This window comes from Pseudomonas muyukensis (assembly GCF_019139535.1).
In the GTDB taxonomy this organism is placed as follows: Bacteria; Pseudomonadota; Gammaproteobacteria; order Pseudomonadales; family Pseudomonadaceae; genus Aquipseudomonas; species Aquipseudomonas muyukensis.
The window spans coordinates 2350576-2408246 of the sequence record NZ_CP077073.1; the positions used below are offsets into that span (position 1 = coordinate 2350576).

At 65.7% G+C, this 57671-nt stretch carries 46 protein-coding genes and 1 pseudogene (2 of these 47 only partly in view); 20 read left to right on the top strand and 27 right to left on the bottom strand.

Going from position 1 to position 57671, the window contains the following annotated elements:
• On the bottom strand, window positions 1–30 hold the 5' end (the start) of the coding sequence (locus KSS95_RS24805) for a methyl-accepting chemotaxis protein (RefSeq protein WP_437179607.1). The gene continues 684 nt to the left of window position 1, outside the view; the window shows 30 of its 714 coding nt (coding positions 1–30); the start codon lies at window positions 28–30; the stop codon falls past the left edge of the window.
• Window positions 31–174: 144 nt separating this feature from the next.
• Window positions 175–627: pseudogene (locus KSS95_RS24810) on the bottom strand (HAMP domain-containing protein); the annotation flags it as partial.
• Between the two features lie 468 nt (window positions 628–1095).
• Here KSS95_RS24810 and KSS95_RS10660 point away from each other — a divergent pair.
• On the top strand, window positions 1096–1914 hold the full coding sequence (locus KSS95_RS10660; protein WP_217853616.1) for a DUF2242 domain-containing protein: 819 nt from the start codon (window positions 1096–1098) through the stop codon (window positions 1912–1914).
• 487 nt (window positions 1915–2401) lie between these two features.
• Here KSS95_RS10660 and KSS95_RS10665 read toward each other — a convergent pair whose 3' ends face one another.
• The 8 genes from KSS95_RS10665 to KSS95_RS10700 form a co-directional block, all read right to left on the bottom strand.
• Window positions 2402–3436 carry an AraC family transcriptional regulator gene (locus KSS95_RS10665; protein ID WP_217853617.1) on the bottom strand — a complete coding sequence of 345 codons (1035 nt, stop codon included), beginning with the start codon at window positions 3434–3436 and terminating at the stop codon, window positions 2402–2404.
• 4 nt (window positions 3437–3440) lie between these two features.
• Window positions 3441–4559, bottom strand: coding sequence for a nitrilase-related carbon-nitrogen hydrolase (locus KSS95_RS10670; RefSeq protein WP_217853618.1), 1119 nt, complete (start codon window positions 4557–4559; stop codon window positions 3441–3443).
• A gap of 187 nt (window positions 4560–4746) precedes the next feature.
• Window positions 4747–6288, bottom strand: coding sequence for an ABC transporter substrate-binding protein (locus KSS95_RS10675; protein WP_217853619.1), 1542 nt, complete (start codon window positions 6286–6288; stop codon window positions 4747–4749).
• Window positions 6289–6322: 34 nt separating this feature from the next.
• Window positions 6323–7297, bottom strand: a complete 975-nt coding sequence (locus KSS95_RS10680) for an ABC transporter ATP-binding protein (RefSeq protein WP_217853620.1) — start codon at window positions 7295–7297, stop codon at window positions 6323–6325.
• Window positions 7294–8280, bottom strand: coding sequence for an ABC transporter ATP-binding protein (locus KSS95_RS10685; protein WP_217853621.1), 987 nt, complete (start codon window positions 8278–8280; stop codon window positions 7294–7296). Before KSS95_RS10685 ends, KSS95_RS10680 begins: the two co-directional genes overlap by 4 nt.
• Complete coding sequence (locus tag KSS95_RS10690) at window positions 8277–9137, bottom strand: ABC transporter permease (protein WP_217853622.1); 861 nt, start codon at window positions 9135–9137, stop codon at window positions 8277–8279. The genes KSS95_RS10685 and KSS95_RS10690 overlap by 4 nt, the downstream gene beginning before the upstream one ends.
• The gene (locus tag KSS95_RS10695) at window positions 9134–10081 is read right to left on the bottom strand and encodes an ABC transporter permease (RefSeq protein ID WP_217853623.1); all 948 of its coding nucleotides are present in this window, start codon (window positions 10079–10081) and stop codon (window positions 9134–9136) included. The genes KSS95_RS10690 and KSS95_RS10695 overlap by 4 nt, the downstream gene beginning before the upstream one ends.
• A 3-nt stretch (window positions 10082–10084) precedes the next feature.
• On the bottom strand, window positions 10085–10975 hold the full coding sequence (locus KSS95_RS10700) for a proline iminopeptidase-family hydrolase (RefSeq protein WP_217853624.1): 891 nt from the start codon (window positions 10973–10975) through the stop codon (window positions 10085–10087).
• 174 nt (window positions 10976–11149) lie between these two features.
• Between KSS95_RS10700 and KSS95_RS10705 the strand changes: the two genes are divergently transcribed.
• From KSS95_RS10705 to KSS95_RS10715, 3 genes are all read left to right on the top strand, one after another.
• Window positions 11150–11911 (top strand): LuxR family transcriptional regulator, encoded by a 762-nt coding sequence (locus tag KSS95_RS10705; protein WP_217853625.1) that lies wholly within the window; start codon window positions 11150–11152, stop codon window positions 11909–11911.
• Between the two features lie 93 nt (window positions 11912–12004).
• Window positions 12005–12904: a proline iminopeptidase-family hydrolase gene (locus KSS95_RS10710; protein ID WP_217853626.1), complete on the top strand. Its 900-nt coding sequence runs from the start codon at window positions 12005–12007 to the stop codon at window positions 12902–12904.
• A gap of 407 nt (window positions 12905–13311) precedes the next feature.
• Window positions 13312–15348: an NADPH-dependent 2,4-dienoyl-CoA reductase gene (locus KSS95_RS10715; protein WP_217853627.1), complete on the top strand. Its 2037-nt coding sequence runs from the start codon at window positions 13312–13314 to the stop codon at window positions 15346–15348.
• 686 nt (window positions 15349–16034) lie between these two features.
• On the opposite strand, the gene KSS95_RS10720 is transcribed toward KSS95_RS10715, so the two are convergent.
• The 4 genes from KSS95_RS10720 to KSS95_RS10735 all read right to left on the bottom strand — a co-directional run bounded on the left by KSS95_RS10720 (window position 16035) and on the right by KSS95_RS10735 (window position 19992).
• Window positions 16035–17363 (bottom strand): MFS transporter, encoded by a 1329-nt coding sequence (locus tag KSS95_RS10720; RefSeq protein ID WP_217853628.1) that lies wholly within the window; start codon window positions 17361–17363, stop codon window positions 16035–16037.
• Between the two features lie 46 nt (window positions 17364–17409).
• Complete coding sequence (gene lhgO / locus KSS95_RS10725; RefSeq protein WP_217853629.1) at window positions 17410–18603, bottom strand: L-2-hydroxyglutarate oxidase; 1194 nt, start codon at window positions 18601–18603, stop codon at window positions 17410–17412.
• Between the two features lie 105 nt (window positions 18604–18708).
• Window positions 18709–19419 carry a FadR/GntR family transcriptional regulator gene (locus KSS95_RS10730; protein WP_217853630.1) on the bottom strand — a complete coding sequence of 237 codons (711 nt, stop codon included), beginning with the start codon at window positions 19417–19419 and terminating at the stop codon, window positions 18709–18711.
• 219 nt (window positions 19420–19638) lie between these two features.
• Window positions 19639–19992, bottom strand: coding sequence for a hypothetical protein (locus KSS95_RS10735; RefSeq protein WP_217853631.1), 354 nt, complete (start codon window positions 19990–19992; stop codon window positions 19639–19641).
• Window positions 19993–20169: 177 nt separating this feature from the next.
• Between KSS95_RS10735 and KSS95_RS10740 the strand changes: the two genes are divergently transcribed.
• The 3 genes from KSS95_RS10740 to KSS95_RS10750 all read left to right on the top strand — a co-directional run bounded on the left by KSS95_RS10740 (window position 20170) and on the right by KSS95_RS10750 (window position 26290).
• Entirely contained in the window at window positions 20170–20367 is a 198-nt protein-coding gene (locus KSS95_RS10740) for a hypothetical protein (RefSeq protein WP_217853632.1), read from the top strand.
• Between the two features lie 23 nt (window positions 20368–20390).
• Window positions 20391–21158 carry a GGDEF domain-containing protein gene (locus KSS95_RS10745; protein WP_217853633.1) on the top strand — a complete coding sequence of 256 codons (768 nt, stop codon included), beginning with the start codon at window positions 20391–20393 and terminating at the stop codon, window positions 21156–21158.
• Between the two features lie 266 nt (window positions 21159–21424).
• On the top strand, window positions 21425–26290 hold the full coding sequence (locus tag KSS95_RS10750) for an NAD-glutamate dehydrogenase (RefSeq protein WP_217853634.1): 4866 nt from the start codon (window positions 21425–21427) through the stop codon (window positions 26288–26290).
• Window positions 26291–26506: 216 nt separating this feature from the next.
• Here KSS95_RS10750 and ppsR read toward each other — a convergent pair whose 3' ends face one another.
• Window positions 26507–27325 (bottom strand): posphoenolpyruvate synthetase regulatory kinase/phosphorylase PpsR, encoded by an 819-nt coding sequence (gene ppsR, locus KSS95_RS10755; protein ID WP_028692934.1) that lies wholly within the window; start codon window positions 27323–27325, stop codon window positions 26507–26509.
• Window positions 27326–27503: 178 nt separating this feature from the next.
• On the opposite strand from ppsR, the gene ppsA reads away from it, so the two are divergent.
• From ppsA to KSS95_RS10795, 8 genes are all read left to right on the top strand, one after another.
• Window positions 27504–29879: a phosphoenolpyruvate synthase gene (gene ppsA, locus KSS95_RS10760; RefSeq protein WP_217853635.1), complete on the top strand. Its 2376-nt coding sequence runs from the start codon at window positions 27504–27506 to the stop codon at window positions 29877–29879.
• Between the two features lie 156 nt (window positions 29880–30035).
• The gene (locus KSS95_RS10765; protein ID WP_217853636.1) at window positions 30036–31028 is read left to right on the top strand and encodes an alpha/beta fold hydrolase; all 993 of its coding nucleotides are present in this window, start codon (window positions 30036–30038) and stop codon (window positions 31026–31028) included.
• Between the two features lie 128 nt (window positions 31029–31156).
• On the top strand, window positions 31157–31648 hold the full coding sequence (rraA, locus tag KSS95_RS10770; RefSeq protein WP_217853637.1) for a ribonuclease E activity regulator RraA: 492 nt from the start codon (window positions 31157–31159) through the stop codon (window positions 31646–31648).
• A gap of 25 nt (window positions 31649–31673) precedes the next feature.
• Complete coding sequence (gene cmaX / locus KSS95_RS10775; RefSeq protein WP_217853638.1) at window positions 31674–32669, top strand: divalent cation transporter CmaX; 996 nt, start codon at window positions 31674–31676, stop codon at window positions 32667–32669.
• Between the two features lie 210 nt (window positions 32670–32879).
• On the top strand, window positions 32880–33143 hold the full coding sequence (locus KSS95_RS10780; protein ID WP_217853639.1) for a CrfX protein: 264 nt from the start codon (window positions 32880–32882) through the stop codon (window positions 33141–33143).
• Between the two features lie 2 nt (window positions 33144–33145).
• The gene (locus KSS95_RS10785; protein WP_217853640.1) at window positions 33146–33970 is read left to right on the top strand and encodes a mechanosensitive ion channel family protein; all 825 of its coding nucleotides are present in this window, start codon (window positions 33146–33148) and stop codon (window positions 33968–33970) included.
• Between the two features lie 112 nt (window positions 33971–34082).
• The gene (gene sigX, locus KSS95_RS10790; RefSeq protein WP_046854750.1) at window positions 34083–34649 is read left to right on the top strand and encodes an RNA polymerase sigma factor SigX; all 567 of its coding nucleotides are present in this window, start codon (window positions 34083–34085) and stop codon (window positions 34647–34649) included.
• Between the two features lie 110 nt (window positions 34650–34759).
• Entirely contained in the window at window positions 34760–35794 is a 1035-nt protein-coding gene (locus tag KSS95_RS10795) for an OmpA family protein (protein WP_217853641.1), read from the top strand.
• 118 nt (window positions 35795–35912) lie between these two features.
• Here the strand turns inward: KSS95_RS10795 and KSS95_RS10800 are convergent, their stop codons facing one another.
• From KSS95_RS10800 to KSS95_RS10815, 4 genes are all read right to left on the bottom strand, one after another.
• Window positions 35913–37583, bottom strand: a complete 1671-nt coding sequence (locus KSS95_RS10800; protein ID WP_217853642.1) for a bifunctional protein-serine/threonine kinase/phosphatase — start codon at window positions 37581–37583, stop codon at window positions 35913–35915.
• On the bottom strand, window positions 37583–38794 hold the full coding sequence (locus tag KSS95_RS10805; protein ID WP_217853643.1) for a nitrate/nitrite transporter: 1212 nt from the start codon (window positions 38792–38794) through the stop codon (window positions 37583–37585). The genes KSS95_RS10800 and KSS95_RS10805 overlap by 1 nt, the downstream gene beginning before the upstream one ends.
• Before the next feature lie 175 nt (window positions 38795–38969).
• Entirely contained in the window at window positions 38970–39545 is a 576-nt protein-coding gene (locus KSS95_RS10810; RefSeq protein WP_217853644.1) for an ANTAR domain-containing response regulator, read from the bottom strand.
• A gap of 10 nt (window positions 39546–39555) precedes the next feature.
• The gene (locus KSS95_RS10815; protein ID WP_225935573.1) at window positions 39556–40770 is read right to left on the bottom strand and encodes a CmpA/NrtA family ABC transporter substrate-binding protein; all 1215 of its coding nucleotides are present in this window, start codon (window positions 40768–40770) and stop codon (window positions 39556–39558) included.
• Between the two features lie 126 nt (window positions 40771–40896).
• Here KSS95_RS10815 and KSS95_RS10820 point away from each other — a divergent pair, with 126 nt between their 5' ends.
• Window positions 40897–41922, top strand: coding sequence for a quinone-dependent dihydroorotate dehydrogenase (locus KSS95_RS10820; protein ID WP_217853646.1), 1026 nt, complete (start codon window positions 40897–40899; stop codon window positions 41920–41922).
• 98 nt (window positions 41923–42020) lie between these two features.
• Here the strand turns inward: KSS95_RS10820 and rmf are convergent, their stop codons facing one another.
• A complete protein-coding gene (gene rmf / locus KSS95_RS10825) occupies window positions 42021–42236 on the bottom strand; it encodes a ribosome modulation factor (RefSeq protein WP_003248687.1) in 216 nt (71 codons plus the stop codon).
• Between the two features lie 549 nt (window positions 42237–42785).
• Between rmf and rlmKL the strand changes: the two genes are divergently transcribed.
• Together rlmKL and KSS95_RS10835 are read left to right on the top strand one after the other, a co-directional pair.
• Window positions 42786–44984 (top strand): bifunctional 23S rRNA (guanine(2069)-N(7))-methyltransferase RlmK/23S rRNA (guanine(2445)-N(2))-methyltransferase RlmL, encoded by a 2199-nt coding sequence (gene rlmKL / locus KSS95_RS10830; protein WP_217853647.1) that lies wholly within the window; start codon window positions 42786–42788, stop codon window positions 44982–44984.
• Window positions 44985–45079: 95 nt separating this feature from the next.
• Window positions 45080–47476 carry a sensor domain-containing diguanylate cyclase gene (locus KSS95_RS10835; protein ID WP_217853648.1) on the top strand — a complete coding sequence of 799 codons (2397 nt, stop codon included), beginning with the start codon at window positions 45080–45082 and terminating at the stop codon, window positions 47474–47476.
• Between the two features lie 96 nt (window positions 47477–47572).
• Here the strand turns inward: KSS95_RS10835 and dacB are convergent, their stop codons facing one another.
• Entirely contained in the window at window positions 47573–49036 is a 1464-nt protein-coding gene (gene dacB, locus KSS95_RS10840) for a D-alanyl-D-alanine carboxypeptidase/D-alanyl-D-alanine endopeptidase (RefSeq protein WP_217853649.1), read from the bottom strand.
• Between the two features lie 185 nt (window positions 49037–49221).
• On the opposite strand from dacB, the gene KSS95_RS10845 reads away from it, so the two are divergent.
• Entirely contained in the window at window positions 49222–49566 is a 345-nt protein-coding gene (locus KSS95_RS10845) for a YggL family protein (protein WP_217853650.1), read from the top strand.
• Between the two features lie 21 nt (window positions 49567–49587).
• Here the strand turns inward: KSS95_RS10845 and KSS95_RS10850 are convergent, their stop codons facing one another.
• The 6 genes from KSS95_RS10850 to KSS95_RS10875 all read right to left on the bottom strand — a co-directional run bounded on the left by KSS95_RS10850 (window position 49588) and on the right by KSS95_RS10875 (window position 56622).
• A complete protein-coding gene (locus tag KSS95_RS10850; protein ID WP_437179608.1) occupies window positions 49588–53199 on the bottom strand; it encodes an ATP-binding protein in 3612 nt (1203 codons plus the stop codon).
• Between the two features lie 31 nt (window positions 53200–53230).
• Window positions 53231–53851, bottom strand: a complete 621-nt coding sequence (locus KSS95_RS10855; protein WP_217853652.1) for a response regulator transcription factor — start codon at window positions 53849–53851, stop codon at window positions 53231–53233.
• 346 nt (window positions 53852–54197) lie between these two features.
• On the bottom strand, window positions 54198–55529 hold the full coding sequence (locus KSS95_RS10860) for a deoxyguanosinetriphosphate triphosphohydrolase (protein ID WP_217853653.1): 1332 nt from the start codon (window positions 55527–55529) through the stop codon (window positions 54198–54200).
• A gap of 77 nt (window positions 55530–55606) precedes the next feature.
• Window positions 55607–55930, bottom strand: a complete 324-nt coding sequence (locus KSS95_RS10865; RefSeq protein ID WP_217853654.1) for a hypothetical protein — start codon at window positions 55928–55930, stop codon at window positions 55607–55609.
• Window positions 55927–56301: a phage holin family protein gene (locus KSS95_RS10870; RefSeq protein ID WP_217853655.1), complete on the bottom strand. Its 375-nt coding sequence runs from the start codon at window positions 56299–56301 to the stop codon at window positions 55927–55929. Before KSS95_RS10870 ends, KSS95_RS10865 begins: the two co-directional genes overlap by 4 nt.
• Before the next feature lie 9 nt (window positions 56302–56310).
• Window positions 56311–56622 carry an ElaB/YgaM/YqjD family protein gene (locus KSS95_RS10875; RefSeq protein ID WP_217853656.1) on the bottom strand — a complete coding sequence of 104 codons (312 nt, stop codon included), beginning with the start codon at window positions 56620–56622 and terminating at the stop codon, window positions 56311–56313.
• Between the two features lie 303 nt (window positions 56623–56925).
• Here KSS95_RS10875 and KSS95_RS10880 point away from each other — a divergent pair, with 303 nt between their 5' ends.
• Window positions 56926–57671, top strand: partial view of an ammonium transporter gene (locus KSS95_RS10880; protein ID WP_217853657.1) — the 5' portion only. It continues 463 nt past the right edge of the window; the window shows 746 of its 1209 coding nt (coding positions 1–746); the start codon lies at window positions 56926–56928; its stop codon lies off the right edge, out of view.

A 57671-nucleotide genomic window follows, 5' to 3' on the forward strand; every position in this document is an offset into this window, starting at 1 on the left:
TTCCTGCACCGCGCAGGCCATCTGGCTCATGGCGGTCGCCACCTGATGGGTTTCGCCGCGCTGGCTGATGGCGCCATGGCTGGTGCGCTCGATCACGCTGGCCAGTGCCGTGGAAGCGCCGGCCAGCCGGGCGCTGACCTGGCCAATGCCTTGCAGGATGCCACGCAGGTTGCCGCTACTGCGCTCCAGCGCGCGCAGCAGCAGGCCGAATTCGTCCTGGCGGGCAGGCAGGCTGGTGGCGCGCAAGTCGCCTTCGCCGATTCGGCGCGCCATGTCGAGGGCTTGCAGCAAGGGGGTGCAGATCTGCCGGATCAGTAACCAGGCCACCAGGCATGCCAGCAGCAGCGTCAGGCAGAACAGGCCGAGCATCAGGGCACGGCGCTGGCTGAACTCATGGGCGCTGACCGCGTTTTGCTCGGTGATCAGGGTGTTGATCTGCTCTATCGCCAGCAGCACTTGCTGCAGTTGCTGCCTGCCGGCCGCCCCGGCCAGTTGTTCGGTGCCGCCCTGCAGGCGCCGGTCAAGGTTTTGCAGGTATTCGCCCATCAGGGTACGGGTGGCGCCCAGGGCGGCCTGGGCCTGTGGGTTGGGCATTTTCGCCAGGTTTTCGTCGATCAGCCTGTCCATCTGCCGGTAGGCCTGGCGCAGGGTGGCCAGGTCGGCAGGGGCGTGGTCAAGGGCGTAGGCCAGCTGGGCGGCGCGAATATCGTTGAGGTGATCGAGGATGTAGTTCACCGATACCAGGCGTTCGGCGCGGTGGGTCAGGCTGCCCAGGCTGAGGGTGGCGGTAAGGGCGAGCAAGGCGACCAGGACCACCAGCGGGGTGAGACTCAGGAGTAGTTTCAGGCGTACCGAGAGATTTTTCACCGCGAGTTCCTTGAACGTTCATACGGGGGGGCGCACGAGTCTAACGGTGGAATATCAGTTGTTCAGTTAGGCTGTTTTTGGGAAGTCAGTAGGAAGGATCTCCCGTGGATGTAGTCCCATTCTTGGGCTAAACAGCGGGTGCTTTACATGAACCTTTTACCGTCGAGGTTTCGGTGCCTCATGGATGTGTTGCACAATAGGCACCCTTCGATTTACCCGGAATCCACGATGTCCAGATCTACCGTCTACGGTGCGCTCGGGCTGGCCCTAGTGCTGGCGGGCGTGGCCGGTTGCTCGTCGAAAAAGACCGCTGTGTACGAGCACGAGAACTTCGACGATTCAGGAACCTTTTCGCGCACCTTTGCGGCCGGCGAGGCCGGCACTTGCGAGGCCGCGCGTCGTGCCTTGCTCAGCCAGGGCTATATCATCACCAGCAGCGATGCCAACCAGGTCGCCGGCAACAAGAGCTTCCAGCAGAACGCGGAAAACCACCTGCAGATCAGCTTCAACATCACCTGCGTGCCGGACATGGGCGACAAGCAACGTTCGACCATGTTCGCCAATGCCCTGCAGGACCGGTACGCGTTGAAGAAGTCCAACACCTCTGCCAGTCTGGGCGTGGGTGTGCTGGGTTCGGTGTCGATGCCGATTGGCTCCACCGATGACTCGATGGTCAAGGTCGCCAGCGAGACGGTCACCGCCACGCAGTTCTATGACCGTTATTTTGCCTTGGTGGAAAGCTACCTGCCCAAGCCTAAGCCCAAGCAGCCGGAAAAAACCGAGGCTGTCGCGCCGAAGGTGGACAAGCCGGCAGCCGACCTGGGCCTGCCGGAGCCTGCCCCCAGTGCCCTGGAGCCCGAGCAGCCGGCGCCTGCGGCCCAGGGCACGCCAGCACCTGTACCCAGCGAGCCGGCCCCGGTGCCGGTCAGCGAGGCGCCTGCCGCGCCGCTGGTGGATGACAGCAAGGGTTCGCAACCCATCGCCCCACCCATCGAGGCTGCCCCGATCCAGGTGCAGCAGGAAGCGCCCGTGCCCGTCGCACAGTAGCGCCTTTGCCTGGTTCGCCAGCAAGGCTGGCTCCTACAGGTATTGCAGGCCGTAACCGTTGTAGGAGCCGGCTTTGCCGGCGAACACCGGCATGGCCGGTGCCATCCTCCGCGGCGCCTGGTTCGCCAGCAAGCTGGCTCCTACGGGTGCCAGCCGGGTCGCGAACGTTGTAGGAGCCGGCTTACCGGCGAACACCGGCGTAGCCGGTGCCATCCTCCGCGGCGCCTGGTTCGCCAGCAAGCTGGCTCCTACGGGTGCCAGCCGGGTCGCGAACGTTGTAGGAGCCGGCTTGCCGGCGAACACCGGCGCAGCCGGTGCCATCCTCCGCGGCGCCTGGTTCGCCAGCAAGCTGGCTCCTACGGCTGCCAGCCGGGTCGCGAACGTTGTAGGAGCCGGCTTGCCGGCGAACACCGGCGCAGCCGGTGCCATCCTCCGCGGCGCCTGGTTCGCCAGCAAGCTGGCTATGGGCCGGGCAGGGGCCGGGCAACTAGGGTAGCCGCTGGCGGCGGAACGCCCCCGGGGTCAGCCCGGTCCAGCGCTTGAATGCGCGCTGGAAGGCCTCGGCCGAGGCAAAGCCCAACAGGTAGGCAATTTCGCCAAAGGCCAGCGCCGTGTCGCGAATGTAGGCCTCGGCCAGGTCGCGACGCGTGTCGTTGAGCAGGTCGCGAAACCCGGTGCCTTCCTCGGCCAGCTTGCGGCGCAAGGTCCAGGGCGGCATTTGCAGGTGCCGGGCCACTTCCTCCAGGTCCGGCTCGCGCCCGCCGTTGAGCAAGGGCCCCAGCAGGTGGGTGATACGCTCGCCCAGGCTGCGGATGCGGGTGTGTTGGGTCAGCTGCGCTTCGCACAGTTGCAGCAGGTGTTGCCAGGTGCTCGGGCAATGCTGCGGGTTGGCCAGGGCCAGGGTGGCCCGGCCCAGGCGCAACTGGTTGGCGGCGGCGCCGAACTGCACCGGGCCGGCGCACAGGCCCTGGTACTGCGCGGCATAGGGGGGAGGCTCGAATTCGATTTCCAGGCGCTCGGCCTGCACGGCCTGGCCCGCCAGGCTGGCGAGCTGTGTCAGCCAGCCGCTGAGCAGCGAGTCGACCACGAAGCGGTTGTAGTGGTTGTAGGGGCTGATGGAATAGAACCGCAGCCAGGCGCCCTGGCGGTCTTCGATGAACTGCGATTGTCCGCGGTAATTGCCGGCGTACAGGGGCTCGAAGCGCAGCAAGGCGCGAGCGGCATCGCCCAGGGTCGGCGCCTGGGCCGCGGTGACCCCGGCCAACCCGGCCTGGGCCAGGCGGCTCAGGCGACCGATATGCAGGCCCAGTGCCGGCTCGCCGCACAGGGTGATGGCCGCATGGCCCAGGTGCATGTAGCGTGGGATCGACAAGCGCGCGCCGGCCTCGGCCAGGCGTGGCGCATCCAGGCCGTAGCGCAGCAGCAGGGGGTGTGGGTCATGGCCCAGCGCCTGCAAGGCTTCGGCCAGCGGCTGGATGAAGCCTACCGACAGGTCACCCAGGCGCACGCGGGGGCGGGGCATGGCCCTACAACCACAGGTTGAGCAGGCGGGCGCCCTGGCTGGGGTTGCCGACCCACAGCGTGCCGGCCTGGCTGGCAAAGCCCTGGCCATCGCTGCCCAGCTCCCAGAACTGGCCGCGCATGAACACGCTCATGCTGGTGATGCCAGCGGCACCGGCCAGGGTCAGTTGCTGCCAGGCGCTCTGTTCGCTGACCTGGCCACGTTGCAGCGCCAGGCCGTTGCTTTGCGCCTGATGGCGATTGCCGCGCCAGGGGGTTTGCCAGCTGTGCTTGCCGCTGAGGAACGCCGGGTTGGCGATCAGCTCCACCGATTGCCTGGCCAACTGCTGGTAATTGCCTGGATACCAGCCATCGCTGCCAACCAGCACGCCCAGGCGCCCGGCCGGGGTCTGCAGCACCTGCAAGGGGTGCGCGCTCCCGTCGTGGATGTAGCGGCGGTTCTCGCTGTCGGGGTATTGCTGATGCTGGGGCTGGCCCAGCAACGAGCCGTCGCCAGCGAACACCAGGCTGCTGTTGAACAGCGGGCCGTTGCCGGCGCGCAACACGCCGTCCTGCACATAGGGGGCTGGCAGGACGATGGAGCCGGCCACCAGGGTGACACCGAATTCGCGGGCCAGGTTGCCGAACAACTGCTGGTAGTCGGCGGCCATCTGTGCCGCCTTCATGCGCAAGTGCGCATCCGAGCGGCGGTCGTCGCCACTGGCGCTGAGCATTGCCAGGCCATAGCGCAGCGGGTTGCTCAGCTCCAGCCATTGCCAGGCCTCGCGGCGCTGGGTCACCTGGTACAGCTCGCGTTTTTCGCCGCGGGCCCACAGCCAGGTGCCAATGTGCTCTGGCAACACCACCACGGTGCGTGAATTGATCAGCCCCTGGTCGCGAGCCTGTTGCAGGTAGGCCGAGAGCTTGCGGTGCAGGCGGGTGAGGTTCTGGTAGTCGACCGGGTAGAGCAGCGGTTCGACCCCCAGCAGGTTGCCGTGCTCGCCCGGCACGCCCTGGTTGAGCGCCAGCTCGATGCGCAGGTCGGACAGGTAATGGCCTTCTGGCCGTTGCAGGGTCCAGAAGCCGTAGCCGCACAGGGCGGCGATGAGGACCAGCGCGAAGGCACCGGTTAGCAGTTTTCGCATGGCGTGGGTTTTCGCAGGCATGAAATGGCCATGGGCAGCATCAAGGGGGCGCGCGATTTGACTCAGTGAGCACACGCGGCTGCCCGGATCATATCAAAGCTGCCGCTTGCCGAGGCGGCGGATTTCACCCCCACTTCAGTGCTTGCGCTCAAGGCCGCCACGCGGGGCGGCCTCGGCCTTGGCGGTGTCAGTTCTGCGCGGTTTTCTGCGCCGCGTCGAGCTTCACCGTTTCCTCGAGGGTGAAACGCCCCAGGGGGTTCTGCAGGAAGTGCTGGATGTTGCTGCGCGAAATATTGATGTACGGGCTGTAGTAGAGGTCGATCCAGTGCACGTCCTGCTTGGCCAGTTGCTGCAGGTCCTGGTACATCTGCTTGCGCTTGCCGGCGTCGGTTTCCACCCGGGCCGCGGCCACCAGGTCCTTGACCTTGTCGTTGTGGTAGCGGGTCATGTAGTTCATGTTGGTGTCGTGGCCGAGCACGAAGGTGGTCTTCTGGTCCGGGTCGAGCACGTCGTTGGTCCAGTACATCACCGACAGGTCGTAGTCGCCGTCGACCAGCATCTGCCAGCTTTGGGTCGGGTCGACCTTCTGCAGGTTGGCGGTGATGCCGACATCGGCCAGCTGCTTTTGCACCAGCACGGCGATCTGCTCGTCGGCCTCGTTGCCGGCGTTGACCACATAGTTGATCTTCAGCCCCTCGGCGCCGGCTTGTTTCAGCAGCGCGCGGGCCTTGGCCGGGTCGAACCCGCGCTGCGGGTTGTCGGCGTTGTGGTACAGCGCGCCCTTGGGAATGTACGAATAGGCGACTTCGCCATGGCCGAAGGTGACGGTGTCGACCAGCGCCTTCTTGTCGATCGCCAGGTCGATGGCCTGGCGCACCTCGGCCTTGCCCAGCAGGCCTTTCTCATGGTTGATGAGCAGGTGGTCCTCACGGGTCGACGGGTCGATGTGGATGGTCAGGTTCGGGTCTTTCTGCAAGGCGTCGACCCGGGAGAAGGGCACGAAGATCGCCGAGTCCAGCTCGCCGGCCTGGACCTTGAGCATGCGGGTGTTGTCGTCGGGGATCGAGATCCATTCCACGCCATCCAGGCTGACCTTGTCGGCCTGCCAGAAGTAGGGGTTCTTCTCCAGGATCACCCGGTCGCCGCGCAACCATTCCTTGACCTTGAAGGCACCGGATGTCACCGGCTCCTGGGCGTAGGCGTCCTCGCCGATGGCGTCCATGGCTTTTTTCGACAGGATCGAGACGTTGGCGGTGGCCAGTTGCGCGAGGAACGGCACCGACTTGTTCTTCAGGGTCACCACCAGGGTGCGGTCGTCCGGCGCCTCGGCCTTGTCGATGATCTTGTAGGAGTCGGCCCACAGCGAGCCCGGGTTGTCGCGGATGCGCAGCAAGGAGAAGGCGGCGTCGCCGGCGGTCAGCGGCGAGCCGTCGGAGAACTTGGCTTCGCGCACCTTGAAGGTGTAGGTCAGGCCGTCGTCGGAGATCTTCCAGCTTTCGGCCAGGCCCGGCAGCAGCTGGGTGCCGCTGTTGTCCACGCGGATCAGCACGTCGTAGACGTTGGCGAAGACCCAGCTGTCGCGGTTCTGCGCGCTCTTGATCGGGTCGAAGGTGGTGCTCTCCTCGCGACAGCCGATGGTCAGCACGCCGGCGGCCTGGGCCATGCCACTGGCCAGGGTGCTGGCGGCCAGCACGGCGGCGGTGAGTAACTTCAATGCTGCGGGCTTCATGCTCAATCTCCGTTTGATGGTCATGATGGGGGTGTCAGTGCGGCAACTGCGGGTGGATGCAGGCATGACGCCGGGCACCCTGGGTGTGGTTGGGAGGCGCGCTGTCGCGACACTGGGGCAGCGCATGCGGGCAGCGTGGGTGGAACGCGCAGCCGGCAGGCAGTTGCAACGGGCTCGGTGGCTCGCCGGCCAACGGCTGCGCGGGCAGGCCGCGGGCCGGGTCGATGTCGGCAATGGCCTGGACCAGCGCTGCGGTGTAAGGGTGGCGCGGGTTGTCGAATACCTCGTGCACCGGGCCTTCCTCGACGATCTGGCCCAGGTACATCACCGCCACCCGGTCGCACAGCTGGCGCACCACGCCCAGGTCGTGGGTGATGAACAGCAGCGCCAGGCCCATGCGCTCGCGCAGTTCCAGCAGCAGGTTGATGATCTGCCCCTGGATCGACACGTCCAGGGCGGCGACGCATTCGTCGGCGACGATCAGCCTGGGTTCGATGGCCAGGGCCCGGGCGATGCCGACCCGCTGGCACTGGCCACCGCTCAGCGCGCCGGGCTTGCGCTCGGCCAGCTCGGCGCGCAGGCCGACCAGCTCGAGCAGTTCGACGACCCGCGCGGGGATCTGTGCGGCTGGCACCTTGCGCTGCACCTGCAGCACCTCGGCGAGGATCTGGCCAACGCGCTGGCGCGGATTGAGCGCCGTGTAGGGGTCCTGGAAGATCATCGCGGCTTCGCGGCGCAGGCGCGCGACCGCCTGTTTGTCACCCTGGCCGATATCGAGGCCGTCGAACAGCACCTGCCCGCCAGTGGCCGGGGTCAGTTGCAGGACGGCCCTGGCCAGGGTGCTCTTGCCGCAGCCCGATTCGCCCACCAGGCCGAGCGTCTGGCCGGCGGCCAGGGTCAGCGAGGCGCCGTTGACCGCGTTCAGTTGGCGCGGACGCAGGTTGAACAGGCCGCGGCCGGCGACGGCAAACTGCACCTGCAGGTGCTTGACCTGCAACAGCGGGGTCATGCCGAACCTCCGTCGAGCAATGGCAGATGGCAGGCCAGGCGCTGGCCTGCGCCGATGTCGCGCAGGGCCGGTGGTTGTTCGCGACAGACCGGCCCGGCCTGGTTGCAGCGCGGCTCGAAGCGACAGCCCGGGGGCGGGGCGTCGAGCAAGGGCGGTTGCCCGGCAATGCTGTTCATTCGTCGCCCCTGCCCCTGGGCGGCCGGGTGACAGGCCAGCAGCCCGGCACTGTAGGGATGGCGCGGCTGCGCCAGCAGTGCAGGCTTGCTAGCGTGTTCGCAGAGGCGCCCGGCATACATCACGGCGATGCTGTCGCAGGTTTGCGCGACCACGCCCAGGTCGTGGCTGATGAGGATCATCGACAGCCCCCGGCGGTCGCGCAGCTCCAGCAGCAGGCGCAGTATCTGCGCCTGCACGGTGACGTCCAGGGCCGTGGTCGGCTCGTCGGCGATCAGCACCTGCGGGTTGCAGCCCAGCGCCACTGCGATCATCGCCCGCTGGCGCATGCCGCCGGAGAACTCGTGGGGGTAGTTGTCGACCCGGGTCTGTGGATCGGGGATGCCCACCTGGCGCAGGATTTCGATGGCCTCGGCCCGCGCCTCGCGGCGCGAGGCGCCCTGGTGCAGGCGCACGCCTTCGGCGATCTGCGCGCCGATGCGCATCAGCGGGTCCAGGTGGCTGCTGGGGTTCTGGAAGATCATCCCCAGGCCGTGCCCGCGCAGACGGCGCATGCCGGCTTCATCCAGGCGCAGCAGGTCCTGCCCCGCCAGGCGCACGGCCTGGCCTTCGGCGCGCAGGTTGGCTGACGGCAGCAGGCGCATCAGTGCCCGGCAGGCCAGGGTCTTGCCCGAGCCGCTTTCGCCGACCAGGCCGAGGATTTCGCCAGGGCCCAGGTCGAACGACAGCCGATCGACCAGGGTGATATCGCCTTGGGTGGCCCGGGCGATCACGCTCAGGCCGCGCACCTGCAGCAGCGCGCTGCTCATGAGCGGTCTCCCAGGCGGTCGGCGACGCCATCGGCGAGCAGGCTAAAGCCCATGGCCAGGGTCACCACGGCCAGGCCCGGGAAGGTGCAGATCCACCAGGCACTGGTGATGAAGCTCTGCCCCTCGGCGACCATGGTGCCCCACTCCGCGGTTGGCGGTTGCACGCCCAGGCCCAGGTAGCTGACGGCGGCGCCGTTGAGCAGGACCAGCACGGCGTCCGACATGCAGAACACCACCGAGCCGAACAGGGCATTGGGCAGCAGGTGGCCGAACAGGATGCGCCGATGGCCAAACCCCAGGCTGCGGGCCGCCAGGGCGAAGTCGCTGTGCTTGAGCACCAGGATCTGCGAGCGGATCAGGCGCGCATAGGACACCCAGCCGACCAGGGCCATGGCGATATAGAAACTGCTCAGGCCGGGGCCGAGGATGGCCATGATCGCCAGCATCAGCACCAGGAACGGGAACGCCAGGACGATATCCACCAAACGCATGCAGGCGTTGTCCAGCCAGCCGCCGATGTAGCCGGCCAGTGCGCCGAGGCTGGTGCCGAGCAGGAATGGGAAGATCACCCCGATCAGGGCCATCTGCAGGTCGATGCGTGCGCCCCAGATCACCCGCGAGAGGATGTCGCGGCCAAAATTATCGGTGCCGAAGGGGTGCGCCAGGCTCGGGGCGGCCAGGCGCAACTCGGCGTTCTGCTGCAGCGGGTCGAACGGCGCGACCCAGGGCGCGCACAAGGCCAGCAGGCACCAGCCGAAAACGATGGCGAGGCCGCCATACAGGGTCAGGCGGCCTTGGCCCAGGGAGATGCGCAGCCGCCAGGGCCGGGCCTGCGCCAGGAGTGGGCTGAGGCTCATCGGATGTTCACTCGCGGATCGAGGGTGGCGCTCGCCACATCGGCGATGAAGTTCACCGCCACCGTGGCGCAGGCCAGCACCATGGCCACGCCTTGGACCACCATGTAGTCGCGGGTGAAGATCCCGCGGACCAGCAACTGGCCGATGCCGGGCAGGGAGAACAGGCTTTCGATCACCACGCTGCCGCTGATCAGCCAGCCGATGTTGACCGCCAGCAGGTTGATGGTCGGCACCATGGCGTTGGGCAGCACGTGGCGGCGCAGCAATGCTCCTTCGCCCAGGCCGCGGGCGCGGGCGGCGGTGACGTGGTCGGCCTGCAGCTCGAGGAGGATGCTGGCGCGCAGGTTGCGTACCAGCACCGCCGACAGCGCCAGGGCGATGGTCAGGCACGGCAGCACCAGGTGGTGCAGTTTGTCTGGCCAGGTGCGGCCATAGCCGGACACCGGGAACAGGCCCCAGTGCACGCTGAACAGCAAGATCAGCATCAGGCCCAGCCAGAACGCCGGCAGGCCCAGGCCCGCGGTGGTGAACAGGCGGATCAGGTGGTCGGCCCAGCCGCCCTTGTGGCGGGCGGCGAGCACCGCCAGCGGCACGGCAATGAGCAGCGCCAGCAGCACGCTGCCCAGCACCAGCATCAAGGTCGGTTCGATGCGGCTGGCGATCAAGGGCAGGGCGTCGATCTTGTACAGCAGCGACTTGCCCAGGTCGCCGTTGAGCAGGTTTTTCAGGAAGTACAGGTATTGCAGCCACAGCGGCTCGTCCAGGCCGAACTGGGCGCGGATCTTGAGGATCGCGTCCGGCGTGCTGCGGGCGCCCAGCAGCACCCGGGCCGGATCGCCCGGGATCGAGCGGACCAGCACGAAGGTGATCAGGCTGATGCCGAACAGCACCGGCAGCAGTTGCAACGGGCGGATCAGGACGAAGCGATAGCGCGCCAGGTTCATCGCTCAACCCCGGTTGCGTTGCAGGAAGTCCAGCAACACCGGGAAGTAGGCCTGGGGTTCCTCGTAGAAGGGCATGTGGCTGCTGTTGGGGAACACGTGCAGTTCGGCCCGGTCGTGCAGCGCCTGTTTCATGCGCATGGCGCAAGCCGGGGTCAGCTCATCGTGCTGGCCGGTGGTGATCAGCACTGGCATGTTGAACGCGGCCATCTGCTCGAGGCGGTTCCAGTCCTTGAGGTTGCCGATGTAGAGGAACTCGTTGGGGCCTTGCATGGCGGTGTAGGGCGCCATGTTCCAGTCGTCCAGCGAGCGCTTGACCGGCGCTGGCCATTCGTCCAGCCGGCACACGTGGCGGTAGTTGAGCAGGGTGATGGCCGCCTGGTACTGCGGGTGGTCGAGGGTGCCCAGGGCCTCGTGGCGCTGCATCATCGCCACGGTTTCGCTGCCCAGCGCGCCGCGCAGGCGTTGCAGTTCGGTGATCAGGTGCGGGATGTCGCCGACAGTGTTTTCCAGGATCAGGCTTTTCAGCGCCTGCGGATGATGGATGGCGTACTCGATGGCCAGCCAGCCGCCCCAGGAATGCCCCAGCATGTGCACGCGCCCCAGGTCCAGGGCCTGGCGCACCTGCTCGACCTCGGCCACGTAGCGGGTGATGTCCCACAGGCTGTCGTCGTCGGGGCGGTCGGAGGCGCCGGTGCCCAGTTGGTCGAAGGCGACCACGCGGATGCCCTGGTCCTTGAGCCAGGCATGGGCGTCGCGCAGGTAATCGCAGGGCAATCCAGGCCCGCCGTTGAGGCACAGCAGGACCTCGTCCCCCGCGCCAAAGCTGTACACCACGAGATTGTGGCCATCGACCGATACGTTGAACTGCTGGTCAGGTTGCATCTCACGCCACATCGCTACTCTCCTGTTGGCAATGGTTTACAGCTATACCTAGCGCAGGAGAATGCTCTGCCTACAAGCTAGTGGTTCCTATAGGTTTTGTCTGGCAGTCCCGCGCCGAGCCGTGGCATTCTACGTGGCGGATTTCAAGATGGAAATCCAACAGGGTGTTCACAGGGAGTGCAAGGAATGCAGGCCAAGCTGGCTGACCTCAATACCCGTCTGGCCTCGGACAGCAGCCTGGACGAGCAGATGGACAGCGTCGCCGCCGCCGCGGCGCAACTGGGCTTCGATGCCCTGGTGTACGACTACAGCCCGGTGCCGCTGGATCACGTCGGCGAGCTGATCACCCCCAGCGTTGTGCGTTTGCGCCAGACCCCGAGGGACTGGCAGGACCTGTGGTGCACCGAGGGCTTCTACCAGATCGACCCGGTGCAGCAGTTGGCCGTGTCGTCGGTCGCGCCGTTCACCTGGTCGTACCTGCCCAAGGGCGAGACTGTCCTGCAGCGCATGATCGACCAACGCCATGCCCCGGTGGTCGGCTACCTGCTCGATGCGCACCTGGCCTGTGGCGTGACCGTGCCGATCCACCTGCCCCGCGGCGGCCTGGCGACCCTCACCGGGTTGCGCCCCCAGGCCAGCCCGGCGGACCTGGAGGCGGCCCGGCACAGCCTCGCCGACTTCAGCCTGATCGCCCATGCCCTGCAGGAGGCCGCCCACCCCTTGCTCGACAAGGAAGCCGCCAGCCGCGTCATCCGCCTGACCCGGCGCGAGGTCGAATGCCTGCGCTGGGCCGCCGAGGGCCTGACTGCCGGGGAAATCGCCGAGAAGCTCTGCCGCTCGCTGGCCACGGTGTCGCTGCACCTGACCTCGGCGATGCACAAGCTGGGGGCGAAGAACCGGGTGCAGGCGGTGGCCAGGGCGGTGCACTACCGCTTGCTCGACCGCTGATCGGTGAAAAGCAAAACCTAGAGAAGTCACTAGTTATGCCCCGCCGCGCATAGGGCTAAGGTGTGCCCCATGATTCGCACGGAGCCCGATGAAATGGAACTCATCAAATCGCGTGAAGGTTTCGCCCCGTTCGGCGAGTACCAGACCTGGTATCGCGTCACCGGTGACCTGGCCTGTGGCCGCACCCCGCTGGTCATCCTGCACGGCGGCCCGGGCTGCACCTACGACTATGTCGATGCCTACAAGGACGTCGCGGCTGGCGGCTACCCGGTCATCCACTACGACCAGCTGGGCAATGGCCGCTCGACCCACCTGCCGCACAAGCCGGCCGCGTTCTGGACCGTGAAGCTGTTCCTGGAAGAGCTCGACAACCTGCTCGAGCACCTGGGCATTGGCGATCGCTATGCGCTGCTGGGCCAGTCCTGGGGCGGCATGCTCGCCAGCGAACACGCGGTGCGGCGTCCGGCGGGGCTGCGTTGCCTGGTGATCGCCAACTCGCCGGCCGACATGCGCACCTGGGTGCAGGAGGCCAACCGCCTGCGCGAGGCGCTGCCCAAGGACGTCCAGGACACCTTGCTGCGCCACGAGGCGGTCGAGGACTACACCGCCGCCGACTACATCGCCGCCACCCGGGTGTTCTACGACCGCCATGTGTGCCGGCTGCAGCCCTGGCCTGACGAGGTGGCGCGAACCTTCGCCCAGGTGGAGGCAGACCCGACCGTGTACCACGCCATGACCGGGCCCAACGAGTTTCATATCATCGGCACCACCAAGGACTGGACCATCGTCGACCGCCTGGGCCAGATCAACGTGCCCAGCCTGTTGATTTCCGGGCGCTACGACGAAGCCACGCCGCTGGTGGTCAAGCCGTACCTGGACCTGATCCCGGGGATCCGCTGGGCCTTGTTCGAGAATTCCAGCCACATGCCCCATGTGGAAGAGCGCGTGGCGTGCATGGGCACGGTGGTCAAGTTCCTCGACGAGAATCTCTGAGGTTCGCGGCGTCCAATGGTTTCCCTCTTGCAGGCCTGCTCGGTTGCTATCCGGCAGGCCTGAATTTTTTGTGGCTTGGGGTGATTGGGTTGCCAAATGTTTGCCGTGAGGTTTGCAGTGCCTGTGAGATCGAGCGCCGCGCGGGGCGCTCGATCTCCGCGTTCAGAGGTGTCCGTCGTTAGCTATGCAGCGCCTATGAAACCGAGCGCCGCGCGGGCGGCGCTCGATAGGCGCGCCAGCGCGAATCTTCAGGCAAGCCCATGCACGCGATGATCATCAACTTGTAACTTTCGATCATTGAGCGCGTTCAAACGCCTGTTTAATGTCAACCACAGACAAACGACGGGCCCCGCCGCACAGGAAGAGGCGCCCGCATCCCGTGATCACGCCACCTGTGGAGCCCCTCCATGGCAAACGCCCCATACCCGCACCTGCTGGCCCCCCTCGACCTGGGCTTCACCACCTTGCGCAACCGTACCCTGATGGGCTCGATGCACACCGGCCTGGAGGAGCGTCCCGGCGGCTTCGAACGCATGGCGGCGTACTTCGCCGAGCGCGCCCGGGGCGGTGTCGGCCTGATGGTCACCGGCGGCATCGCGCCGAACGACGAGGGCGGGGTGTACTCGGGCGCTGCGAAGTTGAGCTGCGAAGAGGAAGCCGACAAGCACCGCATCGTCACCGAGGCGGTGCATGCAGCCGGCGGCAAGATCTGCCTGCAGATCCTCCATGCCGGGCGCTACGCCTACAGCCCCCGGCAGGTGGCGCCGAGCGCCATCCAGGCGCCGATCAACCCGTTCAAGCCCAAGGAGCTGGACGAGGAGGGCATCGAGAAGCAGATCCGCGACTTCGTCACCTGCGCCAGCCTGGCCCAGCGCGCCGGCTACGACGGCGTCGAGATCATGGGGTCGGAAGGCTACTTCATCAACCAGTTCCTGGCCGCCCACACCAACCACCGCACTGACCGCTGGGGGGGCAGCTACGACAACCGCATGCGCCTGGCGGTGGAGATCGTGCGCCGGGTACGCGAGGCGGTAGGTCGCGAGTTCATCATCATCTTCCGCCTGTCGATGCTCGACCTGGTCGAGGGCGGCAGCACTTGGGACGAGATCGTGCTGTTGGCCAAGGCCATCGAGCAGGCTGGCGCAACCCTGATCAACACCGGTATCGGCTGGCACGAGGCACGCATCCCAACCATCGCCACCAAGGTGCCGCGGGCGGCGTTCAGCAAGGTCACCGCCAAGCTGCGCGGGGTGGTGCAGATCCCGCTGATCACCACCAACCGCATCAACACCCCGGAGGTGGCCGAAGCGGTGCTGGCCGAGGGCGACGCCGACATGGTCTCCATGGCCCGGCCATTCCTCGCCGACCCGGACTTCGTCAACAAGGCCGCCGCCGGGCGTGGCGACCAGATCAACACCTGCATCGGCTGCAACCAGGCCTGCCTGGACCACACCTTCGGTGGCAAGCTGACCAGTTGCCTGGTCAATCCGCGCGCGTGCCATGAGACCGAGCTCAATTACCTGCCGGTGCGACACGTCAAGCGCATTGCCGTGGTTGGGGCTGGCCCCGCGGGCCTGGCCGCCGCCACCGTGGCCGCCGAGCGTGGCCACCAGGTGACGCTGTTCGATGGCGCCAGTGAAATCGGCGGGCAGTTCAACGTCGCCAAGCGAGTGCCGGGCAAGGAGGAGTTCTTCGAGACCCTGCGCTACTTCCGCAACAAGCTGCACAGCACTGGCGTCGACCTGCGGCTGGAAACCCGTGTCGATGTGGCGGCCTTGGTGGCGGGGGGCTTTGACGAAATCATCCTGGCCACCGGTATCGCCCCGCGCACGCCGGCCATTCCAGGCATCGACAACCCCAAGGTGCTCAGCTACCTGGACGTGCTGCTCGAACGCAAGCCGGTGGGTGAGCGGGTGGCGGTAATCGGTGCGGGGGGGATTGGTTTTGACGTGTCCGAGTACCTGGTGCACAAGGGGGTGGCCACCAGCCAGGACCGCGAGGCGTTCTGGAAGGAGTGGGGGATCGACACCCAGCTCGAGGCTCGCGGCGGGGTGGCCGGGATCAAGGCCGAGCCCCACGCCCCGGCGCGCCAGGTCTACCTGCTGCAGCGCAAGAAGAGCAAGGTGGGTGATGGCCTGGGCAAGACCACTGGCTGGATCCACCGCACGGGGTTGAAGAACAAGCAGGTGCAGATGCTCAACAGCGTCGAGTACCTGGGTGTGGACGATGCCGGCCTGCATGTGCGGATCGGCGAGGGTGAGCCGCAGTTGCTGGCGGTGGACAACATCGTCGTCTGCGCAGGCCAGGAGCCGCTGCGCGAGCTGCAGGAGGGCCTGCTGGCGGCCGGGCAGTCGGTGCACCTGATCGGCGGCGCCGACGTGGCCGCCGAGCTGGATGCCAAGCGGGCGATCAACCAAGGGTCGCGGTTGGCTGCCGAGTTGTAAGCGCCTGCCATCGCGGGGCAAGCCTGCGATGGCATTCACCCCCCAATAACATCTTCAGCCGCGCGGGCGGGGCGAAGTCATTGGGGGGCTATCAGCTGTACAAAGTCAAAGTCAAAGTCAATCGGCGTGGGTATTCACTGATGTAAGCGCATTCATAGGCTATATCGACGCTTAGTCACCTTTTCGCCTTTACGGCCAGCCCTTTCAAGGTCTTGGGTGCGAGGGCCACGAGGTGTCTGCCTAGATCCATGCGGCGACTGGCGGCCTTGATGCGGTCCTTTCCCTGGTGTCTGTCTGGGGAGGGGGTTGGCCTTCAGAGGTGTCCGCCGTTAGCTATGCAGCGCCTATGAAATCGAGCGCCGCCCGCGCGGCGCTCGATCTGATAGGCGCTACAAGGGTTGTGGCGGGCCCCTGGCGGCCTTCATGCCGCCGACCCTCGCGCCTAAAGACCTTGAAAGGGCTGGCCGTAAAGGCGAAAAGGTGACTATGCGTCGTCATAGCCAATGAATGCGCCTATAGCTTTCAAAACCCACGCTCTGAAATTCAAACTCAAATTCGGTCGACTTTCTACAGGTGTAAACTGCGGCGGGTTACTTTGGCCGCAACACGCCGTCCGCGACCAAAGTATTCAAAGCCGTTGGCGCTCCATTCTCCGATCAAGATCAAGATTCAAATCGCGGCGGCATTTAGTTCTTCGCCTTCGAATGCCGCCAGCCCTGGTCAAAGAACGCAAACACCACGACCAACACCCCCGCCACCGCCAGGATCAACGCCACGCCATCGGTGGAGTGGGTCGCCGAACCTGCCACCAATGCCAACCCACCCAACGGCGCCAGCCCGCCCGCCACCGCGGTGCCCACCTCGCGCCCGGTGCCGAACCCGGACGACCGCGTCTGCGTTGGAAACTGCCGGCTGAGGAACGACCCCTGCGGGGCGAACATCATCGGCGCAAGAATCCCCGTGCCCACGGCAATGGCCACATAGATCAACAACGGCTCGCCAGTCGACAGCAATTGCAGGAACGGATACGCAAACAACGCCGACAGCACGCCACCGAGCATCAGCACTGTCTTGCTGCTCCACTTGTCGCACAACCAGCCAAAGAACGGCACGGCAAAGATCGCCACCAGGCTGGCCAAGGTCACCGACAGCGAGGTGACATGCGCCTCGACACCCTTGAACTGGGTCAGGTAGGCCAACGAGAACGTCTTGAAGATATAACTCAGGGCGTTGTAGCCCACGGCCACGAAGAACACCACCGCCAGGCCCTTGAGGTCGTTCCTGAACAACAGCTTGAGCGGCGACACCTGCGGCTTGTCATCGGCCTGGTCCAGCTCCTTGAAGTCCGGCGTCTCCGGGATGCTCTTGCGCACCCACAGGCCCACCGCCACCAGGGCGATACTGGCGATGAACGGGATGCGCCAGCCGCCGGCCAGCAGGAACTCGTTGCCGTTCATGGTCAGCAGGTACACCGTCAGCGACGACAACAGCAGGCCCAGGTTCAGCCCCAGCGCCGGCCAGGCACCCTGGCTGCCGCGCTTGCCTTCGCTGGCGTGCTCATACGAGGTCACCGCCGCGCCCGACAGTTCGGCGCCAGCGCCCAGGCCCTGGATGATGCGGATGATCACCAGCAGGATCGGCGCCCAGATGCCGATCGTGGCGTAGCCAGGGATCAAGCCGATCAGCATGGTGCACAGGCCCATCATGCAGAAGGTGATCACCAGCACGTGCTTGCGCCCGAAGCGATCGCCCAGGTAGCCGAACAGCACGCCACCGAACGGACGGGCGATGAAGCCGATGGCGAAGGTGGAGAACGCCAGCAACGAGGCCACCGCCGGGTTGCTCGGGTCGAAGAAGACCTTCGAGAAGACGATCGCCGCCATGGTGGCGTACAAGTAGAAGTCATACCACTCCAGCATCGAGCCGAAGATGGTCGCCGCTGCCACCTTGCGCAGGCGCTTGCGTTGCTGTTCGGGGGTTTCGCTCGCGGCCAGGGCCGCCTCGTGTACCGACATGGGGGTTTTCCTTGTTGTCTTTGTAATTGTGGGTGCAGCGGGTGGTTCAGCGGGCCTTGAGGATCTTCTCGGCGATCATCTGGCCGATGGGGATGGCCGAGGTGGCGGCTGGTGACGGCGCATTGCACACATGCACCATGCGCGGCGTCTCGGCGAACAGGAAGTCATGCACCAGGGTGCCGTCGCGCATCACCGCCTGGGCGCGGATGCCGGCCTCATAAGGCAGCAGGTCCGCGACCTCGAGCGAGGGGCAGTACTTGCGGCACTGCTCCAGGTAGCCGCGCTTGAACAGCGAGTTCTTCATCTCGCGGGTGCCGGAACCCAGGTTGTTCCAGAGGGTTTTCCAGAAGCCTGGGAAGCCTGCGTACTCGGCCACGTCGCGCCAGTTCACCGCGAACTTGCGGTAGTTCTCCCGGCCGAACCCGAGCACCGCGTTGGGGCCGACGGTGACGCTGCCGTCGATCATGCGGGTCAGGTGCACGCCGAGGAACGGCAGCTCAGGGTCGGGGATCGGGTAGATCAAGTGGTTGACGATCTGGTTCTTGCTCGCCGGCAGGCGGTAGTACTCGCCGCGGAAGGGGATGATCTGGTGGTCGATCTGCACCCCGGCCAGGCGCGCCAGGCGGTCGGACTGCAACCCGGCGCAGGCCACCAGCTGGCGAGCGCGCCAGGTGTGGCTGTCGGTGCCGATGGCGACATGGTCGGCATGCTCCTGGATGGCGCGCACGGCGGTGCACAGCCGCACCTCGCCGCCGGCCTGGCGGATCACCTTGGCCATGGCATCGCACACCTGGGTGTAGTCGACGATGCCGGTGGCATCGAGGAACAACGCGCCCTTGCCGACGATGTTCGGCTCCCGTTCGCGCAGGGCGCCGGCATCCAGGCGCTCGACTTTCAGGCCATTGAGTTGCGAGCGCTGGTACAGCGCCTGCATGCGCTGCACCTCCAGGTCGTTGGAGGCCACCAGCAGCTTGCCGCAGACCTCGAAGGCGATGCCATGCTCGCTGCAGAAGTCCTTGGTGGCCTGGGCGCCGCGCTTGCACAGCTCGGCCTTGAGGCTGCCCGGGGCGTAGTAGATGCCGGCATGGATCACGCCGCTGTTGTGGCCGGTCTGGTGGCGGCCGAGGCTGGCCTCCTTCTCGAGAATCAGCAACGAGGCGCCGGGACGCTGCGCGAGCAGGGCCATGGCAGTGGCGAGGCCGACGATGCCGCCGCCGATGATGCAGTAGTCGTAGGTCATGCAGTTGTACCTTGGAATTCTTGTCGGTGAATCTGCTTATCAGGTTGTCAGACTAACTAGTGCGCGTGAAAGCCTCGCCAGGCTGCGATGGGGTTTTCTCCGGGGTCAGTCGAGGGCGGGGAGGTCGAGTTTCAGGCGTTGCGCCGAGGCGCGCAGGTGGGCTTCGGCACAGGTCGCCGCTGCCTGGCGGTCGCCGGCGGCGATAGCCTGGTACAGCGCTCGGTGCTCGCGCAGGGCATCGGCCGAACCGCCCACCGCCGCAGTGGCGGAGTTTTCCCAGGCGGTGCGGCGCGCGGCGGCCAACTGGCCGCCGAGGAAATCATGGAAGGCGACGAAGTAGTCGTTCTTGCTGGCTTCGGCAATGGCACGGTGGAAGGCCACATCGGCGGCCGAGGCGCTGGCAAAGTCGCTGCGCGGGTCTTCCATGGTGCCCAGGGCCGCGTCCATGCGCTCGAGGTCGTCGGCGTCGCGGCGGCGGGCGGCGATGGCGGCGGCCTGGGTCTCGATCCACAGGCGCATCTCGAACATCTGCACCAGATCCGGTGTGCGCCCTTGGCTGCCAGGGAAGCGGAATACCGTGCCGCTGGGGGTCTGCGAGATATACGAGCCGAGCCCGCGGCGGGCGATCAGCACCCCGTCGGCCTTGAGCTGGGCCACCGCCTCGCGTACCACCGAGCGACTGACGTTGAGCTGTTCGGCCAGTTGCTGTTCGGTGGGCAGGCGCGATTCGGCGGCCAGGCGGCCGGAATCGATTTCGGCGCGGATGGCGCCGACGACGCGTTCGACGAGGGTGTCGGGGCGCTGGAGCTCGAGCATGGACAAAGGTTCTTGTAAGTCAGGTTGTCAGACAATGCCTGTGTCGAGCGTGGCCTGTCAATGTCCCGAAGCCTTGCGCGCTCCCTGTAGGAGTGGCCTTGTGTCGCGAAAGGGGAGCGAAGCGCCCTGGGATATCAGCACCAAGGCAAAGATTGCTGGGGCCGCTTCGCGGCCCTTTCGCGACACAAGGCCGCTCCTACAGGGGGGCGATGTCTTGGCTCAGAGCGTGGACACGAACGTGCCGGTACCGGCAAGGATGTTCTGCAGGGTTTCCTTCACTTCATCCAGGTCGGTCCCGGCACTGGTCAGGATGATTTCCAGCGACTCATCCCCCTTCAGCGCATCGCGATCCCCCGGCGCCACCTCGATCAACAGGCGCTCGGCGCTCAGGGTCACCTTCAGCCCGTCCAGGGTCGACGGCTCGTCGTCCAGGGTCAGGTCGACGGTGTCCTCGTCTGGGTAGCGGGTCAGCAGGAACATCTGCCCCTTGTCGCTGTGGCAGCACAGGGTCGCCATGTTGTCTTCCTCGTCGTCGCAAGGGGTGGCGAAGAGCAGGGCGGTTTTCAGTTGCATGGGGGTCGACCAGTGTCCGGGATGATGCGACGCATGCTACCGCGCTGTCTGGCACGCGGCCAGCGGTGCGTCGATAGAGCGCCCTGATCGGCGCTTCGCTACTTTCGATTGGACGCCCCGCTGCGCGGGCCCTAGGGTGACGGCGTAGCGGCATGGGGCCGCGCATCGGGAGCGAAGGTGGCACACAGGAAGACGACAGCATCCAGCCAGTCGGACGAGGCCCCGTCGCATGGCGACGAGTTCACCGAGAGCCTGCGGGAACTGATGGGCTGGTACGGCAAGACCTATGTCGAGGTGATCGAGATCGCCGCCGCCGAACTGGCCCGGGGCCGCGCGCCGCTGCCCCAGGCGCCACCCAGCAAGCGCATTCACTGACCGCCACGGCGCAAGGGGAAATCTTGGAAGTCCGTCAGCAACAGCTGGTTCGTCATCTGCGCCAGCGCTTCGTCGCCTTGGTGGCGCTCTCCTGCTGTGCCTGGTTGGGCATGGCCGGGATGCTGGTGTTCGTCTGGCTGCACCGGGCGCAGCTGGGCATCGCTTCGTACGCCTGGTTTGTCGCCGGCGTGGTGCTGAGCCTGGCGTTGCTGCTGTGCCTGGTGATCATCGCGGTGCGCCTGAAAACCACCATGCAGGTGCGTTCCAGGCTGCTGTCGCGGTTGGAGCATGCCTCGGGCCACGACGAACTGACCGGGCTGCTCAATCGCCGCGGCTTTGACTGCGCCCTGGCCCAGCAGCTGGCGGGGCGGCGCGCGTTCACCCTGCTGTACCTCGACCTGGACGGCTTCAAGCAGGTCAACGACAGCCACGGCCATGACCTTGGCGACCAGGTGCTGCGGGCCGTGGCCCAGGGTTGGGAGCGCACGCTGCGGGCCGGGGATGTGCTGGCGCGGCTGGGCGGCGATGAGTTCGTGCTGATCACCCAAGCCAGTGGCGCGCAGGTCGATGCCTTGTGCGAGCGGCTGATCGCGGTGGCCGGGCTGGCCCTGGCCGAGGAACTGCCGGGGCTGCGCATTGGCGTCAGCATTGGCATCGCCGCCTGCCCGGGGCAGGGCTGTGAAGCCCGGCGCCTGCTGGCCAGCGCCGACAGCGCGATGCTCGCGGCCAAGGCCCAGGGCAAGTCGCGTTATCAGCGGGCGTTGTGCGAATCATCCCGTTCGGCCAACTGAGGGGACACGTTCTGACCGAATATGTCGCAGGGCTGCAAGCCGTGGTGACCGCTCAGTCGTTAAGCTGCCCAGTCGATGGACACCCGTAAAGCCACCGCCACCCGGCTGTCGGCTTTGCAGATGCCCATCCCTGGAACAGATGGACGTGTCGCCACGTCCAACGCCTGGTTTACCGTCCGGCTGCTACGGGTTGGCTATCGTTGATCCGTACACGGCGGACATACGCGACGCTTCACCTATAACAAAGCCCAAGCGGAGTACCACAGATGGCGTTCTTCACCGCAGCCAGCAAAGCCGACTTCCAGCATCAACTGCAAGCGGCCCTGGCGCAGCACATCAGCGAGCAGTCCCTGCCACAAGTGGCACTGTTCGCCGAGCAGTTCTTCGGCATCATCTCTCTGGACGAACTCACTCAGCGCAGGCTGTCGGACCTGGCCGGCTGCACGCTGTCCGCCTGGCGCATCATCGAGCGCTTCGACCCCCAGCACCCGCAAGTACGGGTCTACAACCCCGATTACGAACGCCACGGCTGGCAGTCGACCCACACCGTGGTCGAGGTGCTGCACCACGACCTGCCGTTTTTGGTCGACTCGGTGCGCACCGAGCTCAACCGCCGCGGCTACAGCATCCACACCCTGCAGACCACCGTGCTCAGCGTGCGCCGCGGGGCCAAGGGCGAGCTGGTCGAACTGCTGCCCAAGGGCACCCAGGGCGAGGGCATTGGCCATGAATCGCTGATGTACCTGGAGATCGACCGCTGTGCCAACGCCGCCGAGCTCAGCACCCTGGCCAAGGAATTGGAACAGGTGCTGGCCGAAGTGCGCGGCGTGGTCGCCGACTTCGAGCCGATGAAGGCCAAGATCCGCGAGCTGCTGGAGCTGGTCGAGGACAACGCCTTCGGCCCGGCGCAAAACGACAAGGCCGAGGTGAAGAGCTTCCTGGCGTGGCTGCTGGACAACCATTTCACCTTCCTCGGCTACGAGGAATTCACCGTCGAGGCCGACGCCGGCGGTGGCCACCTGGTCTACGACGAAGACTCGTTCCTGGGCCTGGCCCGCCTGCTGCGCGCAGGCCTTGGCGCCGACGACCTGCGCATCGAGGACTACGCCGTCGCCTACCTGCGCGAGCCGCGCCTGCTGTCGTTCGCCAAGGCGTCGCAGCCGAGCCGCGTGCACCGCCCGGCCTACCCGGACTACGTGTCGATCCGCCAGATCGACCAGGACGGCAAGGTGGTCAAGGAATGCCGCTTCATGGGCCTGTACACCTCGTCGGTGTATGGCGAAAGCGTGCACACCATCCCCTACATCCGCGGCAAGGTCGCCGAGGTCGAGCGCCGCTCGCACTTCGACGCCAAGGCCCACCTGGGCAAGGAACTGGCCCAGGTGCTCGAGGTGCTGCCGCGCGACGACCTGTTCCAGACCCCGGTCGACGAGCTGTTCAACACCGCCATGTCGATCGTGCAGATCCAGGAGCGCAACAAGATCCGCGTGTTCCTGCGCAAGGACCCGTACGGCCGCTTCTGCTACTGCCTGGCCTACGTGCCGCGCGAGATCTACTCCACCGAAGTGCGGCAGAAGATCCAGCAGGTGCTGATGGAACGGCTGAAGGCCACCGATTGCGAGTTCTGGACCTTCTTCTCCGAATCGGTGTTGGCCCGGGTGCAGCTGATTCTGCGGGTCGACCCGAAAAATCGCATCGACATCGACCCCCAGCAGCTGGAAAACGAAGTGATCCAGGCCTGTCGCTCGTGGCAGGACGACTTCTCGGCGCTGGTGGTGGAGAACTTCGGCGAAGCCCAGGGCACCAACATCCTCGCCGACTTCCCCAAGGGCTTCCCGGCCGGTTACCGCGAGCGTTTCGCCGCCCATTCGGCGGTGGTCGACATGCAGCATGTGCTGGGCCTGTCCGAAGCCAAGCCGCTGGCCATGAGCTTCTACCAGCCGCTGACCCAGATCGGTGAGCGCCAGTTGCACTGCAAGCTGTACCACGCCGACACGCCGCTGGCGCTGTCGGATGTGCTGCCGATCCTGGAAAACCTTGGCCTGCGCGTGCTCGGCGAGTTCCCGTATCGGCTGCGCCACGCCAGTGGCCGCGAGTTCTGGATCCACGACTTCGCCTTCACCTACAGCGAAGGCCTCAACCTGGATATCCAGCAGCTCAACGACACCTTCCAGGACGCCTTCGTCCATATCGTCAAGGGTGACGCCGAGAACGATGCCTTCAACCGCCTGGTGCTGACCGCCGGTCTGCCATGGCGTGACGTGGCGCTGCTGCGCGCCTACGCCCGCTACCTCAAGCAGATTCGCCTGGGCTTCGACCTGGGCTACATCGCCAGCACCCTGAACAACCACACCGACATCGCCCGCGAGCTGACCCGGTTGTTCAAGACCCGCTTCTACCTGGCGCGCAAGCTCACCCAGGACGACCTCGACGACAAGCAACAGCGCCTGGAACAGGCGATTCTCACCGCCCTGGACGAGGTCCAGGTGCTCAACGAGGACCGCATCCTGCGTCGCTACCTGGACCTGATCAAGGCCACCCTGCGCACCAACTTCTACCAGCCGGATGCGAACGGCCAGAACAAGTCGTACTTCAGCTTCAAGTTCAACCCCAAGCTGATCCCCGAGCTGCCGAAGCCGGTACCGAAGTTCGAGATCTTCGTCTATTCGCCACGGGTCGAGGGCGTGCACCTGCGCTTCGGCAATGTTGCCCGTGGCGGCCTGCGCTGGTCGGACCGCGAAGAAGACTTCCGCACCGAGGTGCTGGGCCTGGTCAAGGCCCAGCAGGTGAAGAACTCGGTGATCGTGCCGGTCGGCGCCAAGGGCGGCTTCCTGCCGCGACGCCTGCCGTTGGGCGGCAGCCGCGACGAGATCGCCGCCGAAGGCGTGGCGTGCTACCGCATCTTCATCAGCGGCCTGCTCGACATCACCGACAACCTCAAGGACGGCGGCGTGGTGCCCCCGGCCAACGTGGTGCGTCACGATGACGACGACCCCTACCTGGTGGTGGCGGCAGACAAGGGCACCGCGACCTTCTCCGACATCGCCAACGGCATCGCCATCGACTACGGCTTCTGGCTGGGCGACGCCTTCGCCTCCGGCGGCTCGGCCGGCTACGACCACAAGAAGATGGGCATCACCGCCCGTGGTGCCTGGGTCGGCGTGCAGCGCCACTTCCGCGAGCGCGGCATCAACGTGCAGGAAGACCCGATCACCGTGGTCGGGGTCGGCGACATGGCCGGCGACGTGTTCGGCAACGGCCTGCTGATGTCCGACAAGCTGCAGCTGGTGGCCGCATTCAACCACCTGCACATCTTCGTCGACCCGAACCCGGACCCAGCCACCAGCTTCGTCGAGCGCAAGCGCCTGTTCGACCTGCCGCGTTCGGCCTGGAGCGACTACGACACCAGCATCATGTCCGAAGGCGGGGGGATCTTCCCGCGCAGTGCCAAGAGCATCGCCATCAGCCCGCAGATGAAAGAGCGCTTCGCCATCGAAGCCGACCGGCTGACCCCGACCGAGCTGCTGCACGCGTTGTTGCAGGCACCGGTGGACCTGCTGTGGAACGGCGGCATCGGCACCTACGTCAAGGCCAGCAGCGAAAGCCACGCCGATGTTGGCGACAAGGCCAACGACGCCTTGCGCGTCAACGGCAACGAACTGCGCTGCAAGGTGGTGGGCGAGGGCGGCAACCTCGGCATGACCCAGCTCGGCCGGGTCGAGTTCGGCCTGCATGGCGGCGCCACCAACACCGACTTCATCGACAACGCCGGTGGCGTGGACTGCTCCGACCACGAGGTCAACATCAAGATCCTGCTCAACGAAGTGGTGCAGGGTGGCGACATGACCGAGAAGCAGCGCAACCAGCTGCTGGGCAGCATGACCGACGAAGTCGCAGGCCTGGTGCTGGGCAACAACTACAAGCAGACCCAGGCGTTGTCGCTGGCGGCGCGTCGCGCCCGCGAGCGGATCGCCGAATACAAGCGCCTGATGGCTGACCTCGAAGCCCGTGGCAAGCTGGACCGCGCCATCGAGTTCCTGCCCACCGAGGAGCAGTTGGCCGAGCGCCTGGCCGCCGGCCAGGGCCTGACCCGCGCCGAACTGTCGGTGCTGATCTCCTACAGCAAGATCGACCTCAAGGAGCAACTGCTCAAGTCGCTGGTGCCGGACGACGACTACCTGACCCGCGACATGGAGACTGCCTTCCCGCCGTCGCTGGTCAGCAAGTTCGCCGACTCCATGCGCCGCCACCGCCTCAAGCGCGAGATCGTCAGCACCCAGATCGCCAACGACCTGGTCAACAACATGGGCATCACCTTTGTCCAGCGCCTGAAGGAGTCGACCGGCATGAGCCCGGCCAACGTGGCGGGTGCCTACGTGATCGTGCGCGACATCTTCCACCTGCCGCACTGGTTCCGCCAGATCGAGGCCCTGGACTACCAGGTTCCGGCCGAGATCCAGCTGACCCTGATGGACGAGCTGATGCGCCTGGGCCGCCGTGCGACCCGCTGGTTCCTGCGCAGCCGGCGCAACGAGCAGGACGCTGGCCGTGACGTCGCCCACTTCGGGCCGAAGATCGCCCAGTTGGGCCTGAAGCTCGACGAGCTGCTCGAAGGCCCGACCCGCGAGCGTTGGATGGTCCGCTACCAGGGCTTCGTCGAGGCCGGTGTGCCGGAACTGCTGGCGCGTATGGTGGCCGGCACCACTCACCTGTACACCCTGCTGCCGATCATCGAAGCGTCCGACGTGACCGGGCATGATCCTGCACAGGTGGCCAAGGCGTTCTTCGCCGTGGGCAGCTCGCTGGACCTGACCTGGTACCTGCAGGAAATCAGCAACCTGCCGGTGGAGAACAACTGGCAGGCCCTGGCTCGCGAGGCGTTCCGCGACGATATCGACCTGCAGCAGCGGGCGATCACCATCTCGGTATTGCAGATGGCCGATGCGCCGGACGACATGGACGCCCGCGTGGCCCTGTGGTGCGAGCAGCACCGGGTGATGGTCGAGCGCTGGCGCGCCATGCTCGACGACCTGCGCAACGCCACCGGCACCGACTATGCGATGTACGCGGTGGCCAACCGCGAGCTGGTCGACCTGGCGATGAGCGGGCAGGCGACGGTGGTGCCGTCCTGATCTTCGCGCTGAAATGAAAAAGCCCCGGCCGTAATGCCGGGGCTTTTTCATATCCACTGCGCGGTCCCTGTAGGAGCGGCCTTGTGTCGCGAAAGGGCTGCACAGCAGCCCCGGCAATATCCGATTGATGCACAAATCATGGGGGCGCTTCGCACCCCTTTCGCGACACAAGGCCGCTCCTACAGGGACCGCGCAGGCCTTGAGGGTTATGCAGGTCTACTTGAACCGCCGCTCCACGCCTTTTTCCACGAGGATCTTCGCCGAAATCTCTTCCACCGAAAAATGCGTGGAATTGATGTTGGGAATGTTCTCGCGGCGGAACAGGTTCTCCACCTCGCGCACTTCGAACTCGCATTGGGCGAAGCTCGAATAGCGGCTGTTGGGCTTGCGCTCGTGGCGAATGGCGGTCAAGCGGTCAGGGTCGATGGTCAGGCCGAACAGCTTGCTGTGGTGCTTCTTCAGCACCGCCGGCAGTTGCAGGCGCTCCATGTCGTCCTCGGTCAGCGGGTAGTTGGCCGCGCGGATGCCGAACTGCATGGCCATGTACAGGCAGGTCGGGGTCTTGCCGCAGCGCGACACGCCCACCAGGATCAGGTCGGCCTTGTCGTAGTAGTGGGTGCGCGCGCCATCGTCGTTGTCCAGGGCGAAGTTGACCGCCTCGATGCGCTCCATGTAGTTGGAGTTGCCGCCGATGGAGTGGGATTTGCCCACGGAATACGACGAATGGGCGGTCAATTCCTGCTCGAGCGGGGATAAAAACGTGGAAAAGATGTCGATCATGAAGCCATTGGACGTGGCCATGACCTCACGGATGTCCTGGTTGACGATGGTGTCGAAGATGATCGGGCGCACCCCGTCGCGCTCGGCCGCGGCATTGATCTGCTGGACCATGGCCCGAGCCTTGTCCAACGTGTCGATGTAGGGGCGCGTGAATTTATTGAACGGAATGCTCTCGAATTGTGCGAGCAGGCTCTGGCCCAGCGTTTCTGCAGTGATGCCGGTACCGTCGGAGATGAAGAACGCGGTTCGTTTCATTTGCACCTGGGGGCCTTAAGCTGCCGAAGATTTCTGGATATGATAGGTTCGGTTTGCCGAACGCGGTTGCTCGGCATTCTCACTTATTTTCCAGGTCCAGGCCACAAGCGTCCGGCCCAGTCATTCCGGCAGGCGGGCGCCCTTGAGCTTTTCCAATACAGTTAGTGGAGAGATCACCTTGGTAGAGTACGTAGTTTCCCTCGATAAGCTCGGCGTCCATGATGTAGAGCATGTGGGGGGCAAGAACGCATCCCTGGGCGAGATGATCAGCAATCTTGCCGGTGCCGGCGTCTCGGTGCCGGGCGGCTTTGCCACTACGGCTCAGGCGTACCGTGACTTCCTCGAACAGAGTGGCCTGAACGAGCGCATCCATGCCGCGCTCGACGCACTGGACGTCGACGACGTCAACGCCCTGGCCAAGACCGGCGCACAGATCCGCCAGTGGGTGATGGAGGCCGAGTTCCCGGCTCGCCTCGATTCGCAAATCCGTACGGCCTTCGCCGAGATGTCCAAGGGCAACGACAACATGGCCGTTGCCGTGCGTTCGTCGGCCACCGCCGAAGACCTGCCGGACGCGTCCTTCGCCGGCCAGCAGGAGACCTTCCTCAACATCCGCGGCGTCGATAACGTCATCCGCGCGGCCAAGGAAGTCTTCGCCTCCCTCTTCAACGACCGCGCCATCGCCTACCGCGTGCACCAGGGCTTCGACCACAAGCTGGTCGCCCTGTCCGCTGGCGTGCAGCGCATGGTCCGCTCCGAAACCGGCACCGCCGGGGTGATGTTCACCCTCGACACCGAGTCGGGCTTTCGCGACGTGGTGTTCATCACCGGCGCCTACGGCCTGGGCGAAACCGTGGTGCAGGGCGCGGTCAACCCGGACGAATTCTACGTCCACAAGCAGACCCTGCAGGCTGGGCGCCCGGCGATCCTGCGCCGCAACCTGGGCAGCAAGGCGATCAAGATGGTCTACGGCGACGAAGCCAAGGCCGGTCGCTCGGTCAAGACCGTCGAGGTCGACCGCGCCGAGCGCGCGCGCTTCTGCCTGAGCGACGACGAAGTCAACGAGCTGGCCAAGCAGGCGATGATCATCGAGCAGCACTACCAGCGGCCGATGGACATCGAATGGGCCAAGGACGGTGACGATGGCAAGCTGTACATCGTCCAGGCCCGTCCCGAGACCGTGAAGAGCCGCGCCAGCGCCAATGTCATGGAGCGCTACCTGCTCAAGGAAAAAGGCACCGTGCTGGTCGAAGGCCGCGCCATTGGCCAGCGCATCGGCGCCGGCAAGGTGCGCGTGATCAACGATGTGTCCGAGATGGACAAGGTCCAGCCCGGCGACGTGCTGGTCTCGGACATGACCGACCCGGACTGGGAGCCGGTGATGAAGCGCGCCAGCGCCATCGTCACCAACCGCGGCGGACGTACCTGCCACGCGGCGATCATCGCCCGTGAGCTGGGCATCCCGGCGGTGGTCGGTTGCGGCAATGCCACCCAGGTGCTCAAGGACGGCCAGGGCGTCACCGTGTCCTGCGCCGAAGGCGACACCGGCTTCATCTTCGAGGGCGAGCTGGGCTTCGACATCAAGCAGAACTCGGTCGATGCCATGCCGGAGCTGCCGTTCAAGATCATGATGAACGTCGGCAACCCGGACCGCGCCTTCGACTTCGCCCAGCTGCCCAACGCCGGTGTCGGCCTTGCGCGCCTGGAATTCATCATCAACCGCATGATCGGCGTGCACCCCAAGGCGCTGCTGAACTACGCCGGGCTGCCGCCGGAGCTCAAGGACAGCGTCGACAAGCGCATTGCCGGCTACGATGACCCGGTCGGCTTCTACGTCGAGAAACTGGTCGAGGGCATCAGCACCCTGGCCGCGGCCTTCTACCCGAAAAAGGTCATCGTGCGCCTGTCGGACTTCAAGTCCAACGAGTACGCCAACCTGATCGGCGGCAAGCTCTACGAGCCGGAAGAAGAAAACCCGATGCTGGGCTTCCGCGGTGCTTCGCGCTACATCAGCGAGTCGTTCCGCGACTGCTTCGAGCTCGAGTGCCGTGCCCTCAAGCGCGTGCGCAACGAGATGGGCCTGACCAACGTCGAGATCATGGTGCCGTTCGTGCGCACCCTGGGCGAGGCCAGCCAGGTCGTCGACCTGCTTGCCGAGAACGGCCTGGCCCGCGGCGACAACGGCCTACGCGTGATCATGATGTGCGAGCTGCCGTCCAACGCGCTGCTGGCCGACGAGTTCCTCGAGTACTTCGACGGTTTCTCCATCGGCTCCAACGACCTGACCCAGCTGACCCTGGGCCTGGACCGCGACTCCGGCATCATCGCCCACCTGTTCGACGAGCGTAACCCGGCGGTCAAGAAGCTGCTGGCCAACGCCATCGCCGCGTGCAACAAGGCCGGCAAGTACATCGGCATCTGCGGCCAGGGCCCGTCGGACCACCCGGACCTGGCCAAGTGGCTGATGGAGCAGGGGATCGAGAGCGTGTCGCTGAACCCGGACTCGGTGCTCGAGACCTGGTTCTTCCTGGCCGAAGGCCAGGGCGCGGCCTGATGTACTGATCAGGGGCGCGTGCCGCGCCCCTGTATCGAATCGTGGGAGCGGGCTTGCCCCGCGATGGCGTCAGCGCTGACACTAGTGTCACCTGGCCTGATGCCATCGCGGGGCAAGCCCGCTCCCACGTTTTTATCTCCTAGAAGTTCGTGACCCATGCAAAGCAGCAGCACCCAATTTCCCGTCGCGTTGCTCAGTGCCGAGCGTCGCGGCGACCTCAGCGAAGACGTCTACCGGATCAAGGCCGGCAACAGCCCAGACCCGAGCGTCGAGTTGGCCGTCACTCGCCTGGGGCTGGCCGACCAGGGCCGCGCCCAGGGCGTGCCGGTCGTTCTTGTGCATGGCAGTTTTTCCAACCGGCGCTTCTGGTATTCGCCCAAGGGCATCGGCCTGGGCGCCTACCTGGCCCGCGCCGGGTTCGATGTCTGGATCCCCGAGATGCGCGGCCACGGCCTGTCGCCGCGCAACCGTGAGTGGCGGCAGAACCGCGTGGCCGATTATGCGCGCTACGACCTGCCGGTGATCGCCGCGTTCGTCCAGGAGCAGGCCGGCCAGGCGCCGCACTGGGTTGGCCATTCCCTCGGTGGTACCACCCTGGCGGCGGCCCTGGGCAGCGCTTACCTGGCGCCCGGGCAGGTGGCCAGCGCGGCCTTCTTCGGTACCCAGGTCAGCCGGGTGTACTGGCCGTTGAAGGTGCCGCCGGTGGAGTGGGGCGCGCGTCTGCTGCTCAAGCGTTTCGCGCAGATTTCCGGTTCGCGGCTCAAGCGCGGCCCCGAGGACGAGCCGATTGGCCTGGCCCTGGAAAGCCTGCGCTGGAATGGCTTGTTCGGTCGCTTCGGCGACAAGGACCGCGACTGGTGGGCGGGGCTTGCCGACGTGGCGCTGCCGGTGTTGGCGGTGGCTGGCGCCGGGGACTTCCAGGACCCGGTGTGGGCCTGCCGCAAACTGTTCGACCAATTGGGCGGCGACAGCAAGCAGTTCCTGCGCCTGGGGCGCGAGGAGGGCTTCGAGGCTTTCGGTCATGTCGACATGCTGGTCAGCAAGGCCGCCCAGGCTCAGGTCTGGCCATTGGTCGAGCGCTGGTTGCGCGATCCGCTGTTGCCGGTGCATGCCTCGACCGTGGTGATGGAGCCGGTGCCCGTCAATTGAAGGTGGGCGCCATCGCGGGGGCGGGCGATAAAAATGCCATGACCCACCGGTCTCGGATGACTGCCAGCCCTCCTGCGGTGTAGCCTTGCTGGCACGCCCGCTTTCGTTGTGACTGACAGGAGTTTCCCATGCAGCATTACGTAACGCCCGACCTGTGCGACGCCTACCCGGACCTGGTGCAGGTGCTCGAACCCATGTTCAGCAACTTCGGTGGCCGCGATTCGTTTGGCGGCCAGATCGTCACCATCAAGTGCTTCGAGGACAACTCGCGGGTGAAGGAGCAGGTCGAGCTCGACGGCAAGGGCAAGGTCCTGGTGGTCGATGGCGGCGGTTCGCTGCGCCGTGCGCTGCTGGGTGACATGCTTGCCGAGAAGGCCGCCAAGAACGGCTGGGAAGGCCTGCTGATCTACGGCTGCGTGCGTGATGTCGATGTGCTGATCCAGACCGATGTCGGCGTGCAGGCTTTGGCCAGCCACCCGATGAAGACCGACAAACGCGGCATCGGCGACCTCGACGTGGCGGTGACCTTCGCCGGCGTCACCTTCCGCCCGGGTGAATACCTGTATGCCGACAACAACGGTGTGATCGTCTCGCCAAGCCCGCTGAAAATGCCTGAATGACGCGTTGCCCGCTGATGGAGCTTTGATGTTCGAGGAAGACAACGCGCAATGGGGGCTGGTGCATGCCCTGGTGCTCGACGGCAAGGGCGGCGCGCGCTCGATTGCCCGTACCGAACTGGACGGCTTGCAGTTGCAGGCCGAGGAAAGCCTCTGGCTGCACTGGGACCGCAGTCACCCGCAAACCCGTGGCTGGCTGCTGCATGACAGTGGCCTGAGCGAGTTCGCCTGTGACCTGCTGCTGGAGGAGAACACCCGTCCGCGCCTGTTGCAGATGGCCAACGAACAGATGCTGCTGTTCCTGCGCGGGGTCAACCTCAACCCCGGCGCCGAACCCGAGGACATGGTCTCGGTGCGTATCTTCGCCGAGGCGCGGCGGGTCATCTCGCTGCGCCTGCGGCCCTTGCGCGCCAGTGACGAGGTGCTCCAGCAGCTAGACGAGGGCAGGGGGCCTAAATCGGCCGCCGAGCTGCTGTTGCTGATGGCCGAGTTGCTCACCGAAAAGGTCCAGGCCCTGGTCAGCGACCTGTCGGAAGCGGTCGATGTAGAGGAAGAGAAGGTAGAATCCGACGAACGGTATGCCCCAGAGCAAGGCAGCCTGCAGCAGATCCGCCGCCGCGCCGCTGGCTTGCGCCGTTTCCTCGCCCCGCAGCGGGATATTTATGCCCAGTTGTCGCGCAACAAGTGCAGCTGGTTCGCCGACCCCGACAGCGACTACTGGAACGAGCTGAACAACAGCCTGATCCGTTACCTCGAAGAGCTCGAACTGGCCCGCGAGCGCGCCGCGCTGGTGCTGGAAAGCGAGGACCGACGCCGCAGCGAGCGGATGAACCGGACCATGTACCGCTTTGGCATCATCACCTGCATCTTCCTGCCCATGAGCTTCATCACTGGGTTGCTGGGCATCAATGTCGGCGGTATTCCGGGCGCCGACAGCCCCTATGGCTTCCTGTTCGCCAGCCTGATCGTGCTGGGACTGGCGGTAGGGCAGTGGTTGCTGTTCCGGCGGTTGCGGTGGGTTTGACATCGAAGGGGCTGCTGCGCCCCCCATCGCGACACAAGGCCGCTCCTACAGGGATCGCGCTTGCCTGTGGGAGCGGCCTTGTGTCGCGATGGGGGGCGCAGCGGCCCCTGAGTAGTGGCCAGCTGAGGCAATTTGAAACATTCGTCCCAGTGGCAGGTGTGACCCGTCGTCACCAGCCCTCGTCTTTGACTGACATTGCGCGAGGTGCCCATGCACGATCCGTTTGAAGAATCCTTGCGCGACCTGCTCAAGGCGTCGCCGTCCGGCGAGGACCGGGACGACGCCGCCTGCCTGGGTCGCGTGCTCAAGACCGCCAACCGCCAGGTTGGCGCGGGTGATCTGTTCAGCTTGCTTGGCCGTTGGAGCCAGGCGCTGCTGATCGCCGTGAACAATGGCTCGGCGCATGTCGCGCCGGTGCGTCGCAACTCTACCCGCAAGCCTGCCGCCGGCAGCAAAGCAGATAAGGCCGATTGAATATGGAACTCGATCTCTGGACCCAGAGCCTGGTCACCGCCATGACTGCCCTTTGGACCAAGGTGGCGAACTTCATCCCCAACCTGTTCGGCGCGCTGGTCGTGGTGCTGCTCGGTTTCGTCGTGGCCAAGCTGCTCGACACCCTGCTGTCCAAGGTGCTGGCCAAGTTCGGCCTGGACCGCCTGATGAGCGGCACCGGCTTGACCAAGATGCTCGCCCGGGTCGGTATCCAGGTGCCGATCTCGACCCTGATCGGCAAGATCGTCTACTGGTTCGTGCTGTTGATCTTCCTGGTCTCGGCCGCGGAATCCCTGGGCCTTGAGCGGGTCTCGGCGACCCTCGACATGCTCGCCCTGTACCTGCCCAAGGTGTTCGGCGCGGCGCTGGTGCTGCTGGCCGGCGTGCTGCTGGCGCAATTGGCCAACGGCCTGGTGCGCGGCGCCGCCGAAGGCATCGGCCTGGAATACGCCGCTGGCGTTGGGCGGATCGTCCAGGGCCTGGTGATCATCATCAGCATCTCGGTGGCGATCAGCCAGCTGGAGGTCAAGACCGACCTGCTTAACCACGTGATCGTCATCGGTTTGATTACCGTTGGTCTGGCCGTGGCCCTGGCGATGGGCCTGGGCAGCCGGGAAATCGCCGGGCAGATTCTGGCCGGGATCTACGTGCGCGAGCTGTACCAGGTCGGCCAGCAAGTGCGTATTGGCGAGGTCGAAGGGCATATCGAGGAGATCGGCACGGTGAAGACCACCGTGCTGACCGATGAGGGCGAACTGGTGTCGCTGGCCAATCGCGAGCTGCTCGAGCAGCGCGTGAATAGCCGCTAACCGCACAAAAGCTGTTAATGTATGCCGCCGCGAAATCGGCCCACGGGGCCGAGCGGCGACATTGACCTGACTGTCGGCCAGATCCGTTTTGAATAAAGTTCATTCGCCGCCCATGCGCTATGACCCCCGAGAGCTCACCGACGAGGAGTTGGTGGCGCGTTCGCATGAGGAGCTGTTTCACGTTACCCGCGCCTATGAGGAGCTCATGCGGCGCTACCAGCGCACGCTGTTCAACGTCTGCGCAAGGTACCTGGGGAACGACCGGGATGCCGATGATGTCTGTCAGGAGGTCATGCTCAAGGTGCTCTACGGGTTGAAGAACTTCGAGGGCAAGTCCAAGTTCAAGACCTGGCTCTACAGCATCACCTACAACGAATGCATCACCCAGTACCGCAAGGAGCGCCGTAAGCGCCGGTTGATGGATGCCCTGAGCCTGGACCCTGTCGAAGAGGCGTCCGAGGACAAGGCACCGAAGCCGGAGGAGAAAGGCGGGCTGGACAAATGGCTCGTGCATGTGAACCCGATCGACCGGGAAATTCTGGTGCTGCGTTTTGTCGCGGAGCTGGAGTTCCAGGAGATCGCCGACATCATGCACATGGGCCTGAGCGCCACGAAAATGCGCTACAAGCGTGCGCTCGACAAGCTTAGAGAGAAATTTGCAGGGGTGGCTGAAACTTAGTCGCCTGTAAATACCTCTAACCAACCGGCAAGTTCTGCTAGACTTGCCGTCGAGTTGTCCCCCGGATGTTGGTGGGACCGCTTAACTATCACCAGATGGGGATTTAACGGATGAAATTGAAAAACACCTTGGGCCTGGCCATTGGTTCGCTCGTAGCCGCCACCTCGATTGGCGCTATGGCACAAGGCACTGGCGCTGTAGAAGTCGAAGGCTTCTACAAGAAAGAATTCTTCGACAGCCAGCGTGACTTCAAGAACGACGGCAACCTGTTCGGCGGCTCGATCGGTTACTTCCTGACCGACGACGTTGAACTGCGTCTGGGTTACGACGAAGTCCACAACGCCCGTGGCGACGACGGCAAGAACATCAAGGGCTCGAACACCGCCCTGGACGCCGTTTACCACTTCAACAACCCGTACGACGCCATCCGTCCGTACGTGTCGGCTGGTTTCTCCCACCAGTCGCTGGGCCAGACCGGCCGTGGTGGTCGTAACCAGTCCACCTTCGCCAACGTTGGCGCTGGCGCCAAGTGGTACATCACCGACATGTTCTACGCCCGTGCCGGCGTCGAAGCTCAGTACAACATCGACCAGGGCGACACCGAGTGGGCCCCGAGCGTTGGTATCGGCCTGAACTTCGGCGGTAGCCCGAAGCAAGCCGAAGTCGCCCCGGCTCCTGTTGCCGAAGTCTGCTCCGACAGCGACAACGATGGCGTCTGCGACAACGTCGACAAGTGCCCTGACACCCCAGCCAACGTTACCGTTGACGCTGATGGCTGCCCGGCTGTTGCCGAAGTCGTTCGCGTTGAGCTGGACGTCAAGTTCGACTTCGACAAGTCGGTCGTCAAGCCAAACAGCTACGGCGACATCAAGAACCTGGCTGACTTCATGAAGCAGTACCCACAGACCACCACCACCGTGGAAGGTCACACTGACTCCGTTGGCCCAGACGCTTACAACCAGAAGCTGTCCGAGCGTCGTGCCAACGCTGTCAAGCAGGTCCTGACCCAGCAGTACGGCATCGAATCGAGCCGTGTTGACTCGGTTGGCTACGGTGAGACCCGTCCGGTCGCCGACAACGCCACCGACGCTGGCCGCGCCGTTAACCGTCGCGTAGAAGCTCAGGTAGAAGCCCAGGCCAAGTAATTGGTTTGATGCTTCACGAAAAACCCGGCCTCGGCCGGGTTTTTCTTTGCCTGCGATTTCTCCACAGAGACCTCACCCCTTTGTAGGAGCGGCCTCTCCTACAGGGCGGGTAGGGGGCTCAGTGCTTGAGCACTATCAGCAGCAACACCAGGTTCAACAGCAGCGACAGCAACCCAATCGTGCGCCATACCTTCAACGGCTCGCGCTCCAGCAACGGCCGTGGTCGCTCGGCCAGTTCCTGGCGATCTCCCCGCTCCAGCAACAGCAACCACTGCTCGGCGGTCTCGAAACGCAGTGCGGGGTTGGCGGTTACCGCCTGCTCGAGGTTGCGCTGCAACCATTCCGGCAGGTCGGGACGATAGCGCCCGGCATTGACCGGGTTGCCGAAGCGCGGGCGCTGGAAGGCCTCCACTTCGCCATAGGGGTAATGGCCGGTCAGCAGGTGATAGAGCGTCACGCCGACGGCATACAGGTCCTGGCGCGGGCTCGGCGGCGCGCCGTCGAAGGCTTCCGGTGCCAGGTAGGAAGGTGTGCCAGGCAGGGCGTGGGGATGGTCTTCGGACAGCCCCGGGCAATAGGCCAGGCCGAAGTCCAGCAGGCGCAATTGGCCATCGTCGCCCAGGTGCAGGTTTTCCGGCTTGATGTCGCGGTGCAGCAAGTTGCGCCGGTGCAGTACGCCAACCGCCTGCAGCAACTGGCGAGCGATTTCCAGCCACTGCGCCAGGGGCAGCGGGCCATGGGCTTCGAGCTGGGCGGCGAGGGTCGTACCGGCATATTCGCGCATCAGGTAGTACAGGTACTGGCGCTGGCTGGCCGGATGGGCTTCGGGGAAATGGCGGCCGGCAACGCGGCGCAGGAACCACTCTTCCAATAGCAGGCCCTGGACGGCCCCGGTTTCGTGTTCACGGCCTGGCGCCAAGGTTTTCAGCAACCAGGGCTGGCCTTGCTGATCGCGCACCCGATAGAGCAACGACTGTCGGCTCTGGGCCAGTAGCCCTTGTACGTGCCAGCCATCGATCCGCTGGCCTTCGCGCAGTGCGCCAGGCAGGGGCCACTGCCCCAGTTGGGCCAGGGTATCGCCGAGGTTGCCTGCGCCCAGTTGCTCGACCTGCACCAGCAGGGCGCTGGCGTTGTCCTGGCTGCCGCTGTGGTGGGCGGTGGCCACCAGGGTGTCGGCGGCGTCCTGCAGGTCGGCTTGCTCACGCAGGATCGCCTGGATGCGCTGGTCGCCGACACTGGCCCAGACACCATCGCTGAGCAGCAGGTAGCATTCGCCCTCGTGCAGCTCGCCATCCAGGTAGTCGACCAGCAGGTGTTGGTCCAGGCCCAGCGCTCGCTTGAGCACGTGCTGCATGCCGGGCTGGTCCCACACGTGGTCTTCGCTCAGGCATTGCAGGTGCCCGGCATGCCAGCGGTAGACCCGACAGTCGCCGACGTGGGCGAGGGTGAAGCGTCGCCCACGCAGCACCAGGGCGCTGAGGGTGGTCAACAGTGGCTGGCCGTTGCCCTGGGCACGCAGCCAGCGGTTCTGCGCGCTGAGCAGGCGGTCCAGGGCTTGGGCCACGCCCCAGGTGGCGGGGGTGGCGTAGTAGTCCAGGGCCAGGGCCTGCAGGCTGGCCCGCGCCGCCAGGCCGCCGTCGGCGCACTGGCTGACGCCGTCGGCGAGCGCGCACAGGTAGCCCTTGCTGGCCGCCAGCTCCGGGGCGGGGGTGACCAGGCGCAGGGCGTCCTGGTTCTGCGTGCGCGGGCCGGTGGCGCTGGCCTGGGCGAAGCGCAGGCGCAGGCTCATCAGACCCGCGCCGCGGTGACTGCCGCCGAGCCCCAGGTGGTGCGCCAGCGTTGCTTCACGCCATGCAGGCCGAACCAGGCCAGCAGGCCGAGGCTGGCGAACAGCCACAGGCCGAGCTGGTAGTCGCCGCTGTGTTGCTTGATCGCCCCCAGGCCGGCGGCGAGGAGGAAGCCGCCGATACCACCGGCCATGCCGATCAGCCCGGTCATCACGCCGATTTCCTCGCGAAAACGCTGCGGTACCAGCTGGAATACCGCGCCGTTGCCGGCGCCCAGGCCAAGCATGGCGCTGACGAACAGGGCCAGTGCCGCGACCGCGCTGGGCAGGTTGAAGCCGACGGCGGCGATGCACACGGCAGCCACGCCGTACATCGCCAACAGGGTGCGGATGCCGCCGAAGCGATCGGCCAGGGCTCCGCCCAACGGGCGCATCAGGCTGCCGGCGAACACGCAGGCGGCGGTGTAGTAGCCGGCGGTGACCGGGCTCAGGTTGTACTGGTCGCTGAAGTAGCCCGGCAGGGCGCTGGCCAGGCCGATGAAACCGCCGAAGGTGACGCTGTAGAAGAACATGAACCACCAGCTGTCACGGTCGCCCAGGGCCTTCAGGTAGTCGGCCATGGCCTTGGGTCTGGGCCGTTGCGGGGCGTTGCGCGCCAGCAGGGCGAACAGCGCCAGGGTCAGCAGCAGCGGCAGCAGGGCGAAACCGAACACGTTGTTCCAGCCAAAGCCTGCGGCCAGGGCCGGGGCCAACAGGGCGGCGAACACCGTGCCGGAGTTGCCGGCGCCGGCGATGCCCATGGCCTTGCCCTGGTGCTGCGGCGGGTACCATTGCGAGGCCAAAGGCAAGGATACGGCGAACGAGGCCCCGGCGAAGCCGAGGAACACCCCCAGCAGCAGTGCCTGTTCGTAGCTGTGCACACCCAGGTACCAGGCGCAGGCCAGGGCAAGGATCACCACCACCTGGCCGATCAGCCCGGCGGTCTTGGGCGACAGGCGATCGACCAGCAGGCCCATGGCAAAGCGCAACAGCGCGCCGGCCAGAATCGGTGTGGCCACCATCAGGCCCCGTTGTTGTGCGCTCAGTTGCAGGTCGGCGGCAATCTGCACCGCCAGGGGGCCGAGCAGGTACCAGACCATGAAGCTCAGGTCGAAGTACAGAAAAGCGGCGAACAGGGTGGGCACATGCCCGGATTTCCAGAAGCTCGTATTCATCGAACACCTCGTTAGGCGCGCAAACGCAAAGACGCCGCTGCCCGGTCCACGGCCGTGGAAGGGCGAGCGACGTCTTTGTCGGGGAGTGGGGCAGCCGCCGTTGGCTACCGAAGTATTCAGAGCAAGAGGCGGGCCAATGTTGCCTGGGCATTCCGCCGGCACGATGGCGTTACCGCTACCCCAGCATCTCGGACATGGCAATGATCTGCTCGGCCACCTGGATGAGCTTTTGCTGGCGACTCATGGCCTGGCGGCGCATCAGGGTGTAGGCCTGCTCTTCGTTGCAGTCCTTGAGCTTCATCAGCAGCCCTTTGGCTTGCTCGATACGCTTGCGCTCCGCCAGTTGCTGGTCGCGGGCCAGCAATTGCGCGCGCAAGGCCTGGTCGGCCTCGAAGCGCGCCATGGCCACCTCGAGGATCGGCCGCAACCGCGTAGCGTGAATACCCTCGACGATGTAGGCGCTGACCCCGGCCAGGATCGCCTGGCGCATCACCCCCGGGTCATGTTCGTCGGTGAACAGCACGATTGGCCGCGGGCGGTCGCGGCTGACCAGCACCACTTGCTCCATCACATCGCGGCCAGGTGACTCGGTATCGATCAGCACCACGTCCGGGCGCACCGTTTCGACGCAGGCCGGCAGGTCGATGCTCAGGTTGCCGGCCTCGATCACCTCGAAGCCGGCCTCGCCCAGGGCGGCCTTGAGGCGGCCGACTTTTTTCTCGGTGTCGTCGATCAGCAGGATGCGCAACATGTCCGCGTCCTCAGCGTCCGGCCCGCAGGGCCGGCGTCGTATCCAGTGCGTGCAGGGCGAAACTGCGCGCATAGCCATGGGGGTCGCTGCCGTCCCAGCGGCTGCCATCGATCAGCAGGCTGCTGCGCAGGGGTGAGTCGGCGCAGGGCACGCCCAGGGCCTGGGCGGCTTCGCGGTACAGCGCCAGTTGCTGGACCTGGCGTGCCACGCCGAGGTAGTCCGGGTCGTCGCGCAGGATGCCCCAGCGGCGGAACTGGGTCATGAACCACATGCCGTCGGACAGGTAGGGCAGGTTGGCCCGGCCCTGGTCGAACAGGCGCAAGCCATGGGGGTCGTGCCAGCGATTACCCAGGCCATCCTGGTAGTCGCCGAGCAGGCGCGGCTCGATGCTGCCCAGCGGGCTGTCCAGATAGGCGCTGCCACTGAGCAGTTGCGCGGTGCCACGCCGATTGTCCAGGCTCTGCTCGATGAAGCGGGCGGCGGCCAGGACCGCGCGGATCAGCGCACGCGCGGTGTTGGGGTAGTGCGTGACAAAGTCCTGGGTGCAGGCCAGGACCTTCTCGGGGTGGCCGGGCCAGATCTCCTGGCTGGTGGTCAGGGTGAATCCCTGGCCCTGGGCGACGGCGTCAGCCGACCACGGTTCGCCCACGCAGAAACCGTCGATGCGCCCGGCCTGCAGGTGGGCGCGCATCTGCGCCGGGGGCACCACCACGCTGTCGACGTCGCGCAGCGGATGCACGCCCAGGCTGGCCAGCCAGTAGTACAGCCACATGGCGTGGGTGCCGGTGGGGAAGGTCTGGGCGAACGTCAGGCGTGCGCCACCCTGGTGCACCCGCCGCGCCAGTGCCTCGGCGCTGGTCACGCCCTGGCGTTGCAGGGTGGGGGAGAGGTTGATGGCCTGGGCGTTCTGGTTCAGCCCCATGAGTACTGCCAGGGCGCAGGCCGGCCCGCCGCCCACGCCAAGGTGCACGGCGTAGACCAGCCCATACAGGCAATGGGCGGCGTCCAGCTCGCCGCTGTGCAGGCGGTCGCGCAGGCCGGCCCAGGAGGCCTGGCGGCGCAGGTTGAGGGTCAGCCCCTGTTGCTGGGCGAAGCCCTGGGTGGCGGCGACCACCACCGAGGCGCAGTCGGTCAGGGCCATGAAGCCGATGTCCAGGCAGGGCTTTTCCGGTGCATCGCTGCCGTTGACCCAGGCCAGCGGCAGTGTCGGGAGAGGTGTGTTCAAGGCATTCCTCGGGCGTTGGCAGGTGGCGACACGAGGTTGGCTTTGCAACCCATGTGCCATGGCCCTGTCGCCGTGGCGACGCGCTGGCTATAATCGCCCCTTCACACACCGCGAGTCCGCCCGCCCATGTATACCCTGGCCCGCCAGCTGCTGTTCAAGCTCTCCCCGGAAACCTCCCACGACCTGTCGCTGGACCTGATCGGCGCCGGTGGCCGGCTGGGCCTCAATGGCTTGCTGTGCAAGCAGCCGGCGGCGGCACCGGTGACCGTCATGGGCCTGAACTTCGCCAACCCGGTAGGCCTGGCCGCGGGCCTGGACAAGAACGGCGCGGCCATCGACGGCTTTGCCCAGCTGGGCTTCGGTTTCGTCGAGATCGGCACCGTGACCCCGCGTCCGCAGCCGGGCAACCCCAAGCCACGGCTGTTCCGCCTGCCGGAAGCGACCGCGATCATCAACCGCATGGGCTTCAACAACCTGGGGGTCGACCACCTGCTGGCACGGGTCCGCGCGGCGAAATACACCGGTGTGCTGGGCATCAACATCGGCAAGAACTTCGACACCCCGGTCGAGCGCGCCCAGGACGATTACCTGATCTGCCTGGAGAAGGTCTACAACGACGCCAGCTACATCACGGTCAACGTCAGCTCGCCCAATACCCCGGGCCTGCGCTCGCTGCAGTTCGGCGACTCGCTCAAGCAACTGCTCGATGCCCTGGCCGAGCGACGCGAGCAACTGGCCACGGCCAACGGCAAACGCGTGCCATTGGCGATCAAGATCGCCCCGGACATGAGTGACGAAGAGACCGCCCTGGTCGCCGCGGCGCTGCGCGAGTCGGGCATGGACGCGGTGATTGCCACCAACACCACCTTGGGCCGCGAAGGGGTCGAAGGGCTGCCGTTCGGTGGCGAGGCCGGTGGTTTGTCGGGCGCTCCGGTGCTGGCCAAGAGCACCCATACGGTCAAGGTGCTGGCGGGGGAGCTGGGCGGCCAGTTGCCGATCATCGCTGCCGGCGGCATTACCGAAGGGCGCCATGCCGCTGAGAAGATCGCTGCCGGGGCCAGCCTGGTGCAGATTTATTCGGGCTTCATCTATAAAGGGCCCGCGCTGATTCGCGAGGCGGTGGACGCGATTGCGGCGATGCCGCGTTCGTAACTGGCAAGTATAAAAAAGGGGTCCCTCAAGGGACCCCCTGGGCCGCAGCCCGCCGCCCGGATGGGGCGCGCATGGTGACTCGAATTCAGTGTCCTCGTTCAGCCAACGGCGTGATTTTCGTTGAGTCTATGGATGCCAGCGGTGCCGGTCATGCCGTCCCAGTTATCGCCGCGGCCCTCGCGCCAGCCGTTGATCCAGGCTTGGCGAACGGACGGCAGATTGAACGGGCAGAGTTCGCGAGATTTGCCGGTGACGCCATACTGGTAGCCACGTGAATATGCTCTTTCCAACGGATCACGCTTAAGTCTTCTCATAGGGTGTTGCCCTCACTTGTTGACTGTAATGTCCCGTCGGCCTCTCCGAGGCCGGGCAGAATCGTTCTGCCGGTATGCGCCCGCTGCCGGCGTGGCGGGCTGAAAGTGCCGCCCCGTTGCGGGACGACCTGAGATCAGTTCTATCGAATGCGAGTCGCAGTGTGAATGATCGATTTGTCATAAGGACGTAACCTTTCAGAGGGTGAAAGGATAAGTAAATAAATGCGACTCAACCTTGTTTGCCGCTGAGCCCGCTATGATCAGGGTTTAGTCAGCGTTGACGTCATATGGCCAGTGTTGCTGGTTGATGACTGAAATATTTGGTAATGCGACGAAGGGTCACATGGGTCCCCGCCGTCGAGGAAATTTTCATACTGCTCAGCGATCAAAGCCACTTTCGCCCTCGGCGAAGGCGCGATCTGCCGAGCGGCCCGGCCCGGCGAGAGGTCTCGCCAGGCCACCCGGGCGCCTGCTGGAAGGGCGTGCGGGAAAACATCGGTCGCCGATGCGTCGGCGGCCATCTACCTAGCCCAAGGCTCTGGATTGCACATGTCGGACCGTTTCGAACTTTACCTTACCTGCCCCAAAGGCCTTGAAGGCCTGCTCGCCGAAGAGGCTCGCCAACTGGGCCTGAACGAGGTGCGTGAGCACACCTCGGCCATTCGCGGCGATGCCGACATGGAAACCGCCTACCGCCTGTGCCTCTGGTCGCGCCTGGCCAACCGCGTGCTGTTGGTGCTCAAGCGCTTCCCGATGAAGAACGCCGACGACCTGTACGACGGCGTGCACGCGGTCGACTGGGCCGATCACCTGGCCGCCGATGGCACCCTGGCCGTGGAATTCAGTGGCCATGGCTCGGGCATCGACAATACCCACTTCGGCGCGCTCAAGGTCAAGGACGCCATCGTCGACAAGCTGCGCAACCGCGAGGGCCTGCGCCCGTCGGTAGAGAAGCTCGACCCGGATGTGCGCGTGCACCTGCGCCTGGACCGAGGCGAGGCGATCCTGTCCCTGGACCTGTCCGGCCACAGCCTGCACCAGCGTGGCTACCGCCTGCAGCAGGGCGCCGCGCCGTTGAAGGAAAACCTGGCGGCGGCGGTACTGATCCGCGCCGGTTGGCCGCGTATCGCCGCCGAGGGCGGCGCCCTGGCCGACCCGATGTGCGGTGTGGGCACGTTCCTGGTCGAGGCGGCGATGATCGCCGCCGACATGGCCCCCAACCTCAAGCGCGAACGCTGGGGCTTCAGCGCCTGGCTCGGCCACGTGCCGGCGTTGTGGCGCAAGGTGCATGATCAGGCCCAGGCCCGTGCCGAGGCCGGCCTTGCCAAGCCGGCGCTGTGGATCCGTGGCTACGAGGCCGACCCACGGCTGATCCAGCCGGGCCGCAACAACGTCGAGCGCGCCGGCCTGGGTGACTGGGTGAAGATCTACCAGGGCGAGGTGGCCAGCTTCGAGCCGCGGCCGGACCAGAACCAGAAGGGCCTGGTGATCAGCAACCCGCCTTACGGCGAACGCCTGGGTGACGAAGCCAGCCTGCTGTACCTCTACCAGAACCTCGGCGAGCGCCTGCGCCAGGCCTGCATGGGCTGGGAGGCGGCGGTATTCACCGGCGCGCCGGAGCTGGGCAAGCGCATGGGTATTCGCAGCCACAAGCAGTACGCCTTCTGGAACGGCGCGCTGCCGTGCAAGCTGCTGTTGTTCAAGGTTCAGCCCGACCAGTTCGTCACCGGCGAGCGCCGCCAGGGCCAGGCCGAAGTGGCCGATGGCGAACCGCGTCGCCCGCTGCCGGTGGCCAGCGAGCCGGCCCGCCTGTCCGAGGGCGCGCAGATGTTCGCCAACCGTCTGCAGAAGAACTTCAAGCAGTTGGGCAAGTGGGCTCGCCGCGAGAAGGTCGATTGCTACCGGGTCTACGATGCCGACATGCCTGAATATGCGCTGGCGGTCGACCTGTACCACGACTGGGTGCATGTGCAGGAATACGCAGCGCCTCGCTCGGTCGACCCGGACAAGGCCCAGGCGCGCCTGCTCGATGCCCTGACGGCGATTCCCCAGGCCCTGGGTGTCGACCCGCAGCGCGTGGTGCTCAAGCGCCGCGAGCGCCAGAGCGGTACCCGCCAGTACGAGCGCCAGGCTACCGAAGGGCGCTTCATGGAGGTCGCCGAGGGCGGTGTCAAGCTGTTGGTCAACCTCACCGACTACCTGGACACTGGTCTGTTCCTCGACCACCGGCCGATGCGCCTGCGCATCCAGCGCGAGGCCGCCGGCAAGCGCTTCCTCAACCTGTTCTGCTACACCGCCACGGCCAGCGTGCACGCGGCCAAGGGCGGCGCGCGCAGCACCACCAGCGTCGACCTGTCCAAGACCTACCTGGACTGGGCACGGCGCAACCTGTCGCTGAACGGCTTCTCCGAGCGCAACCGCCTGGAACAGGGGGATGTGATGGCCTGGCTGCAGGCGGCGACGGAGAGCTACGACCTGATCTTCATCGATCCACCGACCTTCTCCAACTCCAAGCGCATGGAAGGGGTGTTCGACGTGCAGCGTGATCATGTCGAGCTGCTCGACCTGGCCATGGCCCGCCTGGCGCCGGGCGGCGTGCTGTATTTTTCCAACAACTTCCGCAAGTTCCAGCTCGACGAGCACCTGGCCGCACGCTATGCCGTGGAGGAAATCAGCGCCCAGACCCTGGATCCGGATTTCGCTCGCAACAGCCGCATCCACCGTGCCTGGCAGCTGCGTTTGAAGTAAGCCGACGAGGTACATGGCGCGGCTGCTGGCCAGTGGCTATAAAGCACTACAAGGCAGGACAATTCGCAGGACGCTGACATTGGTGAGAGTCCTCTATGTCGAACCCAGGCGTACCTGCGAAGCTGCTGGGCCTGCTCGGCGACCCGCTGTCGGCCTGGGGCGTGGCCCTGGCGGCGCTGGTCGCCGGGTGCCTGCTCACGGCTGCGCTGGCCACCGCCACCCACGCCTTCCACAAGCAGCAACTGCGCCAGCGCTTCGAGCTGCTGGCGGGTGAGCGCTACAGCCGGATCGCCGAGCGTTTCGAGGAGCAGGAGCAGCGCCTCGATGGCTTGCGCCGGTTCTTCAGCTATTCGAGCCAGATCACCCCCCGCGAATTCGACGGCTATGCCCGGCCGCTGTTGCACCGCACCCAGGCCTATTCGTGGGCGCCCCGGGTCGAGGCGGCGCAGCGCGAAGCCTTCGAGCAGCATGCCAGTGCCTGGCTGGGGCAGCCTTACCTGATCCGCGACCGCGACGCCCAGGGTGCGTGGCGCCCCGCGCCTGCGCGTGACTATTACTACCCGGTGCTGTTCACCCAGGCAGCCAGCCGGCAGGGCCAACCCTACGGCCTGGACCTGCGTGGCCAGCCGCTGCGCGAGGCAACCCTGGCCAGGGCCTTGAGCCCCGGCAGCATGGCGGTGTCGGCACCGCTGGACATGCTCAATGTCGAGCCGGCCTACAGCCGTGGCCTGCTGATGGTCGCCCCGGTGTTCGCCGACACGGCGTTCGCCGATACGCCGCCCAGCGGCTATGTCATGGCATTGCTGAGCCTGCGCCAGCTGATCGCCGAAAGCCTGCCCACCGTGGCCGACGGCAACCTGGTGGTGCGTATCCACGACCTGTCCAGCGAAGGGGCCCGCGAAGTGCTGTTCGATTCGGGCAATGCGCCGGCGCGCATGGCCTTGGCCAGCAGCCACCTGCTGCATCTGGCCGACCATCACTATCAGCTGGATATCCGTCCCAGCCTGGATTTCCTGGCGGCCAACCGCTCTTCGGCGGTGAGCGTGGTGAGTGTGCTGGGCGGGCTGCTCAGCCTGCTCTTGGCGACCTTGCTGTACAGCCTGTTCAGCCAGCGCCAGCGCGCCCTTGGCCTGGTCGCGCGGCGCACGGCGGAACTGCGTGTCAGCGAGCAGTCCTTGCGTGAAACCCACAACCAGTTGCGCAGCGTGCTCGATGCCGCGACCCAGGTGGCAATCATCGCCACCAGCCTGCGCGGGGTGATCGACACGTTCAACGCCGGCGCCGAGCGCATGCTTGGCTACTCGGCCAGCGAGGCCTTGGGACAACTGACCCTGGAAGACCTGGTGCAGCCCGACGAGCTGCACCGGCGCGCCCATGCCCTGAGCCGGCGCTATGGTCGCGAGGTGGGGGCGGGCCAGGCGATGTTCGCCGAAACGGTGCAGGAGGGGGCGGGCGAGCCGGCCGACTGGACCCTGGTGCGCAAGGATGGCAGCCACCTGCTGGCCAACATGCTGGTGACGGCGGTGCTCGACGAGCAGGGGCTGTGGGTGGGGTACCTGGCGATCTGCATCGACGTCACCGAGCGCCGCCGGGTGCATGAAGCACTGGCCGCCCGTGACCGGCTGCTGGAGAAACTCAGCGACGAGGTGCCGGGGGGAATCTACCAGTACCGCCTGGATGTCGATGGCCATTCCTGCTTTCCCTACGCCAGCCGGGGCTTGCACGATATCTACGAGGTCGACCTGGCGATGCTGCGCCAGGACGCCTCGGCGGTATTCGAGCGCATTCACCCTGACGACCTGGAGCGGGTTCGGCGCTCGGTGCGCTATTCCGCCGAACAGTTGACGCCGTGGCGAGAGGAGTACCGGGTGTGTCTGCCGCGCGCCGGGCTGCGTTGGGTGCGGGGCGAGGCGACGCCGGAGATCGGCGAGCAGGGCTGTACACTCTGGCATGGCTATCTCACCGATATCTCCGACCTCAAGCGGGTGGAGGAGGAGCTGCGCACGTTGTCGATCACCGACGCCCTGACCGGTATTTTCAACCGTCGCTATTTCCAGGAGCGGTTGCGCAGCGAATTGGACCGGGCGCAGCGCGAAGGGCTGGACCTGGCGGTGATCATGCTCGATATCGATCATTTCAAGCGGATCAACGATCAGTTCGGCCACGCGGTGGGGGACCATGTGCTGCGCAGCCTGTGCCAGCGCATCGGGCGTCGGCTGCGGCGTACGGATGTGTTCTGCCGGTTGGGGGGCGAGGAGTTCATGGTGCTGTGCCCAGGCAGTCATGCGGGGCAGGCGCAGGTGCTGGCGCAGGAGTTGTGGCAGGGGGTGCGCAGTGTGCCGGTGGAGGGCGTGGGGCGGGTGACGGCGAGCTTTGGCGTGGCAGGGTGGCGGCCTGGGGAGGGCGCGGATGCGCTGTTGTTGCGGGCGGATGCGGGGGTGTATGCGGCCAAGCAGGCGGGGCGGGATCGGGTTGAGGGGGAGTTGCCTTGAGGGGATGCAGGTGTCCGGCGACAGTCTTGCGGCGCCTATGGAATCGAGCGCCGCCCGCGCGTCGCTCGATCTCATGGGCGCTGCAAAACCCACCGCTTAAGGCATCACCCCAACCGTGCCATTACCCACCTTCGGCTGCCGGTAGAGGTCCAGCAACACCTGGTCCAGCACCTGCGAAGCGCCCCATGGCTTGGGGTCGTTGAGAATGGCCGCCACCGCCCAGGTGTGGCCGTTGCTGTCACGGCTGAACCCGGCAATCGCCCGCACGGTGTTCAGGGTGCCGGTCTTGATGTGCCCCTCGCCGGTCATGGCCGTGCGCTTGAGCCGCTTGCGCATGGTGCCGTCCATGCCCACCAGCGGCATCGAGCTGATGAACTCGGCCGCATAGGGGCTTTTCCACGCAGCCTGCAGCAATGCCGCCATCTCCCGGGTGCTGACCCGCTCGGCACGGGACAGCCCCGAGCCGTTCTCCATCACCAGGTGTGGCGAGGTGATGCCCTTCTTGGCCATCCATTGGCGGACCACGCGCTGGGCGGCGCGGGCATCGTCGCCGTCGGCGTCGGTGCGGAACTGCGCGCCGAGGCTGAGGAACAGCTGCTGGGCCATGGTGTTGTTGCTGTACTTGTTGATGTCGCGGATCACTTCCACCAGGTCAGGCGAGAAGGCCCGGGCCAGCAGGCGCGCGCTCTTGGGCACGTTCTCGAAGCGGTCGCGGCCCTGGATGCTGCCGCCGAGCTCATTCCAGATGGCCCGTACCGCGCCTGCCGCATAAGTCGGGTGGTCGAGCAGTGCCAGGTAGGTCTGCGAGTTGCAGCCATCGGCCAGTTGCCCGCTGACTGTCACGCTGACGCCGTCGGGCTGCACCACCGGGTTATAGCGCACCTCGCCGCTGCATTGCTTGCCCGACAGGGCCTTGACCTGGTTGTCGATGCGGATGCTGGCGATGGGCGGCTCGACCGAGACCGTCACCTTGCCGCCGTCGTTGCGGGCCACGAAGCGCAGGGCCTTGAGGTTGACCAGCAGCGAGTCCGGCTTGACCAGGAACGGCTTGTTGTCGTCGCCGCCGTCGTCGTTGAACTGCGGCAGGTTGGGCTGCACGAAGTGGCTGCGGTCCAGCACCAGGTCACCGGTCACGGTGCGCACGCCGTTGGCGCGCAGGTCGCGCATCAGCAGCCAGAGCTTTTCCATGTTCAGCTTGGGGTCGCCGCCGCCCTTGAGGTAGAGGTTGCCGTTGAGCACGCCATTGCTCAGGGTGCCGTCGGTGTAGAACTCGGTCTTCCACTGAAAGGTCGGCCCCAGCAGCTCGAGGGCGGCATAGGTGGTGACCAGTTTCATGGTCGAGGCCGGGTTCACCGACACATCGGCGTTGAACACGGTCGCGGCCCCTGGGCCGTCGAGCGGCAGCATCACCAGGGACAGGGCCGAGTCCTGCAGTTTGTTGGTCTTGAGGGCCTGCTGCACTTTAGGTGGCAGGCTGGTGTTGACGACGGCGGCCTGGGCCGACAGGGACAAGGGCAGGAACAGGCCGGCGAACAGGAGTGGGCGGAGCGTCTTGATCATAAGTGCACGAACCCTGCGGGCGAGGGAAAAGACAACGGGGCTGTAAGAAATGATGGCCCCAGGACGAAATATAGTGCGCATTATGCCCCAAGCGTGGCGCGCATGGGCTGCGTTTGACGGAAAAGCGCCGTTACCCTGCGGAAACTGGTAAAGTGCCGCGCGTAATTAATTGAGAGGATTGTTTCATGGCTACCAACCGTTCCCGTCGCCTGCGCAAGAAACTGTGCGTTGACGAATTCCAGGAGCTGGGTTTCGAACTGAACCTGGGCTTCAAGGAAGACCTGTCCGATGAAGCCATCGATGCCTTCCTCGACGCCTTCCTGGCTGAAGCCATGGATGCCAACGGCCTGGACTATGTCGGCGGCGACGACTTCGGCCTGGTCTGCAAGGCTACCCGTGGCTCGGTCAGCGAAGAGCAGCGCGCTGCTGTCGAGGCCTGGCTCAAAGGCCGTAGCGAACTGACCAACATCGAAGTCAGCCCGCTGCTGGACGCCTGGTATCCGGAAAAACCGGTCAACCCGGCTTCCTGATCGGCGCAGGCGGCGCGCGCCTCAGTGCGCCGCCTCAGCCGCCAGGCCCAAGTGCCTGGCCAGGGCCCTCTCCGCGCGCCGCATGTGCCGCGCCAACGCCTGTCGGCGTATCTTCTGCTCGTCCACGGGCAACTCTGCCTCCTCCAGTGCCTCGCACGCCTGCATCAACGACCTTGCTTCCAGCATCCGCGCTGCGCTGAGGATCTTGTGTGCCTGCGCCGATAGCGCCGTGGGTTCCTGCTCTGGGTCGATGGCCATGAGCATGCCCAGGTCCTGACGCAGGCTCTGGTGCAGGGCATTGAGCAGCCGCTCGCGGTCGGCGACGCTGTCGCCCACGATCACGGACAGGCCCGCGAGGGTGAAAGGAGGCGCCGGTGCTGGGCAATGGCCGCATTGGCGTGGCAGGCGGGTAGCCTGGGCAAGGTGTTGGCCGAGGACCTGCAGGCCGATGGGTTTGAGCAGGCAGTCGTCCATGCCGGCATCGAGGCACTGCTGGCGCACCTCGGGCTGCGCATTGGCGGTATAGCCGAGCAGGCAGCAGGGCGCCCGGCCTTGTTGGCGCTCTTCGGCGCGCACGGCCCTGGCCAGTTCGTAGCCATTCATCAGCGGCATGTTGCAGTCGACGATCAACACGTCGAAACAGCCCTCGCGCCATTTGCGCAGTCCGTCGCGACCATCGCTGGCGGACTCCTGGCCCAGGCCCAGGTAGCTCAACTGCTGGGCCATCAGCAACAGGTTGGCCGGGTGATCGTCGACGACCAGGATTCGCAGGTGCGAATCGGGTCGGGCGATAGCGCTGGCGAGCAATGGCACGCTTTCGCTCGGGTCGATGCAGTGCAGCGGCATTACCAGGCGAACCCGGGTGCCCACGCCTTGCAGGCTCTGCAGGTCGAGCTCGCCGCCCATCATGGCGCACAGGTTGCGGCTGATGACCAGGCCCAGCCCCGTGCCGGCCCGCGCACCATCGCTGTAGGGGTTGGCCTGCACGAAGGGCGAGAACAGGCGTTGCAGGTCCTGGGCATGGATGCCGATGCCGCTGTCGCGTACTTCCAGGTCGAGCATGGGGGTATCGGTCCCGGCGTCCTGGCGCAGGTCGACGGTAATGCGTACCTGGCCTTGCTCGGTGAACTTGATGGCATTGCTGACCAGGTTCGACAGCACCTGCTTGAACCGCACCGGGTCGAGCATTGCATGGCAGCGCGCGCGCTCATTGATCACCACGTCCAGCGCCAGGCCCTTGTGCCGGGCCAGGCCTTCGAACACCCGCCCGACCGACTCGACCAGTGCCGCCAGGTCCACCGGCTCGGGTGCCAGGGACAGGTGTCCGGACTCGATCCGGGCGATATCCAGGATGTCGCCGATCAGCCCCAGCAGGTCGTTGGCCGAATGATGGGCGACCTCCAGCGCCGGGCGGTCGAGCTTGCCTTGGTCGGCACGCCTGAGGGCCAGTTCGAGCATGCCGATCAGGGCGTTCATCGGCGTGCGAATTTCATGGCTGATGGTCGCCAGGAAGGTGCTCTTGGCGCGGTTGGCATCATCGGCCTGCTGCTTGGCCATGCGCAGGTCCTGAACCAATGCGCGGCGTTCGCTGATGTCGATCCAGCCGCCGATGATGCCCTGCATCTCGCCCAGCGAGTCACGATAGGGCAGGATCCAGTGGTAGATCGTCAGTTGCGCGCCGTTCAGGCGCAAGGGGCGATCGAGAATCAATGGCCCCCCCTGGGCCATGACCTGACGATAATCGTCCTGGACCTGCCGGGCATACTCGTCATCGCTGAACGGGCTGTCTTCGAGGCGCTTGCCGATGACCTGGTCGAGGTCCACGCCCAGGGCCTGCAGGTAGCTGTCGTTGCAACTCTTCAGGCGTCCTTCACGGTCGCGCACGTACATGGGGTGGGGGGTGCCGTTGAGCAGCGCCCCCATGAACTCCAGCTGGTCGTTGAGGGCTCGCTCGGCGCGTTGGCGCTGCTTGATCTGGCGGCGCAGACGGGCATTCCAGACCAGGGCGATCACCAGCAGAACGCCGATCACCCCCAGCACTTGCAGGATGACGCGGCGAAAGCTGCGCCAGTAGGCATCGTCACGCACACCATGGTCGCGCCAGCGACTGTTGATCACTCCCAGTTCCTCAGGCGAGATGCTCAGCAGCGCCTTGTCGAGTATCGACGCCAGCTCGCGGGCCTGGGAGGTGGTCGCCATCGAGAAGGTGGCAGGCTCGGTGCCCACGGTGCTGCGTATGACCAGGCCGGTGCTGCTGGCGAGCATGTGGTTGGCGTCGATCAGGGTGGCGATCGCGGCGTCCACCGCACCGCTGTTGAGCAGGGCCATGGAGTAGTAGGTGCTTTCGGTGGCCACTTGATGAACCTGCGGGTGACGGGCGCTGAGCAGCGTGGTCATGGCACTGGCGCGGGGCACGGCGACACGCTTGCCTTTCAGTTGCTTGAGGCTGGCCGGCTGGTCGGCGCCGATGTGGCTGACCAGCACATAGGCGCTTTCCAGGTAGGGCCTGCTGACCTGGAGCGGATCGCCCTGGCGGTTATCGGTGGACAGGCTGGCGATGATGTCGGCGCGCCCGGCGTCGAGCTGTTCGAGCATGTCGCTGTCACCGCTGGCGCGGCGGATCTCGAAGCGCAGGCCGGTACGCAGGCGAATGAGTTCGAGCAGGTCGGCGACGATGCCGCGCAGGCGGTCATTGCTGTCGAAGAATGTCAGCGGCGCGGCGGTCTCGTTGACGACCACGCGCATGATCGGATGGTTGCGCAGCCAGTTTTCTTCCCGTGGCGACAATTGCAGCTTGCGGTCGGTCAACAGGCTGCCGCTGCTGGCGCTCCAGCGCTTGAAGATATCGTTGCGGGTGGGCAGGGTCTGGGCATCGAGGGCGGCATCGACCAGTGTGCGCAGCATGAGGTCGTCTTCACGCAGGGCAAAGCTGAAGCCCACGGCCTCATGTTTGCCGAAATTGGCCATGCGCAGGTGCGGCAGATGGCCCTGGCTGATCAGGTAGTGCGTGGACACGGTGTCGCCGATGAACACGTCGGCCTGTTCGAAAGCCACCGCGTTCAAGGCCTGGGTCGAAGACTCGAACGTCAGCAGTTCGGCCTTGGGGTAGTTGGCGTGGATTTCTTCGGGTGGCAGGTAATGGTAGAGCATGCTCAAGCGCATGCCTTCCAGGCCAGTGTCCAGCGCCCGGGTTTCGTCTTCGCGGGTCACCAGCACAGGTTGGTCGATGGCATAGGGGCGGGACAGCGCCAGCCCTTCGGTGGTCGCCTCATAGCCGTTGGCGCTGCCGAGCAGGTCGATCTGGCCGCTTTTCAGGGCGGCCACCGCCGCTGGCCGGCTGGGGAAGCGTTGCACCCGCACCGCCAGCCCCAGGGCGTTGCCGATCAGGCCGGCGTAGTCGGCGGTGAAACCCTGGTACTCGCGGCCACCGGTAGCGATGTCGAACGGCGGGTAGTCGGGGGCCGAGGTGCCCAGTACCAGTTCGCGGCGGGTCGCTAGCCAGCGGTACTGATCAGCGGTCAGGCTCGGTCGGATCACCGCCGGCGATGAGCGGCTGAGCAAGGTGTAGGTGCGCCCCTGGTCCACGGTGACGCAGGCGCCTTGCAAGGGCGCGCCCAGGCTCAGGCACAGCATTGATGTCGCCAAGTACCTCCACATACCGACCTCAGACCAGTGCGTTGCGCTTGGCGACTTCGATCAATTCCACCAAGGTGTTGGCCCGCAACTTGTGCATCAGGCGCTTCTTGTAGGTGCTGACGGTTTTGCTGCTGAGGAACATGCCGGTGGCAATTTCCTTGTTGCTGCGGCCTTGGGCGAAAAGTTGCAGTACCATCAACTCACGGTCGTTGACCTGGCGGAACAGTTCGAGCTCCTGGCTGCTGCTTGCCGATACCGGGGTGAGTGCCTGGCTGGGGAAGTAGTTGTACCCGGATAATACCGCCTTGATGGCACTGAGCAGTTCGCTGAGGTCTTCCTGTTTGCAGACATAACCGGCGGCGCCGGAATGCATGCAGCGAATGGCGAACAGCGCGGGCGACTGCGCCGTCAGCACCAGGATCTTCAAGGGGGTGGCCATGGCCTGGAAGCGAGACAGCACTTCCAGGCCATCGAGCTTGGGGATGCTGATATCGAGGATAACCAGGTCGGGCAAGGTTTCGCGGATCATCTGCATGGCATCTACGCCATTGTCCGACTCGCCTGCGACTGAGTAGCCCTGGGTTTCCAGCAGCATCCGTATCGCCAGGCGAATAACGGGATGGTCATCGACAATAAAGACTGTTTGCATATTCAACATTCCATGCTGCACGGTGAAATCAGCAGGCACATTAGCGCAGTTGAAAGAACATCGGCAGGCGAGGGATTGCCAAAATAGGGATATAGGAATTGACTTACAGCATAAGGGCGATATTGCTACACGCGGTGTGGAAGTTGCTGGGTGAATATCGGGATCTTGTAATTATTTGCTATGAGTGGGTTGATTGAGTTTATTCGGAACTTGTTGTTGTAGGAAGTTTCATCGTTGGCGACGTTGCCGCTGGGGGAGGTGCCGGCCTTGCCGGCAAGGCTAGGCTCTGTATCAAGGCTTTTACAGAGCCTGGTGCCTGCGGGCTGCGCGCTTGGCGGGGCGTCCCTTACTTCGGGCTGGAGCGCCCCGTCATTTCCAGGGCCATTTCACTGGCGAAGCTGTCGGTCATGCCGGCAATGAAGTCGATCATCCGCAGGAATGCCCCGTGCAACGAACCGTGGGGGTCGGGCGCATTGTTGCCGATCAGGTCGAGCACCCGCCGGCTCTTGAACGACGGGGTGCGCCCGCCGTGTTGTTCCAGGGCCGCGCCACAGAAGGTATTGAGGAGAATTTCCAGGGTGGTGTAGGCGCCGATCTCGTGCAGGGTCTTGCGCTTGTCCTGGAAGATCTTCTTGCGCGCCATGTCCTTGGCCTGGAGGACGCAGCGCTGGGCCGGACCGTGCATGTGCTCGACCAGGTCGCCGGGCAGGCGCCCGGCCAGCAGCGCGCTCTGCTGCTCGACGAAAGCCTGGGCGGCGGCGTTGGTCAGGTGCTCGATGGCCTTGCCGCGCAGGATCGCCAGCTTGCGCCGGCGCGAATCGCCCGGCCCGAGCAGGCGGTAGGTGTCCGGCAGGTCATCGCCCACCAGGTCCAGCAGCAGCGCCTCGACTTCGGCGTACTGCAGCAGCTCCATCTCCAGCCCATCCTCGAGGTCGATCAGGGCGTAGCAGATGTCGTCGGCGGCCTCCATCAGGTACACCAGCGGGTGGCGAGCCCAACGCTGGTGCTCGAGTTGCGGCAGGCCGAGCTTGCCGGCGATCTGCTCGAGCAGGCCCAGCTCGCTCTGGTAGCAGCCGAACTTGTGCTTCTTGTAGCCCAGGGCATCGGCATGGCGCGCGGCCCAGGGGTACTTGAGGTAGGCACCGAGGGTGGCGTAGGTCAGGCGCATGCCGCCGTCGAACTGGTGGTACTCCAGTTGGGTGAGCACGCGAAAGCCCTGGGCATTGCCCTCGAAATTGAGGAAGTCGGCGCGCTGATCGTCGCTCATGTCGTCCAGCCAGCCGCGTCCGGCGGCCTGTTGGAACCAGTGGCGGATGGCGTCTTCGCCAGAGTGGCCGAACGGTGGATTGCCGATGTCATGGGCCAGGCAGGCCGACTGCACGATCATGCCCAGGTCGCTGGGCTCGCACCAGTCCGGCAGGCTGGCGCGCAGGGTCTCGCCGACGCGCATGCCGAGCGAGCGGCCGACGCAACTGACCTCCAGGGAATGGGTGAGGCGGGTGTGGATATGATCGTTGCTGGAGACCGGGTGCACCTGGGTCTTGCGCCCCAGGCGGCGGAAGGCGCCCGAGAAGATCACCCGGTCATGGTCCTTGTGGAAGGGGCTGCGGCCAAGCTCCTCGGGGCTGTAGAGGGCTTTGCCGAGGCGTTCGCGGGTCAGCAGGGTGTGCCAGTCCAAGGCGTGTTCTCCCGTCGTTGAATCGGCATAGCTTCGGGCGTGCGAGGCGCGCGCGCAAGGGCGGCGCGCGCCATGTTTCAGCGGCGGCCGTTGAGGAACAGGCGCAGCAGAGGCACCAGGCTGGTGGTCACGCGGACCAGCCGCGCCAGGTTGCCGCTGCGCACGCCCTTGCCGGTGAGAAAGCCCAGCGCAACCACGGCGCCGATGCCCCACAGCGAGCCGTGCTTGACCCCGAGGCCGTCGCCGAACGAGCCGCCCATGCCGCGCAGGCGCCGCACCGGTTCGAGCAGTTGGCCGGATTCGTGGCGAATCTGCTGGCGGTGCATCTCCATGCGCAGGCGCAGCAGGGCCTTGCGCAGCTCCCGTGGGTTACGGGTATTGGGAAGTTCAGGCAGGCTCATGGCAGCAGGCGCTCCCGATCCTTGGCCAGCTCTTCGAGCGTGGCGTTGAATGGCGAGGATTCGTCGAACACCGCGGCCTTCAGGCGCAGCCCGCAGTACAGCGCGGCAACGCCGTAGAACACGCACAGGCCGATGATCCCGGCCAGGCGGTAGCTGTCCCACAGCAGCACCAGCACCAGGCCGGACAGGGCGGTCAGCAGCAGCAGGGCGAACACCAGCGCCAACCCGGCGAACAGCAGCAGGCTCAGGGTGCGCGCCTTCTGCTCCTGCAACTCGATGCCGAACAGCTCGATATGGCTGTGCAGCAACCCGAGGATGGCCGCGCCCAGGCGCCTGCCGGAGGCGCCGGCGCCGATGGCGTCGTTATCCATGAAGGCTCCTCAGCGCTTGGCCAGCAGGCCGATCAGCAGGCCGACACCGGCGGCGATCCCGATCGCCTGCCAGGGATTGTCCTGCACGTACTGCTCGGCGCTGCCCAGGGCCGCCTGGCCGCGCTGGCGCGCCGAATCCTGGGTCAGTTGCAAGGTTTCCCGGGCCTGCATCAGGCGGTCGTGGATCTGCTCGCGCAGCTCGTCGGCCTGGTCTCCTGCCAGGTTGGCGGTGTCGGCGAGCAGTTTCTCGGTGTCGCGGACCAGGGCCTGGAAGTCAGCCATCAAAATGTCTTGTGCAGTCTTTGCCGATTTGCTGGCCATGGATGGGCCTCTCCCTGTGGATGTGTGTGGCTATTTCGAGTGGGCGCAGGCGCCGAAGGTTCAGCGTGATGTGCTGGTACAGCGCTTGCTAAGACCTTTGCCTGAAAAGCGCGGCGTGCGCGCCGAAAGCGTGCGTTGCTCGAGCGGATACCGATAAACCTTAACCCAATCCACGACAAACCCAAGAAAAAACCACGCAGGCGCCGCCCGGATCATCGAAACAGGGCAGGGGCCTGGCACCGATTCGGTGCAGGGATGCCGGCTCTTGATCTGTCCTGGTGCCTTTTTGCAGGTCTGCCTTCTATGCAAAGCTCGCTCAGCGCGATGGACACTTTGGTCCATGGCTCCAACACCCTGTTCATCCTCATGGGCGCGATCCTGGTCCTGGCCATGCACGCCGGCTTCGCCTTTCTCGAAGTCGGCACCGTGCGCCACAAGAACCAGGTCAATGCCTTGTCCAAGATCCTCAGCGACTTCGCCGTCTCGGCGCTGGTGTACTTCTTCATCGGCTACTGGATCGCCTACGGCGTGAGCTTTCTGCAGCCGGCCGCGGTCCTGGCCAGCGACCATGGCTATGCCCTGGTCAAGTGTTTCTTCCTGCTGACCTTTGCCGCGGCGATCCCGGCGATCATTTCCGGTGGCATCGCCGAGCGGGCGCGTTTCGTGCCGCAGTTGTGCGCGACGGCGCTGATCGTGGCGTTCGTCTACCCGTTTTTCGAGGGCGTGGTGTGGAATGGCAACCTCGGCTTGCAAGCCTGGTTGCAGGCACGCTTCGGCGCGCCGTTCCATGACTTTGCAGGCTCCGTGGTGGTGCACGCCATGGGCGGCTGGCTGGCGCTGGCGGCGGTGCTGCTGCTGGGCGCGCGGCGCGGCCGTTACCGCGACGGCCGGCTGGTGGCGTTCGCGCCGTCGAGCATTCCGTTCCTGGCGCTGGGCTCGTGGATCCTGATCATCGGCTGGTTCGGCTTCAACGTCATGAGCGCCCAGACCCTGCAAGGGGTCAGCGGGCTGGTGGCGATCAACTCGCTGATGGCCATGGTCGGCGGCAC

What these genes read in the sequence shown, in the direction of transcription:
- ppsR (WP_028692934.1), bottom strand. Translation starts at nt 27,325, where the DNA reads ATGAAACGAACCGCGTTCTTCATCTCCGACGGTACCGGCATCACTGCA.
- KSS95_RS10710 (WP_217853626.1), top strand. Translation starts at nt 12,005, where the DNA reads ATGGAACTCATCAAATCGCGTGAAGGTTTCGCCCCGTTCGGCGAGTAC.
- KSS95_RS10850 (WP_437179608.1), bottom strand. Translation starts at nt 53,199, where the DNA reads ATGCTGTGCCTGAGCCTGGGCGCGCCCTTGCAAGGCGCCTGCGTCACC.
- KSS95_RS10715 (WP_217853627.1), top strand. Translation starts at nt 13,312, where the DNA reads ATGGCAAACGCCCCATACCCGCACCTGCTGGCCCCCCTCGACCTGGGC.
- KSS95_RS10660 (WP_217853616.1), top strand. Translation starts at nt 1,096, where the DNA reads ATGTCCAGATCTACCGTCTACGGTGCGCTCGGGCTGGCCCTAGTGCTG.
- KSS95_RS10845 (WP_217853650.1), top strand. Translation starts at nt 49,222, where the DNA reads ATGGCTACCAACCGTTCCCGTCGCCTGCGCAAGAAACTGTGCGTTGAC.
- KSS95_RS10800 (WP_217853642.1), bottom strand. Translation starts at nt 37,583, where the DNA reads ATGAGCCTGCGCCTGCGCTTCGCCCAGGCCAGCGCCACCGGCCCGCGC.
- KSS95_RS10720 (WP_217853628.1), bottom strand. Translation starts at nt 17,363, where the DNA reads ATGTCGGTACACGAGGCGGCCCTGGCCGCGAGCGAAACCCCCGAACAG.
- KSS95_RS10810 (WP_217853644.1), bottom strand. Translation starts at nt 39,545, where the DNA reads ATGTTGCGCATCCTGCTGATCGACGACACCGAGAAAAAAGTCGGCCGC.
- sigX (WP_046854750.1), top strand. Translation starts at nt 34,083, where the DNA reads ATGCGCTATGACCCCCGAGAGCTCACCGACGAGGAGTTGGTGGCGCGT.
- KSS95_RS10820 (WP_217853646.1), top strand. Translation starts at nt 40,897, where the DNA reads ATGTATACCCTGGCCCGCCAGCTGCTGTTCAAGCTCTCCCCGGAAACC.
- KSS95_RS10805 (WP_217853643.1), bottom strand. Translation starts at nt 38,794, where the DNA reads ATGAATACGAGCTTCTGGAAATCCGGGCATGTGCCCACCCTGTTCGCC.
- KSS95_RS10730 (WP_217853630.1), bottom strand. Translation starts at nt 19,419, where the DNA reads ATGCTCGAGCTCCAGCGCCCCGACACCCTCGTCGAACGCGTCGTCGGC.
- rraA (WP_217853637.1), top strand. Translation starts at nt 31,157, where the DNA reads ATGCAGCATTACGTAACGCCCGACCTGTGCGACGCCTACCCGGACCTG.
- KSS95_RS10865 (WP_217853654.1), bottom strand. Translation starts at nt 55,930, where the DNA reads ATGAGCCTGCCTGAACTTCCCAATACCCGTAACCCACGGGAGCTGCGC.
- rlmKL (WP_217853647.1), top strand. Translation starts at nt 42,786, where the DNA reads ATGTCGGACCGTTTCGAACTTTACCTTACCTGCCCCAAAGGCCTTGAA.
- KSS95_RS10780 (WP_217853639.1), top strand. Translation starts at nt 32,880, where the DNA reads ATGCACGATCCGTTTGAAGAATCCTTGCGCGACCTGCTCAAGGCGTCG.
- KSS95_RS10795 (WP_217853641.1), top strand. Translation starts at nt 34,760, where the DNA reads ATGAAATTGAAAAACACCTTGGGCCTGGCCATTGGTTCGCTCGTAGCC.
- KSS95_RS10735 (WP_217853631.1), bottom strand. Translation starts at nt 19,992, where the DNA reads ATGCAACTGAAAACCGCCCTGCTCTTCGCCACCCCTTGCGACGACGAG.
- KSS95_RS10875 (WP_217853656.1), bottom strand. Translation starts at nt 56,622, where the DNA reads ATGGCCAGCAAATCGGCAAAGACTGCACAAGACATTTTGATGGCTGAC.
- KSS95_RS10785 (WP_217853640.1), top strand. Translation starts at nt 33,146, where the DNA reads ATGGAACTCGATCTCTGGACCCAGAGCCTGGTCACCGCCATGACTGCC.
- KSS95_RS10765 (WP_217853636.1), top strand. Translation starts at nt 30,036, where the DNA reads ATGCAAAGCAGCAGCACCCAATTTCCCGTCGCGTTGCTCAGTGCCGAG.
- KSS95_RS10855 (WP_217853652.1), bottom strand. Translation starts at nt 53,851, where the DNA reads ATGCAAACAGTCTTTATTGTCGATGACCATCCCGTTATTCGCCTGGCG.
- KSS95_RS10665 (WP_217853617.1), bottom strand. Translation starts at nt 3,436, where the DNA reads ATGCCCCGCCCCCGCGTGCGCCTGGGTGACCTGTCGGTAGGCTTCATC.
- KSS95_RS10685 (WP_217853621.1), bottom strand. Translation starts at nt 8,280, where the DNA reads ATGAGCAGCGCGCTGCTGCAGGTGCGCGGCCTGAGCGTGATCGCCCGG.
- KSS95_RS10675 (WP_217853619.1), bottom strand. Translation starts at nt 6,288, where the DNA reads ATGAAGCCCGCAGCATTGAAGTTACTCACCGCCGCCGTGCTGGCCGCC.
- KSS95_RS10700 (WP_217853624.1), bottom strand. Translation starts at nt 10,975, where the DNA reads ATGTGGCGTGAGATGCAACCTGACCAGCAGTTCAACGTATCGGTCGAT.
- KSS95_RS10870 (WP_217853655.1), bottom strand. Translation starts at nt 56,301, where the DNA reads ATGGATAACGACGCCATCGGCGCCGGCGCCTCCGGCAGGCGCCTGGGC.
- KSS95_RS10695 (WP_217853623.1), bottom strand. Translation starts at nt 10,081, where the DNA reads ATGAACCTGGCGCGCTATCGCTTCGTCCTGATCCGCCCGTTGCAACTG.
- KSS95_RS10750 (WP_217853634.1), top strand. Translation starts at nt 21,425, where the DNA reads ATGGCGTTCTTCACCGCAGCCAGCAAAGCCGACTTCCAGCATCAACTG.
- rmf (WP_003248687.1), bottom strand. Translation starts at nt 42,236, where the DNA reads ATGAGAAGACTTAAGCGTGATCCGTTGGAAAGAGCATATTCACGTGGC.
- KSS95_RS10690 (WP_217853622.1), bottom strand. Translation starts at nt 9,137, where the DNA reads ATGAGCCTCAGCCCACTCCTGGCGCAGGCCCGGCCCTGGCGGCTGCGC.
- KSS95_RS10680 (WP_217853620.1), bottom strand. Translation starts at nt 7,297, where the DNA reads ATGACCCCGCTGTTGCAGGTCAAGCACCTGCAGGTGCAGTTTGCCGTC.
- KSS95_RS10670 (WP_217853618.1), bottom strand. Translation starts at nt 4,559, where the DNA reads ATGCGAAAACTGCTAACCGGTGCCTTCGCGCTGGTCCTCATCGCCGCC.
- lhgO (WP_217853629.1), bottom strand. Translation starts at nt 18,603, where the DNA reads ATGACCTACGACTACTGCATCATCGGCGGCGGCATCGTCGGCCTCGCC.
- KSS95_RS10705 (WP_217853625.1), top strand. Translation starts at nt 11,150, where the DNA reads ATGCAGGCCAAGCTGGCTGACCTCAATACCCGTCTGGCCTCGGACAGC.
- KSS95_RS10835 (WP_217853648.1), top strand. Translation starts at nt 45,080, where the DNA reads ATGTCGAACCCAGGCGTACCTGCGAAGCTGCTGGGCCTGCTCGGCGAC.
- cmaX (WP_217853638.1), top strand. Translation starts at nt 31,674, where the DNA reads ATGTTCGAGGAAGACAACGCGCAATGGGGGCTGGTGCATGCCCTGGTG.
- dacB (WP_217853649.1), bottom strand. Translation starts at nt 49,036, where the DNA reads ATGATCAAGACGCTCCGCCCACTCCTGTTCGCCGGCCTGTTCCTGCCC.